We start from the raw sequence: 57,671 nt of genomic DNA, 5'->3' as shown, positions 1-57,671 counted from the left end.
TACATTTAATAATGCAGTCTATTACATTAAAAAACAGGCTGAAGAAAATGGAGATAAATTTTACTTAATAAGTACGCAACCAAGCAGTAATAGAGGAGTAATAGGCTGGGTCAAGTCAACTGACATGTCTTCACACTCTCATATTGGTATAGATAGTAGAACTAAAACTTATTATGTAAAAGGAAGCGGAAGTGCGTATAGTAAAGCCTGGGGAGGATCCAAGGATTTAGTATATAAAAATCTTTCCGAACATAAATACCAGGTTTTTAAAGTTAATTTAACAGAAAAAGTAGGCGGAAACACATGGTATCGCGGAACCCTGGATGGAAAAACTGCTTGGCTTCATTCATCATATGTTACAACCAAGGAAGTGAGCAGCACAAGCAAACTAGGCCATCTTAGATATGATGCAAACATATATCCAGGTTTGCATAATCAATCAAACGTAAAGAAAGCAAAAAATGGATACATCAATTCTGTCTACTATATTAAGGAACAAACTGTAATTAATGGACAAACGTATTACCTTATAAGCAATAAACCAAGCAGTACAAAAGGATTGGTTGGTTGGGTTAACTCTCAAGATATTAGTACAAATCCCCATACATGGCTTGATAGCTATACCAAAACTTATTATATTAAGGGTTCTGGAAATGCTTATAGTAAAGCATGGGGAGGATCTAAGGATTTAGTATATGATGACCTATCCAATTTTGCTGGAGAAAGTTTTAGAGTTAATCTAACAGAAGACGTTGGGGGGAATACATGGTATCGGGGCGTTCTGAACGGTAAAAATGCTTGGATTCATGGATCCTTTATTACTAAAAGTAATGGTTTAACTTTAAATCAAGCTGTAGATATCCAATTAAAAGGTAATCCACAAACAGATAAAGATTATGCTTATGTATCTAAGGATTATATAAAAGACAGCAAAGTAACAGCAAGTTCTCTTAATGTTAGAACTGGTCCAGCTACTTACTACGGTAAGGTTGGAAGCTTAGCTAATGGTACTACTGTTAACATTATTGATCAGTTTAATGGATGGTATGTTATAGAACATTATGATAATCAACAGTGGGTTAGTGCTAGACCAGCAGATGTAAAATATAATCTGAACCCAGATAACTTTTTAGATAAGGAAGTAGAAAAATTTCAGTTCCTTGATCTGTCTAGGTCTAGCGGTGCATCAAAATCTGTATTGAATAACTTTCTAGAAGGAAAAGGAACCTTAGCAGGTGAAGGTCAAGCGTTTATAGATGCAGGCAATATTTATGGAATTAATGACGCTTACTTAGTATCACATGCTATTCTAGAAACAGGGCATGGTGACTCAACATTGGCACAAGGCGTTGAGTATAAGGGTGAAACTGTTTACAACGTTTATGGGGTTCATGCGTTTGACAGTTGCCCAATAACATGTGGTGCTAAAAAAGCCTATGATGAAGGTTGGGATACACCTGCCAAAGCAATTATTGGTGGTGCCAAATTTATAGGAAACAACTATATAAAAGGATCGAATAGTTATAACACAGTACAAAACACACTATATAAAATGCGGTGGAATCCTGAATATATGGCTACTGAAGGATCATACGGACACCAGTATGCAACAGATATAGGTTGGGCATCAAAACAGGTATATACAATGTATGATCTTTACCAAGACTTAGGTTCATATACGTTACAACTTGATATTCCGGTTTATAAATAGAAATCTTTAACACACTATCCGCACCACAGCGGGTAGTGTGTATTTCTTTAAAATAATACATATCTTTCTCTTTAAACCTATTATGAATCTACCGATATTAGAATGGATAATAGAATAATAGTAATTAAGATTTATATACAGGAGGGTACTATGAAAAAAACAGTCATCTTAGTTGTTGCCTTATTATTAATTTCTTTTATGTTCCCATTACATCTATTAGCACAGGGAAATACAGATGATAAAAGTGATGCAGAAGTACAAGACGGGACGAACGTATACGGTGAAGACATTAGTGAACTAAGTGAAGAAGAACTTAAATACATACCAAAAGGCTGGAGAGATGGAGAATTTAAAAGCGATCATGATACAGGTGAAACGCCAGAAGAAAAACCTTTCTCTATAATGTCCGGATATCCAGATGTGAATGACTATATCAGGAATATGTCTGTAGACAGGATAGATTATGATCATAATAGTGACTTTACAAAATTTAATTATCGTAACGGATATGGTGCGGTAGAGGGAGTTGTATCCCACGAAACTGCTAATGAGGGCTCTAATATAAAAGAGGAAATTAACTATATGGGTCGGAATCATGAAAATGCATTTGTTCATGCATTTGTTGATGATACGAATATAATTGAAATCCATCCCACTAATTTAGCAGCGTGGGGAGCAGGACGGTATGCGAATGAGCGCTTTGTACATGTAGAGTTAGTCCAGGTTAACTCATTTGATAAATTTGCAAAGTCTATCAATAATTACTCAGATTATATAGCAACCATTCTATATAACTATAATTTAGGCGTTACAAACGCTGAAAAAGACGGAATTGGAACTTTATGGTCTCATGATGCTGTTAGGGAGCATCTGGGGGGCACTACCCATGTGGATCCGCATGGTTATTTTGATAAATGGGGCTATAAATGGAATGATTACGTTAAGTTAGTTAAGAAAAAATATAAAGAGAAAGTCAGAGAACGAGGCCCAAATACTAGTAAACTTGGTCATGTTAATTCTAATAATGCCCGTATCTATAGTGACCCTACGAATCTTGACAACTATAGGGAAGTCGGATCCAATAACACAAATGAAGTATTTTATATTAAAGCTGAAGCAAAATTAAACGGAACAAGCTACTATTTAATTAATAGAGAACCAAGCAGCAATAACGCCATAGGATGGATTAATGCTAAGAATATGAGTGTACACACTCATAGTGGAATAGATAGTCAGAGTAAATCATTTAAAGTCCATGGTAATGGAAAAGCATTTAATAAAGCATGGGGTGGATCTAAAAACTTAGTATATGATTTATCATCTCATTCTGGTAAAACTTTTAATGTGAATCTTACAGAATCGGTGGGAAGCAATAAATGGTATAGGGGAACTTTAGCGGGAAAACAAGTATGGATCCATGCTAGCTACTTAGTAAAAGAAAATGGAACAAGCAAACTTGGTCATCTTAGCAACTCTAATGTAAAGATATACGAGGGCTTAGTTGATGATGCTTCATCCAAAAAAGTTGGAACAGAACTTACAAATGCAGTTTATTACATTAAAAAAGAAGCAAGAGTAAGTTGGAAAACTTACTATCTAATTAGCACAAAACCAAGCAAAAAAAATGGAATTATGGGCTGGGTTAGTGCAGATGATATGTCTACTCACTCTCACGTTGGTGTCGACAGTGAATCCAAGACCTTTATCATAAAAGGAAGCGGAAAGGCGTATAGCAAAGCCTGGGGTGGTTCTAAAGATTTAGTATACAATCTATCAGATTACAGGAATAAAAAATTTAATGTTCATTTAACAGAAAAAGTTGGAAGCAACATTTGGTACCGTGGGAATTTGGATGGAAGGACTGTATGGATGCACTCCAGTTATGTTACCAAGATTAAGAAAAGCAATACAAGTAAACTTGGACACATCCATAGTGGTACAACAATATATAAAGACATCACTGATGAAACATCTTCTTTCAGTTCGGATAAATATTTGAATGCAGTCTATTACATTAAGCAACAGGCAGAAATAAATGGACAAAACTACTATTTAATCAGCAAAAAGCCAAGCAAAACCAGTGGAGTTGTAGGGTGGATAAATTCTAAAGATATGACTACTTATTCTCATATTGGTGTTGATAGAGAAAACAAAACGGTTTATATCAAAGGAAGCGGAAATGCTTACAGTAAAGCCTGGGGCGGTTCTAAGGATCTAGTGTATGATTTATCAGATTATAAGAATCGGAAATTTAAAGTTCATTTAACAGAAAAAGTAGGTAGTAATACTTGGTATCGCGGTATTTTGGATGGAAAAGTTGTTTGGATGCATTCATCATATGTGACATCGCACGTAGATAATTCACATAGTAATACTAGTAATACAAGTAAACTTGGTCATCTTAGATATGATGCCAGCATGTATCCAGATTTAGATAATTTATCATCAAATCTACCGGTTGCCGGCAATTTTACAAATGCAGTTTATTACATTAAAAAACAAGCATCCGTTAATGGACAAACTTTTTATCTAATAAGTACGCAACCAAGTCGTACAAATGGTTTATTAGGCTGGGTTAAAGCATCTGATATGTCTACTCACTCTCATGTGGGTGTTGACTGGAAGTCCAAGACCTTTATTATCAAAGGAAGCGGCAATGCATTTGGCAAAGCCTGGGGTGGTTCTAAGGATCTGGTGTATGATTTATCTAATTACAAGAATCAGAAGTTTAATGTACATTTAACAGAAAAAGTAGGAAGCAATACATGGTACCGTGGTAACCTGGATGGCAAAACGGTATGGATGCATAGCTCATTCTTAAAATGAAAAAACCATTTAAAAAGTTCTACTCATAATTTGAGTAGAACTTTTTTAGCAATTTAGAAAGTATAAATACTGCATAAGAGCAGCTAAGGTACTCGTCATTAAGGCTTGGCGTTTGCCGGTTTTCTAAAAATTTTTATGAACGAAATTTTGTTGTAATAGCTGCGTCTATTACATCGAGCCATTTTTGTTTATAAATATTTTTGTTAAAGTGTTTATCAATATAATTTCTTGATTTTTCTCCCATTTCTCTTGATTTATCAGGGTTCTTAAACATATAAATCATCTTATTTGCAAGTTCTTCAATATTTTCATTTTCAATAATATATCCATTCTCATTATCTACTATCATATCAGTAGGACCGTATTTTATTTCATAGCTTATCACAGGTGCTTTATTATACATACTTTCTAATACAGAAAGAGCAAACCCTTCTTTTTTTGATGTCATAACTGAGAATAGCGCTTTTTGATAAATTTCATCAGGATTATGAGTATAGCCTTTTAGGTAAACATTCTCTTTTAAGTTTAATTCTTTTATTAATTTTTTAAGGCTTGACTCTTGATTCCCAGTACCCCAAATTTCCAATCGCGCATCTGGTATTTCATCCACTACATATTTAAATGCATTTATTGTATGGTCAAGGCGTTTTAAAGAAGATAGTCTGCTTATTACTACACCTAGTTTATTATCTTCATTATTTGACTTAATAGTTTTAGTAGATTCCTCGTGATAATGAGGAATTACCATTAAATTTGACTTCTCACCTAGTCGCTTAGTCACATCATTCTTTTGTTCTTCTGTTAAGAAAACTGCTGCATCAAAAGTTTCTAAATTATCAAGTGCGGGCTTAACTGCAGGAGTTATGTTAGCGTCTACAGTAAATGGTGAATCCAGATGACTACTGTGTAACCTCCACACTTTTGCAGCTTTAGGATGGTCCAATTTGATTAAAACTTCATCAGTACTTCTAGTATCAGAGATAACAACGGATCTTTCTCCACCCAACTTATTAATAGTTTTGGTTAACCAGTCAAGTTTATGTGTAACGTTATCATTAGCATACGTGTGCGTAATTGATGAATTTTTGTTAAAAATGTTAACCCTTTGAATAATTTCAGATTCTGGATCATTCCATTGTGAGAAATATGCTCTTCCTTCGTTATCATAATAAATTAATTGATTTGGTTTATTAAGAAGTAAATTCATGAATGCTACCTTTTTCAAGTTACCCCAAGGATCATAGACTTCTCTTTTTGTGCGATAACGATTTTCATCAAAGTAATCTATAAAATCCAATGAATTGTCTTCGTTCAAAGAGATATATTTAACATATAACCCATTATTATAAACTCTGTAGGCATTGCGTTTGTGTCTTTTATCAATAGACATTCCGTTTGATAACTCAGTTAATGAGGCTTTCTTTGACGGAATAGTAAGTGTTAAAGGCTCGTCATAACCTTCGAGTTCTTCATACATGTTTAGGATTGTCACGTTTTTATGTACCTTATTCATTTCAAGCAATTTATCTCGAATTATTGGGTATTTTGGATTAAAATTAAAAGTCAGCATATAGGTCTCATAACCCATTTCGGCAAAGAAAGATGCCTGTTTTAATGAAGCTCGTGTTAGTCCTCCTCGAAGTATGTCGATTGAATTAATTAAAAAGAACATTGTTGGTTTCATAAAAATTATTCCTTTCTTTATTTCTAAAGTGTATTTAGTATAACAGAATAATATCAAGGAGTTACATAAAAGATTATATTAATAAAAAGTTTGAAAATCAATAAGCACAACTATATAATATTGTTTATAATTGATTTATACATGAGAGGGGTTTATTCACAACATGTCAACGCCTAATAATAACCAAGTATTGGATATAACTCTAAATGATAATAAATACGAAATCAAAGTATCTCTGAAAGAAAACATTTTGCAGGATTATGACGAATACTATTTTTCTTTGGAAGAACGTGAAACCGAAAAAATTATATATATCAGTTCTTCTATTATAGACAAAATAGATGAATATATAATCTTCAAACTATCTATTCCCTTCCATGAGAACTCGGAAACTTTTTTGGAAAGTGATATATGGGATTTATATTTGAATCAAAGAAAAGGGGAAGACTTGAAGAAAAACAAGGTGAAAAGTAATTATGATAATATTCGTTTTTTGACAATTCTTTTTCCGGATTTAAATAGGATGTTTTATCCATATACTAGTAACAAAGGTAAAATATCTTTTAGATTGAATGAATATTTTTTATACTCAAAGATAGATACGGTGAGTCTGGAAAAAAATGAGTTTTCTTTTTCTGGTTATTTCAATTTCCCTCCGTTATATAAGTCGAATGAGTACGAGCTTAGTGATTTAAAGTTAATTGTTATCTATAATGATGAGAATGAATATGAAGTACCTGTTGAGAGGTTTAGCAGAAAAGATATTTATGATAAATATGACGGGAACGAGGAGTTGTTGGGATGTGGGATTAAAGGCCAGTTCAACTTCTCGAATTACTTTAATATGGAGAAGACTGTCTTTTTGAAATTCTATCTGCAAATGACTTATAAACACCATGGAGAGTTTGAAACAATAAGAAGCACACGAATTCGTCTCGATCATAATAGCAAAGAATTCCCGATCAAAAGAATAATTCCCCACGATAACAAGAAAATGAAAGTAATAGTTAAGCCGACAAAAGAATCTTCATACTTATCGTTCCAAATAGCAAGGTACAACTTTAAGAGTGAAGTGGTCAAAAATACAAAATCCGTTTGGTTAAAAATACGAAGAGGTGAAAAGTTAAAATACCTGTATAAATATGCCTTTTATATGTTAGGTAAACTTCCTGCGAGAAAAAAATCAGTAATGTTTGAAAGTTTTCTAGGGAAACAGTACAGCGATAGCCCAAGAGCAATTTATGAATATATGTTAAAAGAATATCCAGAATATAATATGTATTGGAGTGTTGATCGAAGACATCTTAAATATTTTGAGGATAAAAATGTGAATTATGTAAGAAGGTTTTCAATAAAATGGCTTTTAGTAATGCCAAGAGCTGGCTATTGGGTATCTAACAGCCGATTACCTTTATGGATTCCAAAACCTAACCATACAACGTATTTGCAAACATGGCATGGAACACCACTGAAAAGATTGGCAACAGACATGGATGAGGTGCATATGCCAGGTACAAACACAACTAAATATAAAACTAACTTCTTAAAAGCAACGAATAAATGGGACTATTTAGTTTCACCAAATGCTTATTCTACAGAAATTTTTAGAAGAGCTTTTCAATTTAATAAGACAATGATTGAATCTGGATATCCTAGAAATGACTTTTTAATTAATTCTAATAATGAGGAAACCATACAACAGATAAAAAAGAATTCTAACTTGCCAACGGATAAAAAAGTCATCTTATATGCGCCGACTTGGCGGGATAATCAATTTTATGGACGAGGAAAATATAAATTCAATTTAGAAATGGATTTAGACAAGTTAAGGGACGAACTGGGCGAGGACTATATTATATTACTGAGACTACATTATCTTGTAGCTGAAAATCTGGATCTAACCGAATATGAAGGTTTCGTTTACGATTTTTCTTCACATGAAGATATTAGAGAGTTATATTTAATATCTGATATGCTAATTACAGATTATTCTTCGGTATTCTTTGATTATGCTAATTTAAAGCGACCGATGATGTTTTTCGTATATGATATTGATGACTACCGGGATAATTTACGAGGTTTTTACTTTGACTTTGAAAAGAAAGCTCCAGGTCCATTAGTAAAAACAACAGAAGGGTTACTGTCTGAGATCAAGCAAATTGAACAAAATGGTTTTATCCCTTCAGAAACAACCGAGGCATTTTACAATAAGTTTTGTTATTTAGAAGATGGTAATGCCAGTAAACGTGTGGTAAATGAGGTGTTTGATAGTAATTAGGCTTATTCGAAAGGATAGGCTTAATTACTATTGTTATTTTAGAACGATGCTTGTATAATTTAGTAGCGTTAAAATTCATGTTAAGAATTGAAAGGGTATACGTATGAAATCTGTTATTACAGTTATAAAAGAACAAATAGAGTATTTTTATTTAATAAGAAGACTTTCTCTTTATGAATTAAAGAGTCAAAATCGCAATAATTATTTGGGGATGGCATGGGAAATTATAAGCCCTGCTATCCAAATTTTAATATATTGGTTTGTTTTTAGTACGCTGAGAACTCGGGGTGCAGTTGAAGTTGGTGAGGAAAATGTGCCGTTTTTTGCCTGGCTGTTAGCAGCTTTTTTCTTATGGATTTTCTTTTACCAGTCTACGATTCAAGGATCTAAATCTATTTATACAAGGTTACGAATGTTATCAAAAATGAATTTTCCTATGAGCATCATCCCTAACTTTGTGATATTTTCAAGATTTTATGTCCATTTGGTTATGCTAGGAATAACGATTGCTATTCTCCAATTCTTTGGCTACTTTGTTAACATTTACTATCTGCAACTTCTATATTTTATTTTTGCATCATTCTGCTTGTTTTTTGCTATATCTCTTATAACTTCAACTTTATCTACTATTATTAGAGATGTGCACGTGTTCTTAAATTCAACTTTACGGATGATGTTATATTTATCTGGGGTGTTATGGCCATTAACTCTGTTAAGTGACTTTGAGACTCTAATGAATTTAATGCAGTTAAATCCACTGCATTACCTAATAGAGGGATATCGTTATGCTTTATTTGGGGTAGATTGGTACTTTATCACGTATTGGAAATATACGCTGTTTTTCTGGGGATTAGTAATTGTATTATTCCTGTTTGGTGCAAAGATTCATGTTAAATTCAGGAAACATTTTATTGATTATTTATAAAGGGCTTGTGATGATATGGAAAAAGCAATAATTGTCAAAGGTGTAACAAAAAAATACAAATTATATAATGGCATGAAAGAACGAATTCTAGATCTTGTAACCCCTAGGGGCTATGGGAAAGATTTTTATGCCTTACAGGATGTTAACTTTGAAGCTGAAAAAGGTGATGCTGTAGGGTTTATAGGGATAAATGGTTCAGGGAAATCGACTTTATCAAATATTGTAGCGGGGATAGTTCCAGAAACAGCTGGAACTATTGATGTAAATGGCCAAGTAGCATTGATTGCTGTTGCTGCAGGGCTAAAAAATGATCTGACGGGCAGAGATAATATTAAGCTAAAGTGTTTAATGTTAGGTTTTAATAAAGAGGAAATAAAAAAACTGGAACCTGAAATTATTGAGTTTTCAGAACTGGATAACTTTATTGACCAGCCAGTTAAATCCTATTCTAGCGGTATGAAATCAAGGCTTGGGTTTGCAATATCTGTCAACATTGACCCAGATGTTTTAATCATTGATGAAGCACTTTCGGTTGGTGATAAAGCCTTCGCCGAAAAAAGTCTTAATAAAATGAAGGAATTTAAAGAAAAAGGCAAGACGATGATTTTTGTTAGCCACTCTATTGGGCAAATGAAGCAATTCTGTGATAAGATTCTCTGGCTTGAATATGGAAAGGTTAAGGACTTTGGAAGTGTCGAGGATATCATTCCCAAGTATGAAGACTTTTTATCTCAGTGGAAAAAAATGTCCAAAAAAGAAAGACAAAAATATAAAAATAATGTTTTAAAGAATAATTCGTCAAATAATAATTTATTTGGGGAATGGGAGCAAAGTGTAGCTAATTCGAAAATTAAGAATGACACAAACTATATAGAAGAGCCAATAAGCCGTCTGGGGCATATTAGAGGCGGAGAATCCTATATTTATAAAAGTCCCTACAGCCTTAATGAGCCTCAACCGACAGAAGCTTTCAAAGACAGTGCCTATTATATTAAAAAACAAGCAATATATCGTGAAGAGTATTTTTATTTATTGAGTAATCAGCCAAGTGCGGAATCAGGTGTTATTGGTTGGATGAAAGAATCTGATGTTTCCAGTCGTCTTGATGTAGTTATTGATAATGACGTTAAAACTTTTTATATAAGAGGTGAGGGAGCAGGATATGACCGACCTTGGGGAGGAAAAAAGAACCAGGTTGTTCATGACCTAAAATTAGCAAAAAATAGTAAGTTTAAGGTAGATAAAACAGAAAAAATAGGAAGAAATTTATGGTATCGTGGAATATTAAATGATCAAGAAATATGGATTCATCATAATCATCTGAAAGAATTAGACGAGTAGTATACTACCCGTTTAACTAATCTTTAAGGAAGGGGTAATATTATCAAGTATATAAACGTTTTCCTAGTTTTTATTTTAGCCATAAGCGTTTCACCTTCTCTTGTAGCAGCAGAAGGCTTTGGCCCAGAAGAATGGAATCAATATCGTTTAAACAGTGAAAAAAATGCAGTGTTTGACAACGGATCTGATTCATTGCAATACCAAACATATCAAACAGCGGAACAAATAAGAGCTACTCCTGTTGTTGCTGGAGATAAAATGTTTGTAGGTAACCATAATTCAGGAGATTTATTCGCATTTGATGTTAAAACTGGGGAAAAGCTATGGCAAAATAAAGCCCCAAATTGGGTTCATTCGGAAATGATTTACCATGATGGAAAAGTTTTCGTTGGATTCGGAAATCGTTTCTTTCAAGGTGATGGAATTCGTGGAACCGAAGAAAGCGGCGTTCTAGCCTTGGATGCTGAATCTGGCGATATTCTTTGGAAGTATAATACTAAAGGTGAAGTAATGCCGACGCCTGCCTTTTATGAAGGGTCTGTTTATGTTGCAACTGGGGACAAACATTTATATAAATTAGATCCTGCATCAGGCGATCTTTTGGAGAAAATAGAAATTGGATCAACTGTTAGTATGTCATCCCCTAATATAACGAATGATACTTTATACGTTGGCGGAAGTGGACCATTACCTTTTACATTTTCTGCTTATGATTTAACGAACGAGGAATTTAAATGGCAGACAGAATTTCCTGAAGTATTTGCTGGGTTAGATGATGTACCTCCGGCGGTTTCTGACAACATAGTTGTAACTACTGCTCTAACAGGAAATAGTGATAACCCAGAACATTGGCTATATGCATTGGATGCTGAAACAGGGGATATAATATGGCAGAAAACCTTAGGCACTGGAGAATTTGTTAAAAATAATAAATCTGGAGCACCGATTATTTATGAAGGCAAAATCTTTGTCGGCAGTCCTATTACAAAAACTTTTTATGCATACGATTTAAAGTCAGGTGAAAAGCTTTGGGAGTATGAAAATGAAGTTATGAAAGCTCCACCAGTTGCTAAGGATGGCGTAGTCTATTTTTCGAATACAAAAGGCATGGTTTATGCACTTGATTCTGAGAATGGAAATGTTGTTGGTCAGAAAGAATTAAACGGAACGCTTGCACCATCAGGACCTATTATAATCAATGATACACTTTTTGTTGGAAGTCAGGATTCAAATGTATATGCAGTACCCTTAACAGAAATTACTGATAATGCGCAGAGTGGCCAAGATACAAAATTGGAATCTGAAGGTGATACTGAAGATAATAACATCACATATTATGCGGTGGCTGGCTTCTTAGTGTTAGTGCTGATAGGATTGTTATTTTTCATTAAAAAACGAAGAACAAAATAAAGTTATATGGGAATAGGCTATTCTATATTAGTTGTAGAATAGCCTTAATTCTTCGTAGATAGTTAAAAAAGAAAGTATAAATTCTTTCTTACAGCATATTTACCAACTAAGACTTTGCTATAAGCCGAATTTATTAATCCTATATTTTTGTTTGTTTTTTTGCTACAATATGTACTAGATTTTATTTAATTATAGAGAGAATAGGTTCTCTACTATTGGCAAAGCTGAATCCTAATATTTCTAAATATAATAACAATTATAAGGGTGAATACGATTGAAAAAAACGATATACTTACATGTTGGCTTTCATAAAACAGCTACAACTTTTTTGCAATGGAATGTATTCCCAAGATTAAAAGATCTTAAACTAATCCGTAAAACACATGCGAAAGATCTCTTTACAGAAGTAAGGTTAAAAAAATTAAGTGATGATGATGTTCTAAGACTTAGAAAAAGTTTTGATAAAAAAGGGTCTGAAGAGGTTCCTACATTAATTTCATATGAAGGATTAACAGGGAGCCCTTTTTCTCAAAAGAAATCTAAAAGTGCTTTCAGTATACTTAAAGACCTTCGGAGGATATTTCCAGAGGATCTCTATGATGTACACTTAATAGTCGGTATTAGAAAACAAGTAGATATAATGACCTCGCTATATATTGAATTTCTCCATCAAGGAGCAAATAAGAAAGAAAAAGAGTATATTAACGATTTGGAGAAGCATGGTGTATTTGAACATTATCTATATAATAACTATTTAGATAGTGTCGAGCGAGTGTTTGGTGAAAATTATTTTGTATTTATTTATGAAAATTTCAAAAAGGAAAAAAATGAATACCTATTACAATTATTAAACTATATGGGTGTAGAAAAGGTACCTAAATACAGTAACGAACAATTGAACAGGAGTTACGGTGTATTTCAAGCAAAAATGGCCAGGAGACTTAATTCACTGTTTAAAACGAAGAAAAATCCAAACGGTAAAATACCTGAAGTAAAGATTAAACTAAAAAGAAAATACAGTAAGAAATTAGTGAAAAAATTAATGGGTAAGAAAAAAAATTCAATCACTTTATCTCCAAAGACTTTCTTGCAAAATAAGCTGAGTTTTAAAATACATTATAAACGATATCAATTAAGTGAGGAATTGCAGGACAAGATTAATAACTATTACAGGGAAGATAATAAAAAGTTAGCTCAGAGGGAAGGTATTGAACTCCCTGATTATTATTCAAAGTGAACCTCAGAAGTAAAAGGTAAAGTTTGAAGTTGAACTTGCTTTTTGGCAGTTGAGAAAGTATTTATACTTTCTCAACTGCAGAAGTGCAACTTAGGTATTTACTAATAAGGATTGCAGCCCAAGGCATAAGGGGGTTTTATAAAAGGCAAAATATGCATTCATAAGATTCCTTTTAATATTGATAAAATTTTAGTTAACTTTTAAATATTTCCGGGTTGTTGGAAAACACACCGTCCACTCCATATTCTAATAGTTCTTTATATCTTTCTTGGTCACTAACTGTGAACGGATAGATATCATATCCATTTCGTTTACAGGATTGAACAAACGTTTGATCAACATATATCTGGTTCGGATGGATACTTTGAATATTCAATCCGCTAGCGCTAGCATAATCCCATGGATTTAGAATGCGATAATAGAACAGCATCCCAAGTGGGATAGTTGAGTTGATTTCCTGTACTTTTTTTAATGCTACATGATCGAAAGAGGAAATAACAAGATTGTTTAGACGGTCATGTTCATGAAGCGTCTTAAGCAGAATCTGTTCAATACCATCATAGATTACCGGTATATTTTTTATTTCGATATTCAGCAGTAAATCTGCCGGGCAGATATGTAGAACTTGATCAAGCGTAGGAAGGGTAACGCCTTTAAATTCTTCACTAAAGGTTTCTCCAACATCAATTTGCTGTATTTCTTCCAACGTGTAATCTTTTATTAGTCCTTCCGCATCTTTATTAAATCGAGAAAGTTTGTGATCATGACATACGATTAGGTGATTATCTTTTGACAGCTGTACATCAAGCTCAAGTGCCTTAGCACCATGCCAAATAGCTTTCTTAAAAGCAGGTAACGTATTCTCCGGTGCTTCAGTCAACGAGCCGCGATGGGCGAAGTTTAGTGTCATGTTGTACACACTCCTTACAGTTTTCTAAGTAAATCATAACATAATACAGGGATGCATTATTTTTTTCATGAACGGGTAAATTACAAGAAGGATTATTTTAGTATCTATGGTAGCAAGCTCTATCAAAAAAGTATATAATATATATTTGAGTATGAAACATTTTAACACATGAGACGTCTATTAGTAAGATATAACAATTGAGGTGGGCTAAATGATAAAGATTGTACTCTTAGCCTTTTTATTGATGCTTGTTTCCTTAATCATCACGCCGATGTTTATAAAATTTGCATTAAAAATGAATGCTACAGATAAACCAAATCACAGAAAAATACATGCTGCTCCGATACCTACATTAGGTGGTTTAGCTATTTTCATTAGTTTTATAATTGGGCTACTTATACTTCAGCCAGCAAGTGAGTATCACATCCCCATAATTAGTGGTGCTCTTATAATAATTTTGCTTGGCTTCTTTGATGATGTTTATAATTTGTCGCCACGAATTAAATTTATAGTTCAACTAGCTGTGGGATCATTAGTTGTCTTTTGGGGAGGACTGCAAGTTGAATTTATTAACCTGCCGTTTGGTGGACAGATTGAGTTTGGTTTTTTGAGTTCAATTGTAACACTTCTGTGGATTGTAGGAATTACGAATGCGATTAACTTAATTGATGGTTTGGATGGATTAGCTGCAGGTGTATCAGCTATTGCGCTTTTTACGATAGCTGGAATGGCCGTTATTATGGGAAACGTTTATGTGGCTACAATGGCTCTTATTTTATTTTTCAGTACAGTAGGGTTTTTACGTTATAATTTTTATCCGGCAAAAATATTTATGGGTGATACAGGTGCACTTTTCCTAGGGTACATGATTTCAGTGTTAGCCTTATTAGGGTTCAAAAATGTAACTATTATTTCATTTATTATACCTATTTTTATTTTAGGTGTACCAATCTCAGACACGTTAATTGCGATTGTGCGAAGGCATATTAATAAACAACCATTATCTAGCCCGGATAGCTCGCATTTGCACCATAGGTTAGTGAAGTCTGGATTCACCCATAAACAAACAGTGTTATTCATTTATGCGCTTAGTACTATGTTCAGTTTATCGGCGATACTATTTTCAATGACAACAGTATGGGGATCCATTTTAATCTTTTCTATTTCATTATTAGCAATTCAAATTTTAATTGAAAATCTTGAAATGATTAATAGTGAATTTAAACCATTAACGAATTTCATAAAAGGTATCAAGCATAGATCATAAAAAAAAGAAAGCTGCTAGCCTAATTGGCTAGCAGCTTTCTGCTTAATATGAACTGGAAGAGTCTCCAGCTGCTGTAGAAGTCTCATCTGAGTCAGAAGCGGTTGTAGAGTTATCAATTTCAAGATGCTGTTTAAACATTTCTTTTGTTTCAGTTAATGCAACATCATCCAATTGCCAGTAGTACGTATCACCTGGTTGATAGTCACGACCTTCAAGGGTATAGGTTTCAAAGTCAAGGTTTCCTCCGCCTGTCCCGTATGAAATAAAGCTTTTCATTTCACTGAATGTCATATTTGTCGCCATATTTTTACCGACAGCCTCAATTATATTGTCATATTTTAAGATAGAATCAATTGAAACAGCTTTTTTAATCACGGATTTAATAATCTCCTGTTGTCGTTTACCACGTTCAATATCGCTATCATATTTTCTGGTTCGAGCAAGTGCAAGTGCTTCTTCCCCATTTAGATCCTGTTCTCCAGGTAACAAATGGACCGCCCCAGCTACGTCCTTTGAATTTTGCTCATATAGTTCATAAGGAACATCAACTGTAATTCCATTTACTGCATCCACAACATCGATGAAAGCTTCGAAATTAAGTTTTACGTAATAATCGACTGGAATATCCATTAGGTTTTCTACTGTTTTAACTGTTGCATCCATACCACCGTAAGCATGAGCATGGTTAATTTTTGTTTCATAGCCGACTTCTGGAATATAAACGTATGAATCCCTCGGGATACTGAGCATTTTCACACTTTTATCTTCCTTGTTCAAAGTTGCCAGCATTAGTGTGTCCGTTCTGGAACTGTTCGAATTACTGCGGACATCACTAGCATCAACACCAGCAATCAGAATAGAAACATTGTCCTCACTAGGATCAACTTCCTTTTCGCGCAGGTCTGATTTTTCTTTGCCATCCTCCTGGTAGGAATCTGATAATACAGTATCGGCTTTCACGTACAAATACGCTCCATATGACAGGCCGATAAATGCTATGATAACTGGTATTAGTATAAAATAGGCTCGTTTTCGAAGTTTACGTTTCTTATTTCTCCTTATAAGTCTTGATTTTTCAGACATAAAAAAATTCCCCTTTTGTACGTAATTTATATATAGTATATGTTTATTAGGAAAATAAAACATTTAATGATATCATAATCCAAAAGTCTTTAAAAACTTTACACTCACTTAACGAAAAACTATTCTTTATTTTACTATGAATAGGCTTTTTAGTAAATTCTTTTTTTATTACATTCTTATTAGAAGAATATTTCAAATTAAAATTTGAAACCCATATATATTAGACGAATGAAATCAGGAAAGGTTGCAAAATATGAGTAATCAGTTAGAAACAGTTGAAATTATGAATGTTAATTTTATAAATATCACTAAAAATGAATTCTTGAAAAATCATATCTATCCAAGCTTAATGAATGAACATAAGCAATTTATCGTTACAGCTAATCCAGAGATTGTTATGAAGGCACACGAAAATGAACAGTATAAACAAGCGATTCATTCAGCAGATTATGTTGTCCCAGATGGTGCAGGTATTTTAATGGCAGCTAAATATATGAAACTACCACTTCAGGAACGAATAGCTGGTTACGATTTAATGCTAGATTTGCTCGAATACGCCAATAATAAAGGATTACGTTGTTTCTTCTTAGGAGCAAGAGAAGAGGTTAATGAAAAAGCTGTATTGGAAGTGGAAAAACGATTTCCCAATATAAATATTGCTGGACGTCACCACGGTTTCTTTAAATTGGATGACCAAGAACTTGTAGAGAAGGTTCAAAACGCTAATGCTGATATCGTTTTTGTAGCTTTAGGTCTTCCTAGGCAGGAACTATGGATTGCCAGGCATAGTGAACAATTCCAAAAGGGAATATTTATGGGAGTGGGAGGCAGTATTGATGTTCTTGCTGGTGAGGTTAATCGCGCACCTGAAATATGGATCAAACTTAATCTTGAATGGCTTTACCGATTGTTGAAACAACCATTTCGACTAAAGCGTATTTTGAAAGTGTTTGAATTTATGGTTCGTATAATGTTCAGAAAAAGCTAGTGGCACACACTAGCTTTTTAATATACCTCTTTTTGCTTATCATTCTCAGCAAAACCATCTATATTTGATTATAAATTCAGATTATCACGTAATTCGATTTGCACACTGTTAATACTTTTATCATCCACTGCATAATACCACAGACCATCGTCCGTAATTTCACCATGACCTTCTAGACTGACTGATTCAACAAAATATGTAATAACAACGCCACAATATTAAAGCCATTTTCTCTTAAACTTAGGTCAAAATCCTTATACAAAGTACATAAAACCTATTTTACATTTTCTTCATGAAAATGTGTAGTAAAATTTTAACATTTCTAAATTATATTTTAATTATGTGTCACGTTTTTGTCTATTATGCCAAGGTAAGGTAGTAGTCTGTTTGTTAAGGCAAATATATTCCACACCCAAAAAGAACTTCATTATTTCGAATTGTTCTTAAAGTAAATGATTATTTATCCCTAAAGCAGGGTACTTAAAACTTATAAGCAAATTATATATCTGGAGGAACACCATGGAAGAAACTATATCCCTTAAAGAAATATTCGATGTAATCAAAAAGAAGTTTCTATTAATTCTATCGTTCATTATTGGGGCGGCTATTATAAGTACAATAATAAGTTATGTTTTTCTCACACCAACATATGAATCAAGTTCTCAGTTCATCGTAAATCAAAGCGAACAGGATAAAAGCACTAATTATAATGTTAACGATATCCGTTCAAATGTTGAACTTATTAATACATATAATATCATTATTAAAAGCCCTGCTATTCTTGAGGAGGTTGTTAAAGAATTAAACCTATCCTACTCAGATACACAACTACAAAATAAAATCAATGTTTTAAACGAGGAAAATTCACAAGTTGTTACAGTTACTGTAACAGATACAAATTCAAATCTAGCAACACAGATAGCAAATACTACTGTTCAGATTTTCCAGACCAAAATTCCTGATTTGATGAACGTAGACAATGTTCACACCTTATCGGAAGCAGAAATGAAGGAGAACCCTTCTCCTGTTAGTCCAAGGCCTATGCTCAACATCGCTATCGCAGTAGTATTAGGAGGAATGATAGGTGTTGGAACGGCTTTTCTACTAGAGTATCTAGATAACACTATAAAGTCAGAAGAAGATGTTGAAAATACATTAAATCTCCCGGTACTTGGAGTGATTACACATATAAATGATGGGGATGTACAACAGAAACGTTTTAAACCAACACTAAACCGCTCAGATAGGAGGCGACTGTATGGCTCGAAAAAGGGGTAGTAATAATAAAATAAGAAACCTAATTACAAACCAAAATCCCAGATCACCAGTTTCTGAGCAGTATAGAACTATTCGCACGAATCTTCAATTTACATCGGTTGATGAGGAATTAAAGTCCATAATGGTAACGTCCTCCGGTCCAGGTGAGGGGAAATCGGTAACAGTGGCAAATTTAGCTGTTGTTTATTCACAGCAAGGAAAGAAAGTATTGCTTATTGATGCAGATTTAAGGAAGCCCACGGTGCATTATACATTTCGACTAGATAATCTAAGGGGATTAAGCAATATGTTAGTCGGTGATATATCGCTGGAGGAGGCAATTTCAACAAGTGAAATCAATAACCTAGATATTATTTCATGTGGTCCGATTCCACCTAACCCATCCGAATTACTAGCATCAAAAAAAATGAAGCAAATGCTTAACGAGGCGTCTCAACTATATGACGTTATATTATTTGATACCCCTCCAGTATTAGCAGTTACTGATGCGCAGATTATAACAAATATTTGTCAGGGGGCAATTCTTGTAGTACGTAGTAAACATACGGAAAATGAGGCAGCAAGAAAAGCTGTAGAATTACTAAGTCCTGGCAAGGCAAAATTACTTGGTACTATTTTGAATGATCGTGAACAAAAGGAATCACAGAACTACTATTATTATGGTATAAACTAATAGCAGAGAGGTGTGATATAAATGATTGACATACATTGTCACATATTGCCTAACGTTGATGACGGACCTTCAACATTACCACAAAGTATTGAAATGGCTAAACAGGCAGTTGATCAGGGTATACACACCATTATCGCCACACCGCATCACAATAATGGCAGGTATACAAATAATAAAGAAAGTATATTGCGCAATATTGAGCACTTAAATAACAAACTAATGGAAGTTGATATCCCTTTAACAATCTTACCAGGGCAAGAGCCACGAATATACGGAGATCTATTAAATGATCTTACTAGTGAAGATATTCTTCCATTAAACAGAAATACAAAATATATATTTGTCGAATTACCTACTTCAGAGGTACCTCGATATACGAGGCAATTACTATTTGATATCCAAATGGCAGAATATATCCCAATCATTGTACATCCGGAACGAAACAAAAGAATTATTGAACATCCCTCTATTTTATATGACTTTGTTCGTACTGGAGCGTTAACACAAATTACTGCAGCCAGTTTTGTCGGCAACCTCGGAAAAAATGTACAGAAAATATCACATAAATTGATTGATGCTAACCTGACCCACTTTATAGCATCTGACGCACATAACACGACAACAAGGGATTTTCATTTATATGAAGCATATCAAATGCTACGTAATGAGTATGGGTCTGAGACATTCTATCAGTTTATGGAAAACAGTCAACTTTTAATTGAAGGAAAAACAGTCATTAGGAGTCAGCCAATAAATATTAAAAAGAAAAAAATTCTAGGTTTGTTTTAGTGAAGCTATACATCTTTTTGTATAGCTTTTTTTATATAGTAGGGAAGTAGGAAGTAAATAACCTATATTTTCTCGGTAAAAATTAGGTGGAAAAAAGTAAATTTGTTCTTGCCTAACTTTGTACATGGGAGTATACTGAAATACAGATTTCGACTCAAAAATGGGTATTTCGTATTATATACATAGATGGATTTAGTTTGCGAGGATTTTGGCAACCGAAATGAATTAAACAGGGTCTGTTTTTTTGTATGCCTAAAAGTGTTATAATATGTAAGACTAATTTCGACAAAAACTATAACTTAATCATTTAAATATAATTATAATATACACTCCAATACATCAAGAAATACCGAAAGGAGAGGCTAGTTTGACCTATCGCTTAAGGATGTCTTTGTTAATATTGCTAGATTCGTTAATTGTTAGTTTAGCAATATTTGTTGCATCATGGATTGTTTATCCGGATATATCAGTATTTGCAATGCCCGCTTTACTAATTAGTTCAATTGCACTCTTATTTTTCCATCACCTTTGGGCTTTTATTTATAAATTATATAATAAGGTTTGGGCATATGCTAGTGTTGGAGAATTGATTGCTATAGTTCAAGCAATTACATTATCAATTGTATCTGCTGGAGTCGTTCAATATATTGTAAATGATTTTGCCATATACAGGAGAGCGCTAGTAGTAACTTGGATGCTACACGTTATATTAATTGGAGGATCCCGCTTTTTATGGAGAATTGTTCGTGACCGATACATAACTGAAGAAACAAATAAAAAGCGCACACTCATAGTTGGCGCTGGCTCAGCTGGAGCTATGATTGTACGTCAATTAAAGAACAACAATAACACATCTGAGTTACAACCTGTTGCATTTGTCGATGATGATTTTTCAAAACAGAAGATGCAGCTTTACAATTTACCAGTTATGGGACGAGTTAAAGATATATCAAAAATAGTTGAAAAAAAGAGCATTGAACATATTGTAATAGCCATTCCATCATTACGTAATGGGGCTTTAAATAAAGTTATTGTCGAATGCAATAAAACAAATGCTAAAACTCAAATGATCCCCAAAATTGAGGATATAATGACTGGGAAGGTTTCAGTCAGTCAGCTGAAAAATGTTGAGGTTGAGGATCTTCTAGGACGGGAACCGGTTGAATTAGATATTGATGCGATATCTGAAAATGTAACTAATACGACCATTCTGGTAACAGGTGCGGGCGGGTCGATTGGCTCGGAAATCTGTAGACAGCTTATGAGGTTCACACCTAGTAAAATAGTACTTGTGGGTCATGGTGAATTTAGTATCTATACCATTGAAATGGAGCTTCGTGAAAAGTTTGGCAATATGGGAATAGAAATTGTACCTATTATTGGTGATGTGCAAGACCGGAACCGCATGTTTGAAATAATGAAAGAACATAAGCCGACAACGATATACCATGCTGCAGCACATAAACATGTGCCTCTAATGGAGTATAACCCACATGAAGCAGTAAAGAACAATGTTCTTGGTACAAAGAATGTCGCAGAATCAGCTGACGCATTTGGAGTAGACACATTTGTTCTAGTTTCTTCTGATAAAGCGGTAAATCCCACCAATGTGATGGGTGCTACAAAACGAATTGCCGAGATGGTAATCCAGGATTTTAGTTTCCAGAGCAAAACCAAATTCGTTGCGGTTAGATTTGGGAATGTATTAGGAAGTAGTGGAAGTGTTATCCCATTATTTAAAAAGCAGATTGAAAAAGGTGGTCCTATTACAGTTACTCATCCAGAAATGACACGATATTTCATGACAATTCCAGAGGCATCACGTCTGGTTATTCAAGCAGGAACACTAGCACGCGGTGGAGAAATATTTGTTTTAGATATGGGTGAACCGGTAAAGATAGTCGACTTAGCCAAGAATCTTATTAAATTATCGGGTTTCACGGAAGAGGAAATTTCGATTAACTATACTGGTAAACGACCAGGGGAAAAAATGTTTGAAGAACTTCTAAGTGTAGATGAAGTTTACCCTAAACAAGTGTTTGATAAGATTTATATTGGAAAGACCAATGGCGTTAACAAAGAAACTGTTGAGAACGTAACGAATGAGTTTAACCAATTAACTAAGGATAATTTGAAAGAAGCACTTTTAAAGATTGCTAACAGAAAGAATAAGTTAAAAGACGTTATTAGTAATTGATAAGAAAGTTGGAAAGACATGCATAAAGGTCTCGGAGATAAGGATAATTTAGCTAAGTATATTCTGAATCTGATGTTAATTCTTTGGGTTTTTGTAATGGCAGTGCAGGTTACCGAATTTAATTTCATGGATAGAAGCTCATTAATTGGTCCTGTGATCATCATTATTATTATTAGTGCTTTCTATTTATTTTTTAATAGACAAATGTTTTTAACTAAATATTCAGTTCTTATTATCTCTTCCGCAACAATATTTTTTGTGTATTACATTGTAAACATTAATAATCAAATAGAACGATTGCCAGAATATATGATTTTTTTGGCAATAATATACTTGCTATTTATATTCATTAGTGTATTTAAACAAACCTTCTTTATATTCCCGATGTGGGCTATATGTGTTGCTCTAGTTTCTACTTTGTTTATACCTGGGTTATTCTCAGATAATACAATGAATAATTTGCATGCTTCTACAGCTTTTGTGTTGTTATTTTTTTGTGTTATTACCATGAAAGAATCACATTTTTTTATAAAATTTATAAATATATATTCTATGCTAATTTTGATAGCAGTTATATATAGTTCAAACTCCAGAAATACAATCATAGCTTTAATATCAGTGCTTCTTGTATTTTGCTTATATAGTAAAATAAAGAAATATATTTTCCCAATAATTGTTTCTACAATCGTACTAAACATAACTTTCACGCTTACCTATGTCTTAATGAAAAATACTAAACTTGGTATATTTTTAAATGATATTACAAAAAAATATACAAATAAAAATCTCTACTCAGGTAGAGGCAGGATATGGGGGGATTCTTTTAATGAGGTGGTAAATTCAAATGCAGCTCTAACTGGACTTGGGAATAACTTTCAGTTTGAGACTAACAATGGCTATATACATAACCTTTATGCACAAATATTCTATCAATCAGGATTGATAGGAGTTTTATTATTTATTAGTCTAATCGTGTTAATAGGATTACTTGCAAAAAAAGTAAAAATTCAAACTAATGATTATTATTTTAGAACATTATTTGCATTTTTTATTGGTGTTTTAATGCTTCAATTATTCGAGAGATTTTTAATAACAAGTTATCTAAAGATATCTCTTACGACTGTCTTATGTTGGGTTATTATTGGACTATTTGTTAACAAATTACTTTTTATGCAAGATGTAAATAAAAAATATAACATATAAAAATTTATCTATTAAATTAATGGGGGAACTTGGGTGAATAACATGGAAGAAGAAATCAGCTTACGGGAGATTGTCGAGAAATTATGGAAAGGCAAATCGATTATTGTTGGTATAACAATTGTAGCATTATTAATAAGTTTTGTTTATAGTTTTTTTATTGCCGATCCAGTATACAAAGGGAATGCGAAAGTAACAGTACATAATGTTGCTTCAGTTCCTGAGACGGTTCAGCCGTATATAAATGAAATGACTAGGCCAGAAGTTTTTGAACAGACCCTGAAATCAACTAGTGTTATGAAAAAGCTTATAAAAAAAGGAAATCTGGAGACAACAGTTGGAAAATTGCAGAATAAAATAAGTGTTGAACTTCCGAGTACGGAGGGTGAAGAAGCAAATTCAATTATCTCTATTTCAATGGAAGGTACAAAGAGAGAGGAAATTAAAACTATTATAGATAGTGTCATTTCATTAACAAGAGAAGAATTGGGGAAAAGTATCCAGTCAAGGTTAACTTTACTGGAGAAAGAGTATCAATCAAAGATGGAAGAAGAAGATAAACATATTACTGAAGCGGTACAAGAATTTAATGATATTGGTGCTGGCAAGGGATTGCCCACATTAATATTATTCCAGGAAAATGCTGCCGGAGGCGAATATGTCCTCGAAGCGAATGAAGATCTTTTAAGTCAGTTAAAAGATTTGGAAAAGACCGATCAGATTAAATATGAAAGGATAAACAAAAAAATTGAAAATCTAACGTCATTATATAATTTTTATAGTAATAAACATGATGAAGTAAGAAGTATCAGTACGATGAATATAGTTGATATAAGTACAAATGTTTTATCTGATACATTTGTACCTGAGGGTCCAATTTCGCCGAATAAGATATTGAATTTGACTATTTCTTTAGTTTTAGGATTAATGGTTGGTGTGTTTGTTGTTTTTGTTAGGGAATATTTTAAGAATGAGTCTGATGGAATAAAAGATATCGATAACTAATTTATATAGAATGGGGGGTTAATTAAATTGAAAACAGTAAAAAAAGCAATCATCCCAGCTGCTGGACTGGGGACTAGGTTTTTACCAGCAACAAAAGCAATGCCAAAAGAAATGCTACCAATTGTAGATAAGCCTACAATTCAATATATCGTTGAAGAAGCTATCGAATCAGGCATCGAGGATATCATTATTGTGACAGGTAAAGGGAAACGCGCAATTGAAGATCACTTCGATCATAATTTTGAGTTGGAAGATAATCTTGTGAAAAAAGAAAAATTTGAGCTGTTGAATAAAGTAAATTATGCTTCTAACGTCGATATTCATTTTATTAGACAAAAAGAACCAAAAGGACTAGGGCATGCAGTATGGTGTGCACGTAAGTTTATAGGTGACGAGCCATTTGCAGTACTTTTAGGTGATGATATTGTTAAGACAGAAACACCCGCATTAAAGCAATTAATTACCCAATATGAAGAAACGCAATCTTCCATTGTGGGTGTACAGCAAGTTCCGAAAAATCAGACACATCGTTATGGTGTTGTTGACCCTAATACAATTGAGGGTAGACGGTATCAGGTTAACAACTTTGTAGAAAAACCTAGTCAAGGATCTGCCCCATCAAATCTTGCTATTATGGGAAGATACATTTTTAATCCGGAAATTTTCGGCTTTCTGGATAAGCAGGAAATTGGAGCAGGTGGAGAAATCCAACTCACCGATGCTATTCAGAAGTTGAATGAGCTACAGAACGTATATGCTTATGATTTCGAAGGTAAACGGTATGACGTTGGTGAGAAGCTAGGGTTTGTGAAGACGACGATTGAGATGGCAATGGATAATGATGAAATCAGGGATGAGTTGTATGAATATTTAGTGCAAATGATGAAAGAGCAGACTTTAAAAGATATAAAAGTAAACATTTTTTAACAGCAGGATGAAATAGAATTGACCATGGATGTGGGAATCATTCTTACTGGGACTGATTACGTCTTATTCGTAAACAACAAGCTTTAAATTAATGAGTAAATTCTAATTAAGCTCTAAAAGGGCTGAGGAGTGAGCCGGAGATGTACTTAAAAGTAAAAAGATTAATAGATATAATTCTTGCTTTAATAGGGTTAATTACTTTATCACCAATATTTTTGGTTCTTATCATGGCTATCAAAATAGATTCAAAAGGTCCAGTGCTGTTTAAGCAAAAACGAGTCGGAATTCAAAAGACTCATTTTAACATGTTAAAGTTTCGTACCATGAAAGTCGATACACCGAAGGACACTCCAACTCATTTATTAGAGAACCCTGAACAACACATTACCAAAATGGGTAAGTTTCTAAGAAAGACCTCATTAGATGAGCTCCCTCAGATATGGAATATCTTTGTTGGACAGATGAGTATTATTGGTCCAAGACCAGCTTTGTGGAATCAGTTTGATTTAATAGAAGAAAGGGACAAATATAGTGCTAATGATGTGCCACCTGGATTGACTGGTTGGGCCCAGGTTAATGGCAGAGATGAACTTCCTATTAAGGTGAAATCGAAATTAGACGGGGAGTATGTTGAAAAGATTAATTTTTGGATGGATGTAAAGTGTTTTATTAGAACCATCGTTAGTGTTTCTAAAAATGATGGGGTTGTTGAAGGTGGGACTGGTATTAAGAAGGAATTATCTACTAAGGAGACCATTTCAAAATGAAAAAAATACTAATAACAGGAACTAATAGTTACATAGGAAATAGCTTAGAGAGCCTGTTGGTAAAACAACCTTATGACTATTCTGTCGATGCTATTAGTGTTAGAGGTGACTCATGGAAGATCAGAGACTTTTTTAAATATGATGTCGTGTTCCATGTAGCGGGGATAGCGCACGTATCTTCAAATCCAAAAATGGAAGAAATCTATTATAAAGTGAATCGTGATCTTACAATTGAAACTGCTAAAAAGGCCAAGAGTGAGGGTGTGAAGCAGTTCGTTTTTATGAGTAGTATTATCATCTATGGTGATAGTAGTAGTAACAATAGAATGATTGATAGAACTACCGAACCGAACCCAAGTGATTTTTATGGTAACAGTAAGTTGCAAGCAGAAGAAGGTATAAAATCTTTAGTAAGTGATAACTTTAAGGTTGTTATCTTAAGACCACCAATGATTTATGGAAAAGGTTCTAAAGGTAATTATCCTAAACTCGCTAAAGCGGCCCAGACGCTTCCGGTATTTCCCGACATGGATAATCAGCGAAGCATGCTTCATATAGATAATCTTTGCGAGTTTATAAGGTTATTGATTGATAATGAAGAGAGCGGTTTGTTTTTCCCACAGAACAAAGAGTATGTTAAGACAAGTGAAATGGTAAAGCTAATCGCTAATGCACATGGCAAGAAGATAAGACTCACGAAAATTTTCAATCCGCTGTTAAGAGTTATGGCTGAAAATGTTGGCTTAATTAATAAGGTGTTTGGTAGTTTGGTTTACGAAAAAAGTATGAGTGATTATAAAGAAGATTATCGGAATAGGGATTTAAAGGAAACGATAGAGTTGACTGAGAGGTAATAATTGTTAAGGTCGCATTTATAGTGGGGGATTTCATTGAAAATATCCATAATTACTGTTTCATACAATAGTGCAGAGACAATAAAAGACACATTAGAATCCGTTTATAATCAGACTTATGACAAGATTGAGTATATATTAATTGATGGTAAATCAAATGACACGACATTACAAATTCTTGAAAGCTACGAGAGTGACTTTGCGAAAAAAGGGATTGAATATAAATGGATATCAGAAAAAGATAATGGTATTTATGAAGCAATAAATAAAGGGATCCAACTTTCTACTGGAGATGTTATTGGGATCTTAAATTCTGATGACTACTATAATGACAATGATGTAGTTAAAGATATTGCTACAGTATTTAATCAGAATGATATTGATTGTATTTACGGTAATTTAAAATACATTGATCCTTTGAATAAGAAGGTAACAAGGAAATGGGTATCAAGGGACTTTGAGTTTGGGTTGTTTGAAAAAAGTTGGACACCTGCGCATCCAACCTTTTATTGTAAAAAAGAAAGTTATATAAAACATGGGCTGTACAGGACAGATTTTAAAATTGCGGCAGATGTAGAGCTTATGTATAGATTTTTAGAAAAGGATCGAATTAATTCAAAGTTCCTTAATAGGCCAATGGTTGTCATGAGGCAAGGTGGAGTGAGTAGTAGTGGTCTCAAGAGCACTTATATAATAACAAAAGAAATGAGGAAAGCATTTAAAGACAATGGTGGCAATTTTAATTTGTTAAAGTATCTTGGATATAAAATATTGAAAGTAAAGGAATTTATCAAGATATAGAAGAATTTCTCTTTATTAATTATTAAAAGATAATGAGGAAATATTTCTACTAATAGGAGAAGATGACATGAACAAAAACTCAAGAATATATGTTGCTGGCCATAGAGGTTTAGTTGGTTCTGCAATCTTAAATAAACTACAAGAAAAAGGTTATACAAATTTAGTATATAAGACTAGTACTGAATTAGATTTGGAGAATTCAAATCAAGTGAAAGATTTTTTTGAGAATGAGAGTATTGAGTATGTAGTTTTAGCAGCAGCGAAAGTCGGTGGAATTGTTGCTAACAATGACTATCCAGCTGATTTTATTCGAGATAACATTATAATACAGACAAATGTAATTGATGCTGCTTATAAAAATAATGTTGAGAAGCTTCTCTTTTTAGGTAGCACATGTATATATCCTAAATTAGCAAAACAACCATTAAAGGAAGAATACTTACTTACTGGGGAATTAGAGCCTACAAATGAACCATATGCAATCGCAAAAATTGCCGGAATTAAAATGTGCGAGTCGTACAATAGACAATATGGAACTAACTTCATCTCAGCTATGCCGACGAACTTGTATGGCCCAAATGATAATTTTGACTTGGAAACGTCTCATGTACTACCAGCCCTTATAAGGAAGTTTCATGAAGCTAAGGTATCTGGTAAAGACCATGTTGAGCTTTGGGGATCAGGGGCACCAAAAAGAGAATTTCTGCATACTAACGATTTATCAGAAGCGTGTGTATTCCTTATGGAGAACTATTCAGGTAATGAAATCATAAATATAGGTATTGGTGAGGATATTGCTATAAAAGACTTAGCAGTAAAAGTTAAAGATATTGTTGGTTATAATGGGCAAATTATTTATGATGCATCGAAACCTGATGGTACGCCTAGAAAATTAGTTGATGTGACTAAAATCAATGAACTAGGCTGGTATGCTAAAACTAGTTTAGATGAAGGCTTGGATGAAACTTATAAATGGTACCAAAAAAATGTAGCAAGTGTAAAACTATAGATTTGATTAAACATTCAGGAGGAAGTTATGAAAAAAGCATTGATAACGGGAGTTACAGGACAAGATGGTTCATATTTAGCGGAGCTCTTACTAGAGAAAGATTATGAAGTACATGGTGTTATTCGCCGTAGTTCTTCGTATAACCAAGAACGTTTAGAAAATCTAATGAATAATGAAAGATTTATATTACATTATGGAGATGTTACTGATACGTCAAATGTAATTCGGGTTATTAGTGAGGTCCTTCCAGACGAAATATATAACCTAGCTGCCCAGTCCCATGTGCGTGTATCTTTTGATATGCCGGAATATACCCAAGATGTGGATGCAGCTGGCACACTGAAACTTTTAGAAGCAGTAAGAATACTAGGTCTTACTGATAAGACACGGATATATCAAGCATCTACTTCAGAGCTATATGGAAAAGTTCAAGAGGTTCCGCAAAAGGAAACAACACCTTTCTATCCTCGCTCTCCGTATGGAGTTGCTAAAATTTATGGTTTCTGGATTACAAAAAATTATCGTGAGTCATATAATATGTTTGCTGTAAATGGAATCCTTTTTAATCATGAGTCTGAGCGTCGTGGAGAGACGTTTGTAACTCGTAAGATAACCCTAGCTGCTGCTAGAATTGCACAAGGTAAACAAAAGAAGCTAGCCTTAGGTAACTTAAATTCATTGCGTGATTGGGGTTATGCAAAAGATTATGTCGAGTGTATGTGGTTGATGCTTCAACATGACAAGCCAGAGGATTTCGTAATTGCTACTGGAGAAATGCATACAGTGCGTGAATTTGTTGAGTTGGCATTTAAATATGTTGATATCGAAATAGAATGGCTAGGACAAGGTTTAGAGGAAAAGGGTATAAACAAGAAAACAGGTGAAGTGATTGTAGAAGTTAACCCGAATTTCTTCCGACCAGCAGAGGTTGATCAGTTACTAGGAGACCCAGCTAAGGCAAGAACATTGCTCGGGTGGAATCCAACAAATACTCCATTTGAAGACTTAGTTAAAATAATGGTGACAGCTGATATTGAAAAAGTAAAAAAAGAAGAACGTATAAAAAAGTCTTTTGATTGATTACTAAGAAAAAAACTTAACGGAGGGGAGCACAAATGAAATTAGTTTTATTATCAGGTGGTTCTGGTAAAAGGCTTTGGCCATTGTCAAACGATACCCGATCAAAACAGTTTCTTAAGGTATTGGAAGGGGGAAAAGGAGAGAAGCAATCTATGGTACAAAGAGTGTGGGAGCAGTTAGTTTCTGTCAATCTTTCCAGTGAAGCTGTAATTGCTACCTCTAAGATGCAAAAAGATATGATTCAAAGTCAAATAGGATTAGATGTACCTTTAATTATTGAACCTGAACGTCGAGACACATTCCCAGCCATCGCATTAGCTGTTTCCTATCTTTATTCGATCCAAGGTGTATCCGAAGAGGAGGTTATCTCAGTTCTTCCAGTAGATCCTTTTGTGGAAAATAAGTTTTTTGAAAAAGTAAAAGAACTTGAAGATGTCCTCACGAATACTAATTCAGATTTGGCTCTAATTGGGGTATCTCCAACCTATCCCTCTTCGAAATATGGCTATATTATTCCTGAATCGGAGGATAAGAACCAGGCATACCTTAGTGTCAGTCATTTTACTGAAAAACCTACTGAGGAAAAGGCCCAGGAGTTAATTGAAGTGAATGGACTTTGGAACTGCGGAGTATTTGCATTTAAGTTAAAATATATAATCGATATTTTAGAAGAAATGGATTTACCTACACATTTTGACGAATTACTCAGACACTACTCGACACTTCCGAAGATTAGTTTTGACTATGAAGTTGTTGAAAGAGCGAAAAAGATCGTAGCTTTGCCGTACAACGGAAGTTGGAAGGACTTAGGGACATGGAATACATTAACTGAAGAAATGGCTACGAAACAGATAGGCAAGGGTGTTATCTCAGAGGACTCTAAAAACACTCATTTAGTAAATGAGTTAGATATTCCGGTTACTGTTTTAGATGTTAGTGATGTCGTAGTAGCTGCTAGTCCAGACGGAATTTTGGTAACTGATAAAATATCTAGCCCTAAAATTAAAGAAATTATAAAAGGTTTTAATCAACCACCAATGTATGAAGAACGAATCTGGGGATGGTCAAAAGTATTGGATTATGCAAATTATGATGATGGACAAGAAATGGTTACAAAACGAATATGTATCCATGAAGGGAAAAACTCTAGCTATCATTATCATAATTTACGTAACGAAGTATGGACTATAGTAAAAGGGGAAGGTGAACTTGCCTTAGGTGATAACATTACTCGAGTCAAAGCAGGGGATATAATTCATCTTCCAATAGGTAAAGCACACGGCATTCGTGCAATTTCAGACCTTGAATTTATTGAAGTTCAATCTGGTGTAGGGATTACGGATTCAGATTTTACTAGGTTATATTTTGATTGGGATGAAGTGTTAAATCATTTTCAAAAAGCAAAGACTAAAGTGATACACTAGTTTGAATGTCAGTAGTGAGATATCTAATCTTTCAGTAATTAGGTTGGTATGAAATTAGGTGATTAGAAGTGAAATTATTACAAATCAATACAGTATGCGGAACTGGAAGTACAGGAAGAATAGCAACCGATATAGAGGCAATATTAAAGGAAAAGGGACATGAAAGTTATATTGCTTATGGTAGAGGATTACCGACAAACTCTGATACACCAATAAGGATTGGTAATAAAATTGATAACTACACACATGTTGCCAAGACTAGATTATTGGACATGCATGGTTTTGGATCAAAAAAATCCACACAAAAATTTATTGCTAAGGTAAAAGAACTTAATCCTGATGTAATCCATTTGCATAATATTCATGGATATTTTATAAATATTGAAATATTATTTGACTATCTAAAGGAAGCTAATAAACCCGTTGTTTGGACTTTACATGACTGTTGGCCATTTACCGGACATTGTGCTTATTTTGACTTTGTTGGTTGTGAGTGCTGGAAAGTAGAAGGCAGCCATAGATGCTCTCAAAAGAATAGTTATCCTGCTAGTCTTTTAATTAATAATTCAAGGAATAATTATGAGAGAAAGAGAAAGGCTTTTACAGGAGTTGAGAATTTGACTATTGTTACACCATCAAAATGGTTAGCAAACTTAGTGAAAAAATCTTTTTTAAGGGATTACCCTGTTAAGGTGATAAATAATGGGGTTAATTTAGAGGTGTTTAAACCAACGGAAAACAACTTTAGAGAGAAAAAAAATATTAAAAATAAATTTATAATATTAGGTGTTGCGAGTATTTGGGAAGAAAGAAAAGGGTTTGAGTACTTTAAATTAATATCACAAAGGTTGTGTAAAGACGAGATAATAGTCATAGTAGGGTTAACAGAAAAACAAAGAAATAACCTACCATCTAACATTATAGGCATTACAAGGACAAATAATATTGAGGAACTGGTGGAAATATATTCATCTGCTGATGTATTTGTAAACCCTACATTAGAAGATAATTTTCCTACTACCAACATTGAATCCTTGGCTTGTGGAACACCGATAGTTACATTTAATACTGGAGGAAGTGTAGAGTGTGTTTATAGTGATTGTGGCTTTGTTGTAGAAAAAGGAAATATAGAAGAGTTGATTGATAAAATTAAAATAGTGAAAGAAAAAAGAAAATCAAGTTATTCAGAGCAGTGCAAAAAACGTTCAAGAGCATTGTATGATAAAAACGATAGATATTTTGATTATTTAAAAACTTATGAAGGTATACTCTGAAAAGTTTAAATGAGGATAAATTATTAAAAATAACTTATAATTTCCTCGGGTTTAAATCGAAGTAGGTAAGTAAAACTAATTAGGAAAACTAGTAATAAATTGCTCTAGTAGTTTTTTAATTCTTTCCTGTCACCTTTTTCTAGGTATCTTTAAGCACTTGATTACTTGTTGAAGACCTAAACCCTAACTATTCCACTATCTTGTTAAAAGTTATATAACACCTAATGTACGTTAAAGTCTTACACGGCCATTTTCCTATGGTAACAAGATGTTCTTACAAACACGATTTGTTGTCTTAAAAAACCGAATGGTGTTAGTTGAATTTGTTAGTAGAAAAAGAATGAATTTGAGGTGACGCCATCATGGAAAAGTTTTTTTTAAAGAATGGTTTCCAATTATGAGGAAAAATATAATAAAAAAAGTATTAAGTGGTGATCAGCTACAGGCAACATTAGTCAAGATAGCAAGCGGCACAATAATAATAAAATTAATAGGAGCAGTTTTACTTTTTCTTATGCAAGTATACCTAGCTCGAATCATGAATCTAGAAAATTACGGTTACTACACATATACAATTACTTTACTAGGAATTGTTAGCTTGATTACAAGACTTGGATTGGAAACTACTTCTGTTCGCTTTGTTTCATCTTACAATTCAGATAATCGCCTGGGAGCTATTAAAGGACTTTATTTGCGTTTCAGGTTTATAGTGTATATGATATCCATTTTAATTGGTTTTTTGAGCCTTTTTGTATTATATAATTTTAAAAATGTTATTGACTATGAATTTTTTATTACTTTGTTTACGGCAATTTTATTGATACCATTTTATTCGATGGTTCCATTATTAGCCGCAGTGCTAAGAGGATTACAGAGAATCGTATTTGCTGAAACTCAAACGCAGATAATAAGACCGATCTTAATTATTGCTTTCGCATTTATATGTGATCTTATTATTGGTTCCTTGAAATCTTATCACATTTTAACTATAACTTTTGTAGTTTTTTTAATTCTTCTTTTTATATATAAGTTTGAAATTCGAAAACAAAATTTTATGAGAAAAAATATTGTTAAAGAGGAATATACGAAAGAGTGGCTCAGCGTGACCTTACCCTTACTCCTGTTCACGACACAGAGCTATCTACAAAAAAACACGGATATTTTGATGATTGGGGCAATACTAGGCCCTACACAATCGGGAATGTATACAGTGGCCTCAAGAGTAACAGATTTAAGTTTATTTGGATTAATGGCCGTTAGTACCGTAGCAGGCCCTTTAATATCTAACTTATATACAAAAAAGAATCAAAAGCAATTACAAAAAGTTGTTAGTATTTCCACCACCATTTCATTCTTTGTAACCTTATTATTTTCAGTTTTATTGGTAATATTCGGAAAGATTATTTTATCGTTTTTCGGGACAGAATTCATTTCTACTTACCCAGTAGTCTTAGTTCTACTTTTAGGACAATTAGTAAATGCATTCAGTGGTACAGTTGCACTGATCTTAGTTATGACGGGATATCAAAAGGCAGTATCTTTAATACTAACAGGAGGGATGGTACTAAATGTAGTTTTGAATTTAATTTTATTAGAGGTTGCAGGAATATTAGGAGCATCGATTGCTACTGCGATTTCTATGGTTTTTTGGAATATAATTATGGTTTTGTTTGTGAATTCTAGATTGAACTTAAAAACTACAATTTTTAGCCTTAAGAAAATATCTAACACTAAAAAATAATCGGAGTTGGTAATGAAATGAAACCAGTTTTTTTATTCTCCCTTCCGCGTTCGGGATCTACACTGTTTCAAAAGTTGTTAATGACACACCCAAAGATTGGTTCAGTTGCTGAGCCTTGGTTATTGTTACCCTTCGCACATACATTAAAGAAAAAAGGAACCATAACTCAGTATAGTCATAGTACCAGCTATTATGCTTTCAAAGATTTCGTGAACAACTTGGGAGGAGAGGAAGTTTATTATAAAGAATTAGCTAATTTTGCTTCAAAGTTATATGCTTCAGTTCTAGTAGATAATCAAACATATTTTCTTGATAAAACACCAAGGTACTATTGGATTATATCAGATATAGCTAAAATGTTTCCTAATGCTAAATTTATTTTTCTGTTTCGCCACCCTTTAGCTATTTATTCTTCAGTACTTAAAACATGGCAAAATAACAGGTTGATTACACATGCGAACTATGCTGATTTGAATGAAGGGCCTAACTATTTAGCTGATGGTTATAAACTACTTCAAAACAAAAGCATTATGGTCAATTATGAAGAACTAATATCGAATCAGGAAAGTGAAATGAGACGAGTGGCTGAATACTTAGACCTTAGTTATAATGATTTCTCATTAGAGTCTTTTAAAAAACAAGATTTAAAGGGGGTAATGGGTGACTCTCTAGGTATAAAACAATATCAAAATGTATCTTCTGATAGCATTCAGACTTGGAAAGAGACTTTTAATAGTAAATACCGTAAACGTGTAGTTTATAAGTATGTTGAAAGTTTAAGTAGCGATTATCTTTCATATACAGGGTTCTCAAAGGAAGAATTGTTAGCGGAAATTCAAACCATCTCAGCTAAGTACCTAGGAGTAAAAGATGCGCTAGATTTTAATACTTCAAAGGCTTGGCAACTATTTAAGGCTAAAACTCAAACAACAAATGCTAGAAATCTATTCTTGAAAGGGGATGAAAAAAACTTATATTCTTAAATATAATTATATGAACTATTAAAAACATTAAAATGTCACATATAGTGGTAATTTTGAATTTCTAATAATATAAAATAATGATTAATTGTGATGAACTGTTCCTTTTATCAGGAAGTAGAGATCCTTTAAAATTTAAATCAAAATTGCTAATTGATTTTTATCAGAGCCTTGTTTTGGAAATTACTTTTATTATCCATAGTTTGGAGATTGTTTAGAGAGTAACTAGACAATTTCACTTGTATTTTTGTAAGATGGCTCCAGGTGTTCATAACACTTCACTAACAACCTTAAATGAAAAAATCAAAAATCAAGAATTAATTAATTATCAATAACTTTCAATTAGGAAATATTGAGAATTTATATTTCTGAAATAAACATCATGTTAGTTAAGTAATACAGGAAAGTAATAATCATTAAGTTGTTATGGAGTTAAAATTTTTACGTCTGTTAATTTTAACCTGTTGCCTGAGTTAAGTTGATAGAACATCTATAAATGGGGAGGTGGCATCGATGGCAAATCATAAGGGTAAACCATTAGTTAGTATTATAACAGTCTGTTTTAATAGTAAATCAACGATTGAAGACACTATTAAAAGTGTTATTAATCAGACATATGATAACATTGAATATATCATTGTAGACGGTGGGTCAACTGATGGTACTATTGATATCATCACGAAATACAAGCAGTATATATCAAATTTAGTTGTTGAACCAGACGATGGTATTTATGATGCAATGAATAAAGGTATAGAAATTAGCAGTGGGGAACTTATTGGAATTATTAATAGTGATGATTGGTATGAAAGTAATGCAGTGAAATATGCTGTGACTTCGTTCTTATTGAACAAGCACTCTGTAATCTATGGATTATTAAGAATGTATAATAAAAATGGTGAAATGTTTATGGTTAAAGGACATACGCATTTTGCTTTAAATACTAGAATGATTCAACACCCTACATGTTTTGTTCCTAGAGAAATTTACATGGAATTCGGAAAATTTAATTTAGAATATAAAATTTCTGCAGATTATGAATTAATGAACCGCCTGCTTAATAAGGGCGTTGAGTTTCAATTTGTCGAAAAGGTTATTTCCAATTTTAGGTTCGGTGGTGCATCAATAAATATTACAGGACCAATGGAATCGTTAAAAATACAATATAGATGTGGCTATATAAATTACAGTGCGTATTTAGTGAAATTGCTAGGAATTAAAGTAGTATATACTGTGAAAAATATTATAAAGGGGAATATAAGTTGAATAAATTATCCTTGCTAGATACATCAATTTGTACAGAAAATAATGGAGACAAGATCATTATGGATTCCATTCAAGATGAGTTAAAGGAGCTTTTTATAGATGCATTTTACGTCAATTTGCCAACTCACGATAGGATAGGAGTTTCTAGTTACAAACATATTAGGTCATCTGACTATACTTTTGCCTGTGGTACGAATTTGTTATCATCTAATATGCTAGTTTATAAGCAATGGAAGGTAAACCCTATAGATACTTTCTTTTTAAATAATGTTTGCTTGTTAGGCGTTGGATGGTGGCAATATCAAAAGTCACCTGATTTATATACAAGACTATTACTTAAAAGAGCATTAAGTAAAGATCTTATCCACTCAGTTCGTGATAGTTATACAGAGAATATGTTAAGGGAAATAGGGGTGAATAATGTAATTAATACCTCTTGCCCTACTATGTGGAACTTAACCCCAGAACATTGTGCAAGAATTACTAAATGTAAATCGGAAGATGTTTTAGTGACATTAACAAATTATAATAAAAATCCAGAAAAAGATAAAAAGTTAATTAATATTTTGAGCAATAACTATCAAAGAGTGTACTTTTGGGTGCAAGCTTATGAAGATAAGGCTTATATAGAATCATTAATTCAAACTGAAAAAATAATTTTTGTAGGTCCATCTATAAATTCACTTGATAGAGTCCTAGAGGATAATAATATAAAAATTGATTATGTTGGTACCCGTTTGCATGCTGGTATTAGGGCATTACAAAATAAACGAAGGACAATAATAATAGGAATAGATAACCGGGCAATAGAAAAGTCTAATGACTTTAACTTAACAGTGTTAACAAGAGATGAGTTAGATAAATTACCTGAGCTTATTAATAATTCTATTCAAAATAACATAAAAATACCAATAAAAAATATTGAAAAATGGAAGTCACAATTTCAATAATAATTCCAAAGTTATTATATTTACAGTTCAATTTAGAATTAGAAAGTATAGGATGATAAAAAGTTGAAATATATTAATAGAATAATTAAAAAAAGAAGTTTTTTCCATTTATGCAATTTATGGCTGATGATAACTAGTGTTTTTCCGTTTATGTTTTATCAGTATAAATATCACCCTTATAAAGTACTTGTATTTTTAATTCTTTTTTTAATGATAGTATTTTTAGTTTTAAAAGTCCGTATTAAAATTGAGGATTTGAATATAATTATAATTATTGGAGTTCAATGTATCTTTCTCATAATTTGGTCGATGGTACATACAGATTTAGATTACATTGTTATAATGATTCGAATAATTAGTATTCTAATAACTTATTTGTATATAAGTAATTTTGTCGGATGGATTCGTTTTGTGAAGTCTGTATTTGTAGCCATGTTACTAATGGGTGGATTTGGATTCCTGGCCTTCCTTTTAGGAATCATAGGTCAAATTCAACCATTATCTTTTCATGAAAATCCAGATGGAAGGTTAGCACATAATTTTATATTAACTTTCTCAAATGATGTTCATTACTTTTCTGATATCATGCTCATAAGAGTAGCAGGGTATTTTGATGAGCCTGGAGCTTTTGCGTTTTATATTGTAATTTGTTTACTATTAAATAAAATTATTTTTAACAATAAACGGATTGAGTTTTTACTGATATTTATTGGTATTTTTACTTTTTCCCTATCATTTTTTATTATATTAGTATTTTATCTTATTTTTTTCTATTTTTTACAAAATATTACTTTAAAACGCATTAGTTTCCTTGGTCTCGTTTTAGTTTTATTCTTATTTTTTTCAACCTTACTTATAAATTTTCATGACAAGAGTCCAGTACTAAACATATTATATTCTTTTACTTTTGAACGATTAGAGTTATCAACGGGAGATGAAACTTCTATAATTAAAGGAGATAACCGTACTGGTTTATTAATCAATGCATATTATGCCTTTCTCGATAGTCCTTTAATTGGACAAGGTCAATCATATATAGACGACAAATCTAATGAATTTTATCAACAAAAAACTGGTTCAAACCCTTTTGGGCCTCTTGCTACAGATGGATTAATAGGGAGTATCCTTTTCTTTTTGCCTATTATCTATTTGGCGTATATTATATTCTTTTATCGTAGTTTTATTAATGTGAAAAGTGCAAAAATTTTCATATTGCTTATAATCCTCTTATTGCAGCGTCCTGTAATAACTGATGTTCTCACATATTTATTAATTATAGCTTTAATACTTTTGCTGAAAAAAAGTAAGATTGAAATAACTGAAATAAATGAGGTCAGACCCCCACCACGCTAAAGTGCTAAATCGTATTTGTGAGAGTGATTAGTGGTGAGACGAGGATGGTTTGTGCTTACCGAGTACTTCAAATACGGCGGAACAACAGTAAGAAAAAGTTATCAATATTACGAAGCATGGGGACGGTTCTTTTGCTTCCTTAGACACTGTCCCTTCGGAAGTATAAGGTGCGTCAACAGCCTCTCCTAACTTTTCTATGTAGCGATAATCGGGGGTCACCCCACCACACTTGAAGATATCAAAGTTAATGACTATAATTGTTACTTTACTATGCAATTTGTAGTAAAGTGGAACCACAATCCAGACTGTTTTTATAGAATACATGTACAATAATCGGAGAGGGTATTATATGCCCCCCTTAGTGCTCCTTATTATCATCAGGGAATGACACGTATCACTGGGGAAGTTCTTGTTTAAAAATAATTACCCAGGCTTAGTGGGAGAAAACGAATACTTAACCATCAAAAGTGTATTTGGCAAGTAAAAAATGTATGAAATGGCATTTAAAAATGCATGCCACTTACCACCCCTTATTAATCGTGTAATAAAGATTCTTTATATCGAAAACCTTCTCCGATATAAAGCATTAAATGAAAGTGATGAGTCAACCTATCAATGACTGCTTCTGTCAATATGGGGCCTCCAAAAACATCGTTCCATTTTCCGAGTTGAAGGTTTGTTGTTATCACAATACTTTTATTCTCATAACACATGGATATAACCTGAAATAACAATTCTGCACCTTCCTTGTGAAGTGGAATGTAACCTAGCTCATCCAATACTAGTAAATCTAATTTTTCAATCTGTTTCATCACTTTTGTAAGTGATACTTGTTGATTAACTTCAATTAATTTGTTAACTAATGATGCCACAGTAAAAAACTTTCAAAGCAAGGGGACGGTTGTTTTGCTTCCGCAAGAATCATCCCCATGCTTCCATTCAAAAACGTAAAATTAAGTGATTTTAATTCATACACAATTTGAAGGTTATGTGTGGATTTTTTTAAGTTATAAGGGTTTTTATAAAACTGGTGAATATTGCCATCGGAATGAATAACTTCTGCCAAAAAACATGGGGAGGCGGTTCTTCTGCTTCATTTACTATTTTGAAATAGGCCTTGGTAACGATATTGTAAATGTTTTAGTGTAATGGAAGCATTAGACGGGGAATGGTGACCCAGCTATGGGGGAGGAATAAAGCAAGCTGATAGGAGGAATTGAGGCGGGTGGAACAAAGTTTGTCTGTGCAGTTGGTAATGAAGATGGAGACATCGTTGATAAAATCAGTCTGCAAACGAAGGTACCTGAGGAAACATTGTAGACTGTTAGGCGATTTTTGAAAAATATCCGATTGAGGCACTGAGTGTTGGCTGTTTTGGACCAATTGATCTGGATGCTACGAGCGAAACGATGGAACAATTGTGAATACAAATAAAACTAAATGGCAGCATTATAACATGTTGGGAACGTTGAAAAGGGATTTTGCCATCCCGATGCATCTAGATACAGATGTGAACGCCGCATGTCTTGGCGAGTCTTTATATGGTGCAGGAAGAAATGTTGATAGTACGTTGTACATAACCGTTAGCACAGGAATTGGAGCAGGACTCGTTCATCATGGAGATATTTATCAGGGGAAAAATCACTCCGACATGGGGAATGTTTTTATCCAGCAGCGGGAATATGATCAATTTACAGGTGTTTGCCCGTATCATAGCAATTGTTTGGAAGGACTGGCTTCGGGAACAGCAATTGAAAAGCGTCATGGTGCAAAAGTCCATTTACTAAAGAATGATGCTGCTGTATGGGAGCTTGAGGCGTATTATTTAGCCCGGGCAATCGCAAATTATATGCTGATTTTGTCCCCAAAACGGATTATATTGGGCGGCGGTGTCATGAAGCAGGCGAAGTTATACCCGTTGATTCAGGAGAATGTTCGCGAAATGGTAAATAACTACATTGCTGTTGGTGATGTTGATGAATTGATTGCTGCACCGGAACTCGAGGATGAGCAAGGTATTAAGGGTGCGATGGCGTTGGTCAAATGAATGTTAGGTAATAAAGGAGGCTTACATAATGTATAACGAACCTATTTTTTTACAACCCGTGTTCCAGGAAAGGATCTGGGGAGGTCGAAAGCTAAATACAGAATATAATTATATAATTCCATATGAACAGACAGGAGAGGCATGGGTAATATCGGCGCATCCAAACGGACCGAGCATTATATCTAATGGCCCATTAGAGGGTAAGACCTTGGTCGAAGCATGGGAAGCACATGGGGAGTTATTTAATAAAGATGTAGGGAATGATGGGGATTATCCGCTACTAGTAAAAATGTTGGATGCGAATGCTGATTTATCGGTACAAGTCCATCCAAATGACAATTTTGCACAGGAAACAGAGGGGCAGCCATATGGTAAGACAGAATGTTGGTACGTTTTAAGTGCTGAGCCAAATGCGGAAATTATTTTGGGGCATTATGCTAATTCCCGTGAAGAACTAGAGAAGATGATGGATCATGGAGAATGGAATAACTTATTGAAACGAGTGCAGGTAAAAGCAGGAGACTTTGTTTATGTTCCTAGTGGTACAATTCATGCGATTGGCAAAGGGATCGTTATTCTGGAAACCCAGCAAAGTTCAGACATTACATACAGGGTGTATGATTATAACCGAGTTGATTCTAAAAGCGAAAAAAGGGAATTGCATATCGAACGAGCAAAAGAAGTTACTGCCGTTCCTGATAGGCAAGTAGAATTAAATCAAAGTGAGGAAGTAATCGGTGGTATGAAGATGAAAAAGCTAGTGGAAGAGAAGTATTTCACCGTTTATCATTGGGATTTAAAGGGCAACGTTTCAAAGGTATTAACAAAGGATTTTCTGCAGGTAAGTGTGATAGAGGGAAATGCCGAGATTACTGTAAATGAGAAGACTTTTAGTGTGAAGAAGGGCAGTCATTTTATTTTGCCTAATACTGTTAAAGAGTATGAACTGGCGGGAGATGCTGAGTTTATTGTATCGCATACATGAGAAGCATGGGCACGATTCTTTTGCTTCCTTAGAAATTGTCCCTTCGGAAGTATGATGTGCGTCAACAGCCCCATTAATTAAATAAAAGAAAGACAAAAAGAAATAAAACAACCCGAAACGAAATGATACTGCTGCAACAACAGCTGCTTTCGTGTTTTACCAAGAAAATTTCGGCGTGATTAATCCGTTTGTCGTTGATGCATTGCTCAATTGGGTAAATGATGTGGGAGAGGATCTCGTTCTGGATGCCATGAAACGAGCATTAGAGCGAGGAAAAGGGAACTTGGGTTATGTGAAGGGAATTCTACAAGCCTGGGTGAAGAAGGGCATTACTAGTGTGGAAACAGCAAAAGCCGAAGAAGTGGAGTTTAAGAATGAGCGAATGCAGAAGCAAAAACAAAAGCAGTACCGGAATTATGAGAAACCGAACGAAGTCGTGCCAGATTGGTTTACAGAGCATAACGAAAAAACCAGTAGGCAGCAGAGAAGAAGAGAATGAACAGGAAGAAGAAAGCAGGAATCCAGTCTTCATAACAGAGACAAAGGCGATGCTAGAAGGACTTAAGCAGGAGAGAGTTGATGGATAGAAAAACTCATTTGACTTTATTTGTCAATTTTTTAATAAAACAACAATAATTTATGTTAAAATGAATAAGTGTGTTTTATTATAATCACACACGTTGTAAGACTTCACATTATTTAAACAATAAATACAAATGGGGGTAAGAAAATGTCGAATCAACCACACGGCGGTACACTAGTGAACCGTGAACTAGAAGGACAAGAAAGAGAAAAAGCAGTATCAAATGCTGAATCATTAAAGACAATTCAAGCAAACCCTTGGGTAATTTCAGATATTGAACTAATCGGTATTGGTGGCTTTAGTCCACTTGCTGGTTTTATGGGACAAGCTGATTATGAGAGTGTTGTAAAAAACAACCATTTAGCAGATGGTACAGTATGGACGGTACCTATTACATTGTCTGTTACAGAGGATGAGGCAGAACAGTATAAAATCGGTGAGGAAATCGCACTTAAAGGTGAAGACGGGATCATTTATGGAACGATTAAGCTAGAAGAAAAATATACGTATGATCAGAAGCTTGAGGCCCAGAATGTTTATGGGACTACAGAAGAAGCACATCCAGGTGTTAAAAAACTTTATGACCGCGGAAATGTATACTTAGGTGGACCAATTACGTTATTGAACCGTCCTGATCATGGCGTATTTAACGAATTCTATATGGACCCGAATCAAACACGCAAAATGTTTGCTAATTTAGGCTGGAAAACGATTGTCGGATTCCAAACACGGAACCCGGTACACCGTGCACATGAATATATTCAAAAATGTGCGCTAGAAGCTGTTGATGGATTACTTTTAAATCCATTAGTCGGTGAAACAAAATCAGATGACATTCCAGCAGATATCCGCATGGAAAGCTATCAAGCTATTCTTAAACACTACTATCCTGCTGAACGTACTCGTCTTGCAATCTATCCAGCTGCAATGCGCTATGCTGGCCCAAAAGAATCTGTATTGCATGCAATCGTCCGTAAAAACTTTGGGTGTACACACTTTATTGTCGGTCGCGACCATGCTGGTGTGGGTGATTATTATGGAACCTACGAAGCGCAAGAGTTTATATCACAGTTTGAAGAGGAGTTAGGTATTCAAATATTTAAATTTGAGCATGCTTTCTTCTGCACAGAGTGTGGTAATATGGGTACAGCCAAGACATGCCCGCACGATAAGGAATACCATGTACATTTAAGTGGAACAAAAGTACGCGAAAAATTACGCAATGGGGAACGTCCTCCAAAGGAATTTTCACGTCCGGAAGTTGCTGACATTCTAATTAAAGGGATGCAACAAAACTAAAAAGGGGATTGACTCCCATGTCATTTGAGATGATTTTTGTTCTGATCATGATTATAGCCATGTTAGCCGGGTTACTTTTTGAAGTAGCTCGGCCTGATATGGTTATTTTTTCAGTATTGGTTATTTTATTAGTAACTGGTATATTAACACCAGACCAAGCATTGAGTGGATTTTCGAATCAAGGAATGCTTACAATTGCTTTACTGTTCATCGTTGCAGGGGCAGTGCAAAAAAGTGGACTGATTGATCGGATGATGGAAGGCTGGCTGAAGAACAGTAAAACACAAACCGGTTCCATGCTTCGATTCTTTCTGCCTACCTCATTTTTTTCAGCATTCTTAAACAATACACCGATTGTCGTAACATTTACGCCAATCATTAAAAAATGGTGTGAGGATCGTGGGATTGCCCCTTCCAAGTTTCTGATTCCTTTATCGTATGTCACTATTTTAGGTGGAACGATTACATTAATCGGAACGTCTACTAACTTAGTAGTTCATGGAATGCTGGTAGATTATGGTTTTAGTGGCTTTTCGTTGTTTAGCCTAGCAGTAGTTGGTATTCCAATTGCAATTGTCGGTCTTATTTATTTATTTACAATAGGCCATCGGCTGCTTCCAGACAACAAAGGTTTCAGTCAGCGGGTTAAGGAAAATTCCAAAGAATATATTGCTGAAATGCATGTAACAGATTCATTCCAGCATGTTGGCAAAAACGTTAAGGATGCAGGGCTCCGGGATTTGAAAGGTCTGTACCTGGTTGAGATTATCCGGAGGGAAGAGCATATCTCACCTGTGAAATCGAGAACCGTAATTATGCAAGGAGACAGGTTAATCTTTACAGGTTTGATAACAACCATAGCTGAGCTTGAAAAGATAAAAGGTCTGACACTTGAGACAGGTACGAACATTGGATTAGATGATCTGAAAAATGGTACATCCAATTTGATCGAGGTTGTTGTATCCCACCAGTCCTCTTTAACGTCAAGGTCTATTAAAGAGTCTCAATTTCGCTCTAAATATGATGCGGGTGTCATAGCCGTTCACCGTAACAATGAACGAATTAAAAGCAAGGTTGGGGAAATTGTCTTACGTCCTGGGGATACACTGCTATTATTAGCAGGTGCAGACTTTTTGGAAAAGCATTATCAATCCAATGATTTTTATGTTGTATCTTCATTGGATACACCAAAAACACTTAAACAGAATCCAGCAAAAGGCTGGTTCTCAATCGTACTGTTAGTCGTCATGATTGCACTAGTTACAGCTGGCGTGTTTACTATGTTTAAGGCGATGGCATTAGCAGTTCTCATATTGCTGGGCACAAAGATTCTTAGTCCAGGAGAAGCGAAACAATATGTTCAGTTTGATGTATTGTTGTTAATAGCAAGTGCTCTTGGGATTGGAGCAGCCATGACAGAGACAGGATTGGCTGAATGGCTTGCTAGGGGACTTGTCATTTTTGGTGAACCATTAGGGCTATTAGTTATTTTATTTATGGTTTACTTTTTAACAAATCTATTTACAGAATTAATTACGAACACCGCAGCAGCTGTCTTGATGATTCCAATTGTCCTTGAGCTTTCAGCCCAGCTTAATGTGTCCCCAATGGGTTTTGCGGTAACTGTTGCAATCGCTGCTTCAGCAAGCTTTATTACACCGATAGGTTACCAAACAAACCTTATCGTATTCGGCCCCGGCGGATATACGTTTAAAGATTATATAAAGGTTGGTACGCCACTTAGCATTTTAGTAATGATTACATCTGTTTCAATAATATATAATGTATGGTTTTAGGAGGAATATAACATGGCAAAGTCAGAAAACATCGTATGGCACGATTCGAAAGTAACAAAAGAAAATAGACGTGGATTAAACAAACATAAAAGCGCAGTAATTTGGTTTACAGGTTTATCAGGTTCAGGAAAATCAACCGTATCAGTTGAATTAGAAAAAGAACTTTATTCTCACGGAGTACGTACTTATCGCTTAGATGGAGACAATGTTCGTCACGGTTTAAATAAAAACCTAGGATTTAGTCCAGAAGATCGTAAGGAGAACATTCGCCGTATTGGGGAAGTTTCAAAATTGATGGTTGATGCTGGATTATTCACCTTATCAGCGTTTATTTCACCATATCGTGAAGATCGCGATGAAGTCCGTGAGCTTGTAGAAGATGGCGAATTTATTGAGGTATTCGTAGATGCTAGTGTCGAAACATGTGAATCGCGTGATCCAAAAGGCTTGTACAAAAAAGCACGCGCTGGAGAAATCAAAGGATTTACTGGAATTGATGCGCCATATGAAGAGCCTAGGAATCCAGAAGTAACCATTGATACCGATAAATTAACTCTTGAGGAATCTGTACAAAAAATTGTATCGTATTTGAAAGAGAAAGGATACTTGGAATAATGGCAGATGTGAGCATAAAAAAATTACTCGATGTTTCATTAGAAGCTGGACGCGAAATTTTTGATGTGTACGAAAAAGATATTGAAGTTGAAACGAAGGAAGACGACTCACCATTAACACAGGCTGACCAACGTTCACATCAGGCTATTATGAATGGCTTGCAAACTGCGTATTCAGATATTCCTGTGCTAAGTGAAGAAGGCACGGATATCCCTTATGAGGAACGTAAAGATTGGACTCAATTTTTCCTAGTGGATCCCCTTGATGGAACAAAAGAGTTCATTAAGAAAAATGGCGAATTTACGGTGAATATTGCACTGATCGAAGGAAAATACCCAACATTGGGAGTAATTTATGCACCTGTCCTGGATACATTTTATTTTGGCCGTGAAGGCGTAGGTGCTTTTAAATTGGAAGACGCTTCAAAAAAAGATATTGTGAATGACGAGGCGTTAGTTTCTGCAAGTATTCGTTTGCCAGAAGTTGATGATGCTGATGTAATTAATGTCGTTGCAAGTCGTTCCCATATGTCAGCAGAAACGGAAGAATTTATTGAAGAATTACTATGTGGGAATTATGAAGTAGATGTTGTAACTGCTGGAAGCTCACTTAAATTTTGTTTAGTTGCAGAAGGTAAAGCTGATTACTACCCGCGTTACGCACCAACAATGGAATGGGATACAGGGGCTGGACAAGCTATTGTTGAAGCTGCTGGCGGTAAAGTGATTAGACACGAGGATAATGAGCGATTTTATTACAACCGCGAAAACTTGAGAAATGGATGGTTTTTGGTAGAGAATAGAGACGTTTGATCTCTAAAGTGGGTTGAAGCTTAGTGGAGTCCATATGACTAAGGAAATATGAGCAGTTCATTTAATGAACTGCTCTTTTGACTTAGCAACTTCATATTTACGTAAAGCCTATAGAAGAGGGGGGACATTAAGGTTTATTCTTCTTAGACAAGGAAAAGTCATCTTCTAAGGTAAGTCTTGTTCTTTAAAGTTAGTACCAAAAGTAATAATTAACCATTGAAAGATTCCTATGGCAACAATTGAAGCTGGAAAAATTGTTGTCTCAAAATTTAAATAAACCAAGAATCCAATAAAATAGAATGCCGATAGTTGTGCTGCAGTTGATCCGATATTTTTTAATAACATTTTCCATAAGAAATATAAAACGAGAATAAATATTATTAAACCAATTACCCCACTTTCTAACATGATTTGTAGATACATATTATGCGGAGATTGTCCTCGTGAATTCATCTCGTTAAAATTGGTACCATAACCATATCCTAGAAATGGCGCATTTAAAGAATGGTTAAACAAATCATTCCAAAGGATCTCCCTTCCAGAATATAGGCTTTTTCCAAAAAGTGTCTTACTCAATTTATCCATGAAATCACCTAGCACAGTATTGAAGGAAAAAACATAGAAAATCGAAAATAGTAAACTAAATATCAATGTAACAGGAAAGAGATATTTAAACTTGTTGTAGGAATAGTTGTAGATTACCCAAGCTAATAATATAAATAAAAGTGACAACCAGACTGTTCGAGATGTACTACTGTAAATTAGAAATAAGGTAATTAGAATAAGAATAGTGTTAAAGATTTTAGTAATATGATTACTATATAGCGTTCTAAGTATAAGAAAATAACTAAATACCAATAAAACGGCCCCTAAAGCGTTTGGGTTTCTAAAAAAACTCTTAAATTTCAGGAGTGGGAAGTCTAAAGTAATCCATTGGTATAAAAACATAATAATGAATAAAGTTACTAGACTCGAAATTATATTTAAATCTCTTTTATTCCACTTAATTAAAATTAATGAAAAAATAAATATAAAAAATAGTACTAATTCTATAATAAGCTGAAAAGTTGGTTCTGTTTTAAAAAGAAAATAGCTATATGTATAGAACACTGCTAGTAGTATAAATAAACATGCTATTTGATACTGGTATTGGAGGTTTAATTTTTCACTAAATCGATATAAAGTAACAAAGATTAAGGACATGATTAGCAAAACATCAATACTTTGCTGACCGATAGATATTAGAGTTGGATTCTCAAATAAAGATAAAATACTAAAAAATATAAAAACGATTAAAAATGTACTATAGGCTTTTGTTATATTATGAAAACTTGGCATGTAAGAGATTGCTCCTTTTACTATGTTAGATAGTACATTATATAATATTTCTTGTTCAAATGAAATAAAGTTTTGATAAATAAATGGTGTTTTTATTAAAACGAATAAATCACGAACTCTGATAGTAACCAATTATTCATATCTATGACGAGTATACCATTAATAAAACTATAAAAGTATATAGGAGATATACCCTTGGTTTCCAATTAGTAATATGAAATGTAAAACTATGTATGCAATTTCAACATAAAAATTAGCCTATTTAGTAAATATAACAGACAAATATCACTCTAACTGATAAAATCTAGTAAGAAGCAATTTGAGGTTAAAGGGGAGGGACATTAGAGTTGTCAAAGATAAATAAATTTTTTCTGGTTTTTATCTCTATATCATTTATTATTTTCTACCATCCAGTAATCTCATTTGCAATGAATGATAGTGAATTGGAAGTAATTATTGGATACGATAATAATATTGGTAAAGAGATGATTATCGATAAAAGTAATGAAGTAGATTATGTGTTTAGTAGTTTGTCAGCAATTTCTGTATCCATTGACCAAAGTGATTTAGATGATTTACAGCAAAATCCAAACATTACACACATTGAAAATAATGCGCCTGTTTCATTAACAAATGGTGGTAATGGTATCAAGGCAATGTCAGCAAACTTTAATGTAACAGAAGGAGAACAATGGAATATAGAATCAATTAATAGTTCTTCTGCATGGGGAGAGGGATACAACGGAACAGATGTTAATATTGCTGTGATTGATACAGGAATCTCTACCCATTCGGATCTAAAGGTCTCGGGCGGTTACTCAAGTGTTGGATACACGTCGGAATGGACAGATGACAATGGACATGGAACACATGTAGCTGGTGTCATTGGTTCAGAGCTCAACAATTTTGGAGTGGTTGGTGTTGCGCCAGAGGCTGATATTTTTGCTGTCAAGGCGTTAGATCAAAATGGTGAAGGTAACCTATTTAGTTTACTTGAAGCAATTGATTGGGCTATTAAAAATAATATGGATATTATAAATCTTTCTTTAGGTAATGTTGATAATAGTTCTTACTTAAAGGAGGCCATAGATAAAGCATATGAAAAATACGGTATTCTAATTGTTGGCGCAAGCGGGAATGGTGGAGAGAATAGCTCTGTCATATATCCAGCTAAATATGAAAATGTTATTGGCGTATCAGCTGTAAATGAAAAGTTAAACATCGCCAAATTTTCTTCAAGAGGGCAAGCAGTTGAATTTTCCGCACCTGGGGTTAATATAATTAGTACATATTTAAATGACTCATATGGAATAGCCGATGGTACATCACAAGCAACACCTCATGTGAGTGGTATGTTGGCATTGTTAAAACAAAAATTTCCTGGGATGCCACCTGTTGAACTTAGAAGAACATTAGTTAACCATGTCAAAGATTTAGGTTCATCAGGTAGAGATACAGTATATGGTTATGGCTTTGTTAAGTATTCTTCGGACCAAAACAAAAAATATCACCGTAACAGTAATGGCAATTTAACCTATGCTGAAGAATATGCAGATGGCAAACTAGTAAAAATTCAGGAATTTTACCCTAACAGCAATATAGAAAATGCAAATGAAAATATTAAGTATGAATTCAATTTGAATAACAATGAATATATAATTAATGCTGAAAAGTTAGATGACAAAACACAAGAAGTTACTAACCACTATGAATATTATCCTAATACAGAATACGGCAAGCATGGAAATAAGATTAAATATCGCTTCGATTTAAATACTGCAGGATATGTAATAAAGGCATCGAAAAGAGAAAAAGGAACACAGCGTACACTGAATAGGTATGAATATTATCCTCGAACGGTGTATGGAAATCATGGAGATGCTATTAAATATCGCTTTGATTTAAGTAATACAGGTAAGGTAATAAAGGCATCGAAGAGAGAAAAAGGAACACAGCGTACGCTGAACTGGTATGAATATTATCCCAATACAGTGTACGGCAATCATGGAGATGCTATTAAATACCGATTCGATTTAAATAGTGCAGGTAAGTTATTAAAAGCATCGAAGAGAGAAAAAGGAACACAGCGTACACTGAATTGGTATGAATATTATCCCAATACATTGTACGGCAATCATGGAGATGCTATTAGATATCGATTCGATTTAAATAGTGCAGGCAAGTTATTAAAAGCATCAAAGAGAGAGAAAGGAACGCAGCGTTATTTGAATTGGTATGAATATTACCCTGAAACGGTATACGGAAACCATGGAGATGATATTAAATATCGGTTCGACCTAAATAGTTCGGGTTATATTGATGGTGCAACAAAAAGAGAACAAGGCACACAGCAAATTCTGAAATGGTATGACTACTATTCTAATACAGCATATGGTAACCATGGAGCGAGGATTAGAAGCGTAACGTACAAGTAATTAAAGTATTAAAAACCGGCATTTGCCGGTTTTTTAAGTATGTCTCGTATGATTATCATATCGATTAAGAAAACAAATATATGTCCATACTGTTCTCAGGATTTAATTTTAAGGAGCTACACATATGGAACAGCCATTAGTCACCGTATTTATACCACTATATAACTGCGAGGTATATATTAGTGAGGCTTTAGAGAGCATTATTAATCAAACATATTCGTATTTGGAAATATTAATAATAGATGATGGTTCAACGGATAATTCGGTAAATATAGTGAATTCCTATACAGATCCTCGCATCAGGTTAATAAAAAATGAAATTAACAGAGGTATACCATACACTAGGAACTTAGGTCTCGAAGAATCACAAGGTAAATATATGGCTATTATGGATTCGGATGATATTGCGTATTTAACAAGAATAGAGAAGCAAGTTAATTATATGGAAAACAATCCAAATATAGATGGTATTGGGACTTACTATGAGATATTCGGTGGCAGGTTTAAAAAAGTAATGAAGCCGAAGAACATTACCTCTGAAGAGATCAAGGCAGGATTACTATATCTTAACCGTATTGCCAATCCAACTTCTTTCCTTCGCTTAGAGACAATAAATAAATATGCGCTTAGGTATAATCCGGAGTATTTTGTAGCCCAGGATTATGATATGTGGGTCCAGCTTTCCAAAGTGGGTGAGCTGTCAATTCTACCTGAGGTATTACTTAAGTATCGAACTGGGCACACTAATGTTACAAAAAAATCAAAGTCCAGTAAGATCATTCAACGGAAAAAAATAAACGATTCTATTCATCGAGACATTTTAGATTTTTATAAATTTGATTTAACAGAAGTAGAATTGAGGGTATTTAATGAATTTTTCAATGATAACTATCAAAGTGAGATTAGCGATAGTACATTAGAACATTTACCAAAGGTTCTAACAAAAATGGTGGAGCATAACAGGCGTAATAATCTGTTTAAAGAAGAATTATTCTCAGAAATAATCAGAGACACAGTGCTCGTGGTCTTAAATCGTCGTAAGATTAATCTAAGGCGAAAACTTCATGTATATAATGAAGTTTGTAAGGTAAAAAGTGTCAGATCAATAACAAAGGATTTGAGTTACATGGTGCCAAAACATATATATAATTTTCTACTATTATAAATTCAATATTTTAAGAGGGGTATTGAATGAAGCGTAAAATTTTGAAGTTAACTAAAAAGCCATTTGTACGCAATGTCATAATTATGGCATCTGGAACAGCTGCAGCTCAATTAGTAACGATGGCACTTTATCCCTTTATCACTCGCTTGTATGGGCCTGAAGCCTTTGGTTTAATGGGGGTATTTATGGCAGTGGTTGGCATTATTGCTCCTATTGCAGCGTTGACCTACCCGATAGCAATTGTACTTCCTAAGAGTGATCGGGATGCTAAAGGAATTATAATACTTTCGTTGTATATTTCGACTGGGATTGCAGTTATTACGGCTATTATCTTGTTGGTGTTTCATCAGCCAGTTGTTAGATTATTTAACTTGGGAGATATCGCTCCATTTTTGTATTTAATTCCTATCGTTGTGGTATTTTCAGGCTTTATGCAAGTCGCAGAGCAATGGTTAATTCGAACAAAGCAATTTGCGATTACAGCCAAAGTGGCATTTCTTCATTCCTTAATTGTACAAGGAAGTAAAGTGGGAATTGGGTTTATTTATCCGTTGGCAGCTGTTCTTATTATTCTATCAGCATTAGGTAATGGGTTGAGAGCCTTGATGATGGTCATATTTGCTAGAAAAACTGACTACAAGCAAACAGATATACATACAAAAAAGGTATCCATTAAGGAAATTGCTACTAAATACAGGGACTTCCCATACTATAGAGCACCAGAAGTCTTCCTGGATGCTGCCTCGCAGGGCCTGCCAATTTTATTGCTGACGAGTTTTTTTGGTCCAGCTTCTGTAGGCTTTTATTCAATTGGAAGAATGGTCCTTCGCTTGCCAACGCAACTGATTAGTAAATCGGTAGGCGATGTTTTTTATCCACGAATATCTGAAGCTGCCAACAATGGTGAAAACCTCACAAAATTGATTAGAAAGGCAACGATAGCACTTGGAGCAGTAGGGATAATCCCCTTTGCAACTGTAATCATCTTCGGACCCTGGCTTTTTAGTTTTGTATTTGGTGCAGAATGGGTGACAGCAGGGGAATATGCACGATGGATTGCACTTTGGACCTTCTTTGGATTTATCAATAGACCAAGTGTTGTGGCACTGCCTGTTCTGGCAGCACAAGCTTTCCATTTGAAATTCACGGTATTTATGTTAATTACAAGAATTGCTGCTTTAGCAATTGGTTATTATGTATTTATGAGTGATTTAGTGGCAATTGCCTTGTTTGGAGTTTCAGGTGCAATACTTAATATTAGTTTAATTTTAATAACGCTTCATATAAGTAAAAACTATGAAAATAAACAATCGGATGGCGATAGGTTATGAGTGATTTCATATATTCTAAAGAGTCTATAAAAAAGGGGAAATTAACCCAGGATATTCAGTCTATTTACCAGCAGGACAAACCATCAGTTGAAGAATTTCATGGTGAGTGGGGATCTCTAGCTGTAAGCCGAAATCTGTATAATGGATTTCAGCCTTATGAAAATTCTGAGCATATTTGTGCGTTAATTGGTGGGCCTGTATTATCCTTTCGGGATAACAAGTTCCTAAATAATAATTCAGGCGTAGCAGGTACTAAAGCAATTTATGACCGCTGGCGTGAAGGTGTTATGCAATGGGATGAAGATTTGAGTGGTCCGTTTGCTATATTGATTATTAATAAGCATTCATCAGAAGTAACTTGTATAACAGATTTAATGTCATTTATCCCAGTATTTTTATACCAGGAATCAACCATTATACTGTCAACTCACGTCGATATACTGGCAAATGTAGCAGGGCAGCAAGCTAAAATAGATGTCATATCAAAAGCCGATTTTATTCTTCATGGTGTAGTAACTTTTCCATTTACAATGTACAATGCAATCCGCCAGATAAAACCGGCAACGGAGTATTCTGTCATAAGCAGTACCTTTGAATTTCAAAAAAATACATACTGGCTACCTGAAGAAAAAGACATGTATCAATCAATCAATAAAGCAGCTGACGATCTTAGAAATGGTATACAAAAATATGTGGACCTTATTACAAATGAAATGTCTCATATTGCGCAGTTTATTAGTGGTGGAGAAGACTCACGTACAATTTCTGGCCTGTTACCTGAAGATACTACCCGAGACGCCTTTATTTTCCTTGATCATATGAACAGAGAAGGAAAAGTGGCTAAACGAGCTGCTAATACTTATGGGGCCAATTTCAACTTGGCTGAACGGGGAAAGTTGCATTATCTTGAAATACTGCCGCCTAGCACAAATTTGGTTGGTGGCGGTTCACAGTATTTTCACGCACATACTTACGGTTTTCACAAAAGCTGTAAGTTGGTCGAGTATCCCGCTGTTTTTGGTGGACTGTTTTCAGATGTTTCCTTAAAGGGTGCATGTGTGAAAAAATTCGGTGGTTCAGGACGCTTTCCATTTGTACCTCATATTAAAAGAAATGATCATTCAGTCGATGTGCATTTAAAAAATAATATGTTTACGGATGACGTACTTTCAGAATTAACTAAACGACGCCAAGCTCATTTAGAGTATATTAGGCGTTTTCGGAGTGAATCCGCAGAAGAATGGTTTCAGCTTTGGCCAATTTCTATGAATATTAATATACCCAACCTTCATGCTAATCGCAGGCTATTTCGCACCTATGAACCCTTTATGGCTAAAGATGCTGTCAAAATAAGCGCTGCAGTTCAACAAAAATGGAAGCTTAACAGGAGACTGTTTCAAAAGGCAACCAAGCCATTGTTAAAGCCCACTAAATGGCTGTTTCATGTTGATGGACGATTACCTTATTACCCATGGTACATTAACAGCTTTGTTCAATTTATAAGCTGGGTAAACGAGGGAATAGGTAAAAGAGCCGGATTGATTAAAGGTAACCAGGGTCCCTGGACGGAATGGTCGACAGTCATGAATAGCGCGTACTGGGAACAAGCTATAAGCGAATATTCAAGTGGTATGAATGCAATAGATCCAGCGTTCAAGGAAAAAGATGTGTCTAAGTTGTTTGAAAGTAATGATTTGAATTATGTCCAGAAAATTAATCTTATGCAGACATTGTATAGTGATCATAAAGAGAAATAAATTTAGGCACCTCATGGGGTGCTTTTTTTTATATCCATTTTCTGCTAAAGCAGAAAATACCTTTCTCATAAGTACAATCGTTTCTCAAGCCACAAAAGTGCCATTATTCATGTTAAATTTTAATAACAACTTTTTCACTGATGGCCATAATACCAGGAACGCCCCAAAACTCGAGCGAGGAACACCTAAACTCGAGCGAGTAGCCCTCAAACTCGAGCGCTATGACTTCCAAGGATGTAGATTTTCGGCCTGCGCCGAAAATCCTCTACTAAATTTCAATAGGTCATTTTCTGCTAAAGCAGAAAATACCTTTGTCATAAGTACTATCGTCTCCAAAGCATGAAAAGTGGCATCTGAATTAAAAAAATACTTTATTCAACCCAGATGCCACTTTTTTCACGGGAGATTCGATTGTAGTAGTAACAGAGGGGTACGCGAAGCTTCTGGTCCACCGGAATGTTTAAAGACCTATTAAGGACTTAATGTTAATACTATAATGATAAGCAATGTATTAGTTTTTAGAGGCATGGCTAGCGAAAGCACAGAACGGAGGCAAAAAATGGATTTTAGTAACCTTAACTACTATGTGCCATCACAAGTTTTGAACAACCCGCAAACAATTATAAAAGATTTAATTGTATATGGTGCGACACCAGCAGGTATAACGGCTACAGTTCAAGCAAAAAGAATGGGGCTGACCGTTGCGATCGCTGAATTTGGAAATCATATCGGTGGAATTACTGCTAGTGGACTTGGAGCGACTGACTTAGGTGCCAAAGATGCGATTGGCGGTCTTTCAAGAGAATTCTATAAAAAAATAGGAAAGTATTATAGGAAAGAAGAACAGTGGACATTTGAGCCGAAAGCAGCCAAGCACGTATTCACGAAATGGATAGAAGAGCACAATATACCAGTCTATTATAACCAGCATCTTAAAAAAGCCGTAGTGAAAGATAAAGAGATTAACGAAATCGTGATGGAAAACGGCAATACATTCAAGGGAACATATTTTGTGGATGCTAGTTATGAAGGAGATTTGATGGCAAGGTCGAACATTTCCTACACGGTGGGGCGCGAGTCTAATGCGACGTATGACGAAACGTATAATGGTGTTCGTTTTGGTGAGCCACATCATAAATTCGAAACGCCAGTTGATCCATATGTCATTGAAGGCGATAAGGATAGTGGGCTGTTGCATGGAGTGAGCGAGGCGGATTCCACGGCCCAGGTATCTCAGGGAGATGGGGATCACCTGATTCAATCCTATAATTTTCGTATTTGCCTGACAAAGGATCCTGAGAATCATGTTTCTTTTCCAGAACCCCCAAAGTATGATTCAAATAGATATTTGCTTTTATTACGTTATATCAATGCAGGTGTATGGGATGCTATGAATCTTCATATAATGCTTCCTAATGGAAAATCTGATTTGAATAACTATGGGGCTGTATCAACTGATAATATTGGAATGAACTATCAATGGCCAGAAGGCAGTTATCAGACCCGCGAGGAAATTTTTCAGGATCATGTGAATTATAACTTAGGAATGTTGTACTTCTTATCAAATGACACGCGAGTTCCATTACATGTTCGTGAGGAGGTTTCACAGTGGGGGTTGCCAAAAGATGAATTTGAAAGTACCGGGCACTGGCCACCACAATTGTATATTCGCGAAAGCAGAAGAATGAGATCCGAATATGTAATGACAGATAATAATTGTCTGGGAAAAACGCGTGTTAATGATTCGATTGGTCTTGCTTCCTATCAAATGGATTCCCATCATGTCAGAAGGGTTGTATTGGATGGAAAATGTGTTAATGAGGGAGATGTTGAAGTTCCCATTTCACCATATCCGATTTCGTATCGCTCCATTCGACCTCGTGCAGATGAATGTACGAATTTATTAGTTCCAGTCTGTTTATCAAGTTCCCATATAGCCTACGGGTCAATCCGCATGGAACCAGTATTTATGATTATTGGTCAATCAGCAGGAGCAGTTGCTGGACTTGCTTTTAAAAATAAAACAAGCGTGCAAAACGTAGACTATAATGAACTTAAAAAAGAACTTTATAATGCCGACCAGGTTTTACAATGGGATGCTGCAATAGAAGATGATCCACTCGAACGAATGAAAAATACGTTTGGAAAATAAAAAAGGTCAATGTAGGTATTGAATACACAATACGGTACTGCACCCTAAAAGTTAGAGTTAAAAATCTAACTTTTAGGGTGTTTTTATATGGCTAAATATAGCAAAGAGTTCAAATTGAATATTGTAAA

Annotated in this window: 44 protein-coding genes and 1 pseudogene (1 of these 45 running past the window's edge); 40 read left to right on the top strand and 5 right to left on the bottom strand. The window is 34.3% G+C overall.

What is annotated here, in order from left to right:
- On the top strand, positions 1 to 1,711 hold part of the coding region annotated (locus tag J2Z82_RS17275) for an N-acetylglucosaminidase (protein WP_209482059.1) (this coding region is incomplete at its 5' end). 1,310 nt of the annotated region lie to the left of the window's left edge; 1,711 of 3,021 annotated nt are visible.
- A 150-nt stretch (positions 1,712 to 1,861) separates the two neighbouring features.
- Positions 1,862 to 4,537, top strand: a complete 2,676-nt coding sequence (locus tag J2Z82_RS17270; RefSeq protein WP_209482058.1) for a GW dipeptide domain-containing protein — start codon at positions 1,862 to 1,864, stop codon at positions 4,535 to 4,537.
- 133 nt (positions 4,538 to 4,670) lie between these two features.
- Here the strand turns inward: J2Z82_RS17270 and J2Z82_RS17265 are convergent, their stop codons facing one another.
- Positions 4,671 to 6,221, bottom strand: a complete 1,551-nt coding sequence (locus tag J2Z82_RS17265; protein ID WP_209482057.1) for a glycosyltransferase — start codon at positions 6,219 to 6,221, stop codon at positions 4,671 to 4,673.
- 163 nt (positions 6,222 to 6,384) lie between these two features.
- Between J2Z82_RS17265 and J2Z82_RS19645 the strand changes: the two genes are divergently transcribed.
- From J2Z82_RS19645 to J2Z82_RS17240, 5 genes are all read left to right on the top strand, one after another.
- Entirely contained in the window at positions 6,385 to 8,499 is a 2,115-nt protein-coding gene (locus J2Z82_RS19645) for a CDP-glycerol glycerophosphotransferase family protein (RefSeq protein WP_209482056.1), read from the top strand.
- 103 nt (positions 8,500 to 8,602) lie between these two features.
- Entirely contained in the window at positions 8,603 to 9,424 is an 822-nt protein-coding gene (locus J2Z82_RS17255) for an ABC transporter permease (RefSeq protein ID WP_209482055.1), read from the top strand.
- 15 nt (positions 9,425 to 9,439) lie between these two features.
- Positions 9,440 to 10,765, top strand: coding sequence for a teichoic acids export ABC transporter ATP-binding subunit TagH (gene tagH, locus J2Z82_RS19725; protein WP_209482054.1), 1,326 nt, complete (start codon positions 9,440 to 9,442; stop codon positions 10,763 to 10,765).
- A gap of 192 nt (positions 10,766 to 10,957) precedes the next feature.
- Entirely contained in the window at positions 10,958 to 12,175 is a 1,218-nt protein-coding gene (locus tag J2Z82_RS17245) for an outer membrane protein assembly factor BamB family protein (RefSeq protein ID WP_245251773.1), read from the top strand.
- A gap of 274 nt (positions 12,176 to 12,449) precedes the next feature.
- A complete protein-coding gene (locus J2Z82_RS17240) occupies positions 12,450 to 13,412 on the top strand; it encodes a hypothetical protein (RefSeq protein WP_209482053.1) in 963 nt (320 codons plus the stop codon).
- Positions 13,413 to 13,605: 193 nt separating this feature from the next.
- Here the strand turns inward: J2Z82_RS17240 and J2Z82_RS17235 are convergent, their stop codons facing one another.
- The gene (locus J2Z82_RS17235; RefSeq protein WP_209482052.1) at positions 13,606 to 14,322 is read right to left on the bottom strand and encodes a glycerophosphodiester phosphodiesterase; all 717 of its coding nucleotides are present in this window, start codon (positions 14,320 to 14,322) and stop codon (positions 13,606 to 13,608) included.
- Positions 14,323 to 14,533: 211 nt separating this feature from the next.
- Between J2Z82_RS17235 and J2Z82_RS17230 the strand changes: the two genes are divergently transcribed.
- Complete coding sequence (locus J2Z82_RS17230) at positions 14,534 to 15,589, top strand: glycosyltransferase family 4 protein (protein ID WP_209482051.1); 1,056 nt, start codon at positions 14,534 to 14,536, stop codon at positions 15,587 to 15,589.
- A 42-nt stretch (positions 15,590 to 15,631) separates the two neighbouring features.
- On the opposite strand, the gene J2Z82_RS17225 is transcribed toward J2Z82_RS17230, so the two are convergent.
- Entirely contained in the window at positions 15,632 to 16,672 is a 1,041-nt protein-coding gene (locus J2Z82_RS17225) for an LCP family protein (protein ID WP_209482050.1), read from the bottom strand.
- Positions 16,673 to 16,925: 253 nt separating this feature from the next.
- Here J2Z82_RS17225 and J2Z82_RS17220 point away from each other — a divergent pair, with 253 nt between their 5' ends.
- The 20 genes from J2Z82_RS17220 to J2Z82_RS17125 all read left to right on the top strand — a co-directional run bounded on the left by J2Z82_RS17220 (position 16,926) and on the right by J2Z82_RS17125 (position 39,228).
- Positions 16,926 to 17,660, top strand: coding sequence for a WecB/TagA/CpsF family glycosyltransferase (locus J2Z82_RS17220; RefSeq protein WP_209482049.1), 735 nt, complete (start codon positions 16,926 to 16,928; stop codon positions 17,658 to 17,660).
- A 519-nt stretch (positions 17,661 to 18,179) separates the two neighbouring features.
- Entirely contained in the window at positions 18,180 to 18,938 is a 759-nt protein-coding gene (locus J2Z82_RS17215) for a YveK family protein (RefSeq protein WP_209482048.1), read from the top strand.
- Positions 18,919 to 19,611, top strand: coding sequence for a CpsD/CapB family tyrosine-protein kinase (locus J2Z82_RS17210; RefSeq protein WP_092491522.1), 693 nt, complete (start codon positions 18,919 to 18,921; stop codon positions 19,609 to 19,611). Before J2Z82_RS17215 ends, J2Z82_RS17210 begins: the two co-directional genes overlap by 20 nt.
- 21 nt (positions 19,612 to 19,632) lie before the next feature.
- Positions 19,633 to 20,400: a tyrosine-protein phosphatase gene (locus J2Z82_RS17205; RefSeq protein ID WP_209482047.1), complete on the top strand. Its 768-nt coding sequence runs from the start codon at positions 19,633 to 19,635 to the stop codon at positions 20,398 to 20,400.
- A gap of 367 nt (positions 20,401 to 20,767) precedes the next feature.
- On the top strand, positions 20,768 to 22,597 hold the full coding sequence (locus tag J2Z82_RS17200) for a polysaccharide biosynthesis protein (protein ID WP_209482046.1): 1,830 nt from the start codon (positions 20,768 to 20,770) through the stop codon (positions 22,595 to 22,597).
- An 18-nt stretch (positions 22,598 to 22,615) separates the two neighbouring features.
- Positions 22,616 to 23,800 (top strand): O-antigen ligase family protein, encoded by a 1,185-nt coding sequence (locus J2Z82_RS17195; RefSeq protein WP_209482045.1) that lies wholly within the window; start codon positions 22,616 to 22,618, stop codon positions 23,798 to 23,800.
- 42 nt (positions 23,801 to 23,842) lie between these two features.
- Positions 23,843 to 24,802: a Wzz/FepE/Etk N-terminal domain-containing protein gene (locus tag J2Z82_RS17190; protein WP_245251776.1), complete on the top strand. Its 960-nt coding sequence runs from the start codon at positions 23,843 to 23,845 to the stop codon at positions 24,800 to 24,802.
- 27 nt (positions 24,803 to 24,829) lie between these two features.
- Positions 24,830 to 25,729 (top strand): UTP--glucose-1-phosphate uridylyltransferase GalU, encoded by a 900-nt coding sequence (galU, locus tag J2Z82_RS17185; protein WP_209482043.1) that lies wholly within the window; start codon positions 24,830 to 24,832, stop codon positions 25,727 to 25,729.
- Between the two features lie 140 nt (positions 25,730 to 25,869).
- On the top strand, positions 25,870 to 26,496 hold the full coding sequence (locus tag J2Z82_RS17180) for a sugar transferase (protein WP_209482042.1): 627 nt from the start codon (positions 25,870 to 25,872) through the stop codon (positions 26,494 to 26,496).
- On the top strand, positions 26,493 to 27,350 hold the full coding sequence (locus J2Z82_RS17175; RefSeq protein WP_209482041.1) for an NAD-dependent epimerase/dehydratase family protein: 858 nt from the start codon (positions 26,493 to 26,495) through the stop codon (positions 27,348 to 27,350). The genes J2Z82_RS17180 and J2Z82_RS17175 overlap by 4 nt, the downstream gene beginning before the upstream one ends.
- Before the next feature lie 36 nt (positions 27,351 to 27,386).
- A complete protein-coding gene (locus tag J2Z82_RS17170; RefSeq protein ID WP_209482040.1) occupies positions 27,387 to 28,151 on the top strand; it encodes a glycosyltransferase family 2 protein in 765 nt (254 codons plus the stop codon).
- Between the two features lie 67 nt (positions 28,152 to 28,218).
- Positions 28,219 to 29,160, top strand: coding sequence for a GDP-L-fucose synthase (gene fcl / locus J2Z82_RS17165; RefSeq protein WP_209482039.1), 942 nt, complete (start codon positions 28,219 to 28,221; stop codon positions 29,158 to 29,160).
- Positions 29,161 to 29,187: 27 nt separating this feature from the next.
- Positions 29,188 to 30,240 (top strand): GDP-mannose 4,6-dehydratase, encoded by a 1,053-nt coding sequence (gene gmd / locus J2Z82_RS17160; RefSeq protein WP_209482038.1) that lies wholly within the window; start codon positions 29,188 to 29,190, stop codon positions 30,238 to 30,240.
- Between the two features lie 35 nt (positions 30,241 to 30,275).
- A complete protein-coding gene (locus J2Z82_RS17155) occupies positions 30,276 to 31,664 on the top strand; it encodes a sugar phosphate nucleotidyltransferase (RefSeq protein WP_209482037.1) in 1,389 nt (462 codons plus the stop codon).
- Between the two features lie 68 nt (positions 31,665 to 31,732).
- Entirely contained in the window at positions 31,733 to 32,938 is a 1,206-nt protein-coding gene (locus J2Z82_RS17150) for a glycosyltransferase (protein ID WP_209482036.1), read from the top strand.
- A gap of 397 nt (positions 32,939 to 33,335) precedes the next feature.
- Positions 33,336 to 34,679, top strand: coding sequence for an oligosaccharide flippase family protein (locus J2Z82_RS17145; RefSeq protein ID WP_209482035.1), 1,344 nt, complete (start codon positions 33,336 to 33,338; stop codon positions 34,677 to 34,679).
- Between the two features lie 17 nt (positions 34,680 to 34,696).
- Complete coding sequence (locus J2Z82_RS17140; RefSeq protein WP_209482034.1) at positions 34,697 to 35,662, top strand: sulfotransferase family protein; 966 nt, start codon at positions 34,697 to 34,699, stop codon at positions 35,660 to 35,662.
- Between the two features lie 510 nt (positions 35,663 to 36,172).
- Positions 36,173 to 36,925 carry a glycosyltransferase family 2 protein gene (locus J2Z82_RS17135; RefSeq protein ID WP_209482033.1) on the top strand — a complete coding sequence of 251 codons (753 nt, stop codon included), beginning with the start codon at positions 36,173 to 36,175 and terminating at the stop codon, positions 36,923 to 36,925.
- On the top strand, positions 36,922 to 37,875 hold the full coding sequence (locus J2Z82_RS17130; protein WP_209482032.1) for a polysaccharide pyruvyl transferase family protein: 954 nt from the start codon (positions 36,922 to 36,924) through the stop codon (positions 37,873 to 37,875). Before J2Z82_RS17135 ends, J2Z82_RS17130 begins: the two co-directional genes overlap by 4 nt.
- A 411-nt stretch (positions 37,876 to 38,286) precedes the next feature.
- Positions 38,287 to 39,228, top strand: a complete 942-nt coding sequence (locus tag J2Z82_RS17125; RefSeq protein WP_209482031.1) for a hypothetical protein — start codon at positions 38,287 to 38,289, stop codon at positions 39,226 to 39,228.
- A gap of 533 nt (positions 39,229 to 39,761) precedes the next feature.
- On the opposite strand, the pseudogene J2Z82_RS17120 reads toward J2Z82_RS17125, so the two are convergent.
- Positions 39,762 to 40,112: pseudogene (locus J2Z82_RS17120) on the bottom strand (ATP-binding protein); the annotation flags it as partial.
- 536 nt (positions 40,113 to 40,648) lie between these two features.
- Here J2Z82_RS17120 and J2Z82_RS17115 point away from each other — a divergent pair.
- From J2Z82_RS17115 to cysQ, 7 genes are all read left to right on the top strand, one after another.
- Positions 40,649 to 41,275, top strand: a complete 627-nt coding sequence (locus J2Z82_RS17115) for an ROK family protein (RefSeq protein ID WP_342453661.1) — start codon at positions 40,649 to 40,651, stop codon at positions 41,273 to 41,275.
- A 28-nt stretch (positions 41,276 to 41,303) separates the two neighbouring features.
- Positions 41,304 to 42,260 (top strand): mannose-6-phosphate isomerase, class I, encoded by a 957-nt coding sequence (manA, locus tag J2Z82_RS17110; protein WP_209482030.1) that lies wholly within the window; start codon positions 41,304 to 41,306, stop codon positions 42,258 to 42,260.
- A 151-nt stretch (positions 42,261 to 42,411) separates the two neighbouring features.
- Complete coding sequence (locus tag J2Z82_RS17105; RefSeq protein ID WP_342453660.1) at positions 42,412 to 42,759, top strand: DnaD domain-containing protein; 348 nt, start codon at positions 42,412 to 42,414, stop codon at positions 42,757 to 42,759.
- A gap of 231 nt (positions 42,760 to 42,990) precedes the next feature.
- Positions 42,991 to 44,142 (top strand): sulfate adenylyltransferase, encoded by a 1,152-nt coding sequence (sat, locus tag J2Z82_RS17100; RefSeq protein ID WP_209482028.1) that lies wholly within the window; start codon positions 42,991 to 42,993, stop codon positions 44,140 to 44,142.
- A gap of 17 nt (positions 44,143 to 44,159) precedes the next feature.
- Positions 44,160 to 45,938: an SLC13 family permease gene (locus tag J2Z82_RS17095; protein WP_209482027.1), complete on the top strand. Its 1,779-nt coding sequence runs from the start codon at positions 44,160 to 44,162 to the stop codon at positions 45,936 to 45,938.
- 12 nt (positions 45,939 to 45,950) lie between these two features.
- Complete coding sequence (gene cysC, locus J2Z82_RS17090; protein WP_209482026.1) at positions 45,951 to 46,553, top strand: adenylyl-sulfate kinase; 603 nt, start codon at positions 45,951 to 45,953, stop codon at positions 46,551 to 46,553.
- Complete coding sequence (cysQ, locus tag J2Z82_RS17085; protein WP_209482025.1) at positions 46,553 to 47,365, top strand: 3'(2'),5'-bisphosphate nucleotidase CysQ; 813 nt, start codon at positions 46,553 to 46,555, stop codon at positions 47,363 to 47,365. The genes cysC and cysQ overlap by 1 nt, the downstream gene beginning before the upstream one ends.
- A 165-nt stretch (positions 47,366 to 47,530) precedes the next feature.
- Here the strand turns inward: cysQ and J2Z82_RS17080 are convergent, their stop codons facing one another.
- Complete coding sequence (locus tag J2Z82_RS17080; RefSeq protein WP_245251774.1) at positions 47,531 to 48,313, bottom strand: O-antigen ligase family protein; 783 nt, start codon at positions 48,311 to 48,313, stop codon at positions 47,531 to 47,533.
- Between the two features lie 737 nt (positions 48,314 to 49,050).
- On the opposite strand from J2Z82_RS17080, the gene J2Z82_RS17075 reads away from it, so the two are divergent.
- The 5 genes from J2Z82_RS17075 (at position 49,051) to J2Z82_RS17055 (ending at position 57,543) form a co-directional block, all read left to right on the top strand.
- Entirely contained in the window at positions 49,051 to 51,138 is a 2,088-nt protein-coding gene (locus J2Z82_RS17075) for a S8 family peptidase (protein ID WP_209482023.1), read from the top strand.
- A gap of 124 nt (positions 51,139 to 51,262) precedes the next feature.
- Entirely contained in the window at positions 51,263 to 52,303 is a 1,041-nt protein-coding gene (locus J2Z82_RS17070) for a glycosyltransferase family 2 protein (RefSeq protein WP_209482022.1), read from the top strand.
- Between the two features lie 26 nt (positions 52,304 to 52,329).
- On the top strand, positions 52,330 to 53,634 hold the full coding sequence (locus J2Z82_RS17065; protein ID WP_209482021.1) for a lipopolysaccharide biosynthesis protein: 1,305 nt from the start codon (positions 52,330 to 52,332) through the stop codon (positions 53,632 to 53,634).
- Positions 53,631 to 55,391, top strand: coding sequence for an asparagine synthetase B family protein (locus tag J2Z82_RS17060; protein WP_209482020.1), 1,761 nt, complete (start codon positions 53,631 to 53,633; stop codon positions 55,389 to 55,391). Before J2Z82_RS17065 ends, J2Z82_RS17060 begins: the two co-directional genes overlap by 4 nt.
- Before the next feature lie 559 nt (positions 55,392 to 55,950).
- A complete protein-coding gene (locus J2Z82_RS17055; RefSeq protein ID WP_209482019.1) occupies positions 55,951 to 57,543 on the top strand; it encodes an FAD-dependent oxidoreductase in 1,593 nt (530 codons plus the stop codon).
- The last annotated feature ends 128 nt before the right edge of the window (positions 57,544 to 57,671 follow it).

The organism is Virgibacillus litoralis, from assembly GCF_017873675.1.
Classification (GTDB): domain Bacteria; phylum Bacillota; class Bacilli; order Bacillales; family Amphibacillaceae; genus Lentibacillus; species Lentibacillus litoralis.
This window is presented reverse-complemented; position numbering and strand designations above follow the sequence as displayed.

Coding starts and splice junctions, on each gene's coding strand:
- J2Z82_RS17270 (WP_209482058.1), top strand. CDS start 1,862: ATGAAAAAAACAGTCATCTTAGTTGTTGCCTTATTATTAATTTCTTTT.
- J2Z82_RS17265 (WP_209482057.1), bottom strand. CDS start 6,221: ATGAAACCAACAATGTTCTTTTTAATTAATTCAATCGACATACTTCGA.
- J2Z82_RS19645 (WP_209482056.1), top strand. CDS start 6,385: ATGTCAACGCCTAATAATAACCAAGTATTGGATATAACTCTAAATGAT.
- J2Z82_RS17255 (WP_209482055.1), top strand. CDS start 8,603: ATGAAATCTGTTATTACAGTTATAAAAGAACAAATAGAGTATTTTTAT.
- tagH (WP_209482054.1), top strand. CDS start 9,440: ATGGAAAAAGCAATAATTGTCAAAGGTGTAACAAAAAAATACAAATTA.
- J2Z82_RS17235 (WP_209482052.1), bottom strand. CDS start 14,322: ATGACACTAAACTTCGCCCATCGCGGCTCGTTGACTGAAGCACCGGAG.
- J2Z82_RS17230 (WP_209482051.1), top strand. CDS start 14,534: ATGATAAAGATTGTACTCTTAGCCTTTTTATTGATGCTTGTTTCCTTA.
- J2Z82_RS17225 (WP_209482050.1), bottom strand. CDS start 16,672: ATGTCTGAAAAATCAAGACTTATAAGGAGAAATAAGAAACGTAAACTT.
- J2Z82_RS17220 (WP_209482049.1), top strand. CDS start 16,926: ATGAGTAATCAGTTAGAAACAGTTGAAATTATGAATGTTAATTTTATA.
- J2Z82_RS17215 (WP_209482048.1), top strand. CDS start 18,180: ATGGAAGAAACTATATCCCTTAAAGAAATATTCGATGTAATCAAAAAG.
- J2Z82_RS17210 (WP_092491522.1), top strand. CDS start 18,919: ATGGCTCGAAAAAGGGGTAGTAATAATAAAATAAGAAACCTAATTACA.
- J2Z82_RS17205 (WP_209482047.1), top strand. CDS start 19,633: ATGATTGACATACATTGTCACATATTGCCTAACGTTGATGACGGACCT.
- J2Z82_RS17195 (WP_209482045.1), top strand. CDS start 22,616: ATGCATAAAGGTCTCGGAGATAAGGATAATTTAGCTAAGTATATTCTG.
- J2Z82_RS17190 (WP_245251776.1), top strand. CDS start 23,843: ATGGAAGAAGAAATCAGCTTACGGGAGATTGTCGAGAAATTATGGAAA.
- J2Z82_RS17180 (WP_209482042.1), top strand. CDS start 25,870: ATGTACTTAAAAGTAAAAAGATTAATAGATATAATTCTTGCTTTAATA.
- J2Z82_RS17175 (WP_209482041.1), top strand. CDS start 26,493: ATGAAAAAAATACTAATAACAGGAACTAATAGTTACATAGGAAATAGC.
- fcl (WP_209482039.1), top strand. CDS start 28,219: ATGAACAAAAACTCAAGAATATATGTTGCTGGCCATAGAGGTTTAGTT.
- gmd (WP_209482038.1), top strand. CDS start 29,188: ATGAAAAAAGCATTGATAACGGGAGTTACAGGACAAGATGGTTCATAT.
- J2Z82_RS17155 (WP_209482037.1), top strand. CDS start 30,276: ATGAAATTAGTTTTATTATCAGGTGGTTCTGGTAAAAGGCTTTGGCCA.
- J2Z82_RS17145 (WP_209482035.1), top strand. CDS start 33,336: ATGAGGAAAAATATAATAAAAAAAGTATTAAGTGGTGATCAGCTACAG.
- J2Z82_RS17140 (WP_209482034.1), top strand. CDS start 34,697: ATGAAACCAGTTTTTTTATTCTCCCTTCCGCGTTCGGGATCTACACTG.
- J2Z82_RS17135 (WP_209482033.1), top strand. CDS start 36,173: ATGGCAAATCATAAGGGTAAACCATTAGTTAGTATTATAACAGTCTGT.
- manA (WP_209482030.1), top strand. CDS start 41,304: ATGTATAACGAACCTATTTTTTTACAACCCGTGTTCCAGGAAAGGATC.
- sat (WP_209482028.1), top strand. CDS start 42,991: ATGTCGAATCAACCACACGGCGGTACACTAGTGAACCGTGAACTAGAA.
- J2Z82_RS17095 (WP_209482027.1), top strand. CDS start 44,160: ATGTCATTTGAGATGATTTTTGTTCTGATCATGATTATAGCCATGTTA.
- cysC (WP_209482026.1), top strand. CDS start 45,951: ATGGCAAAGTCAGAAAACATCGTATGGCACGATTCGAAAGTAACAAAA.
- cysQ (WP_209482025.1), top strand. CDS start 46,553: ATGGCAGATGTGAGCATAAAAAAATTACTCGATGTTTCATTAGAAGCT.
- J2Z82_RS17080 (WP_245251774.1), bottom strand. CDS start 48,313: ATGTTTTTATACCAATGGATTACTTTAGACTTCCCACTCCTGAAATTT.
- J2Z82_RS17070 (WP_209482022.1), top strand. CDS start 51,263: ATGGAACAGCCATTAGTCACCGTATTTATACCACTATATAACTGCGAG.
- J2Z82_RS17065 (WP_209482021.1), top strand. CDS start 52,330: ATGAAGCGTAAAATTTTGAAGTTAACTAAAAAGCCATTTGTACGCAAT.
- J2Z82_RS17060 (WP_209482020.1), top strand. CDS start 53,631: ATGAGTGATTTCATATATTCTAAAGAGTCTATAAAAAAGGGGAAATTA.
- J2Z82_RS17055 (WP_209482019.1), top strand. CDS start 55,951: ATGGATTTTAGTAACCTTAACTACTATGTGCCATCACAAGTTTTGAAC.